This is a genomic window from Burkholderia latens (assembly GCF_001718795.1).
Classification (GTDB): Bacteria; Pseudomonadota; Gammaproteobacteria; order Burkholderiales; family Burkholderiaceae; genus Burkholderia; species Burkholderia latens_A.
The window spans coordinates 1,303,617-1,359,513 of sequence record NZ_CP013435.1 but is presented as its reverse complement, the minus strand read 5'-3'; the positions used below and the strand labels follow the sequence as shown (position 1 = coordinate 1,359,513).

Sequence of the window (55,897 nt, the reverse complement as noted above, 5' to 3'; positions counted from 1 at the left end):
AACTGCGAATAGGACACACCTTCCTGGACGCGGGGCTTGTCGAACTGCTTGAACACCGTAAACAGCACCAGTGCGATCACCAGCCACACTGCTGCCTTCGAAAACATATTGTTGTTCAAAGCACCACTCCTTCACTCGTAGACGAGCGCCTACATTTTCCTTGCGGCGCTCCTCGGTCATTCTAATCCAGTCCGACCACCCCTGCCATAAGCATTGACAACCGCCGCGATAGCGCTTCGCTTGTCTGGCAAGGGCCGGAGCCCGTTTGCGGCATCCGGCTCCGCGTCACCGCGGATGCTTGAGTTGCCGCCCCAAGATGAACGTTTCGGACGATTTGTCGCGGGACGCCTTGGGCTTGCGTGGTGCGACGACCTTAAACTGCTGTTTGAACTTTTCGACGATCTGGCTGTAGCCGCTGCCATGGAAGCACTTCACCAGCAGCGCGCCGTCCGGTTTCAGGTGATTCTGCGCGAACTCGAGCGCCAGATCGCAGATGTGCTCGATGCGCGCGGCGTCTGCCGACGCCACCCCGGACAGGTTGGGGGCCATGTCGGAAATAACAAGGTCCACCGGGCGCCCTTCCAGCACTTCCTCCAGCTGGTGCAGCACGTCGTCCTCGCGGAAGTCGCCCTGCAGGAAGTTGACGTCGGCGATCGGCTCCATCGGCAGGATGTCGAGCGCGATGATCGTGCCGTCGATGCCGCCTTCGCGCTGCGTGTCGCGCTTCTTGCCCTGCGCGAGCTTGTTGCGGGCATACTGGCTCCAGCTGCCGGGAGCCGCGCCGAGATCGACGATCACCTGGCCCGGACGGATCAGCTTGTCCTGCTCGTCGATTTCCTTCAGCTTGTACGCGGCACGCGCGCGATAGCCCTCCCGCTGCGCCATTTTGACGTACGGGTCGTTGATGTGATCGTGCAGCCAGTGCTGGTTAAAGCGGTTTTTTGCCATTCGAGAGAGAGATTGCTGCTATTTGCTTCGTGAAGCCGTGCTTTTGGCGGATAATACGCGTCTTCTTCGCGCGGCTGCGGCCCCTTTTGAGACCCAAGCCGCGATTTTACGTGGTTTCGGCGCGCGGCTGACGCGGTAACTTCCCGCGATTCGCTTCTGATGCAGCGCGCCCTTATTTAGATTTCGACATTTCCATGCCCGCCCTTTCGCTTTCCCCCGCCGAGCGCTCCGCGCTGCGTTCCCAGGCCCATGCGCTCAAGCCCGTCGTGCTGATCGGCGCCGAAGGGCTGACCGACGCCGTGCTCAAGGAAATCAAGGTGCACCTCGCCGCGCACCAGTTGATCAAGATCCGCGTGTTCGGCGACGAACGCGACGAGCGCGTCGCGATTTACGACGAGATCTGCGACCGCCTCAACGCGGCGCCGATCCAGCACATCGGCAAGCTGCTGGTGATCTGGAAGCCCGAGGCGCCTGCGGCGGCCCCGGCCCGCGGCCGTCGCGCCGGCGCGCTGCCGAGCGCGGCCGAAGCCGCCGACGACCGCAAAGGTCGTGCACCGCGCACGGTGAAGGTCATCAAGGTATCGCCGAACGCAAGCCCCGTGCGCCGCCCGAAGCCGACCAAGGTCGTCGTGCGCGGCAACGAGCGCGTAACCGCGGGCGGCACCGTCAAGCGGGCGAAAAAGCGTCAGGCCAGCACGAAGCGGCCGCATCAGGACAAGTAAGGCCGCCGGCGCGGCACGGGACGCCCCGGGCCGCGCGACGCTGCCGCCACGCAGGCCGCACCGCCCATTCAGGCGTCGCGTGCCGGCAGGCGCCAGATCAGCATCAGCCCCAGCACGCTCTCGACGAGGTAGAACACGCTCGAGACGCCGTGCAGCATCCCGAAGCGGCTCGCATACGGCGAGTTCGCGATATCGGTGCCCGCTTCCATCGCGGCCACCCGCAACGCGTTCATGAACGGCTGCAGCGCAAAATACCCGACCAGCACGCACGCGACCATCGCCGCGACGATCCAGCGCACGCGCCGGTAGTCGCCGCTGCCGCGCCGCACCTGCTGATTCGACAGCGCGAGCAGCAGCACGCCGCACACCACACCGAGGATCGCCTCGATGCGAAACAGCTGGGCGGCGACCGAACCGGCCGTCATCCGCTCCAGCGTCTTGAACAGCACGGGCGCGACCGCATACCCGATCGTCAGCAGGCTGCCGACCCATACGGCCGACAGCAGACGGAACACGCGATGCGGCATCACGTCGCCCCGCTTCAGATGTAGCTGACCGAGATGATTTCGTATTCGCGCACGCCGCTCGGCGCCTGCACGGCCGCGACGTCGCCTTCGGACTTGCCGATCAGCGCGCGCGCGATCGGCGAGCTGACCGAAATCAGGCCGTGATCGATGTCGGCTTCGTCGTCGCCGACGATCTGGTACTTGACGGTGTCGCCCGACTCGAGATCCTCGAGTTCGACCGTCGCGGCGAACACCACGCGGCCATCCGCGTCGAGCACGGTCGGATCGATGATTTGCGCGGCGGACAGCTTCGATTCGAGCTCCGCGATACGGCCCTCGATAAAGCCCTGCTTTTCTTTCGCTGCGTCGTATTCGGCGTTTTCGGACAGATCGCCCTGTGCGCGGGCCTCCGCGATCGCGTTGATCACGGCCGGCCGCTCGACGGACTTGAGGCGCTGCAATTCATCGCGCAGTTGTTCTGCGCCACGCTTTGTCAACGGAATGGTGCTCATAAACGGCTCAATCGCTAAAAACGGCTATAAAAAAAATCACCGCGATTAAGCGCATTTCCGGCGGACCGGAAACACCGCTTAACCGCGGCACGTGTTGCTTCGACAGGTAACTGACTGCTTAGTTTAGGCGAGCGTGAAGACCTTGTAAATCATAGACTTCCAGATCCTTCAGATAGCGCAGGCCTTCGACGGCCGCACGCGCGCCCGACATCGTCGTGTAGTACGTGACCTTGTGCGCCTGCGCGCTCATCCGGATCGAGCGCGAATCGGCGATCGCCTGGCGCGTCTCGTCAACCGTCGTGAACACGAGCGCGATCTCGCCGTTCTTGATCATGTCGACGATGTGCGGACGGCCGTCCTTCACCTTGTTCACGACCTTCACCGGCACGCCGGCCGCTTCGATCGCGGCAGCCGTGCCCTTGGTCGCGACGATCGGGTAGCCGAGGTCGTGCAGCATGCGCGCGACTTCGACCGCCTTCGGCTTGTCGGCGTCCATCACCGTCAGCAGCACCGTGCCCGATTCGGGCAGACGCGAACCGGCCGCGAGCTGCGACTTGAACAGCGCTTCGCCGAACGTGCGGCCGACGCCCATCACTTCGCCGGTCGAACGCATTTCAGGCCCGAGGACCGGATCGACGGTCGGGAACTTGACGAACGGGAACACCGCTTCCTTCACGCTGAAGTACGGCGGCTCCACTTCCTTCGTCACGCCCTGCTGCGCGAGCTTCTGGCCGACCATCGCGCGCGCCGCGATCTTCGCGAGCGGCAGGCTGGTCGCCTTCGATACGTACGGCACCGTACGCGATGCACGCGGGTTCACCTCGAGCACGTAGATGATGTCCTGCTTCGAGCCGTCCGGCTGCGGAACCTGCTGGATCGCGAACTGCACGTTCATCAGGCCGACCACGTTCAGCGCCTTCGCCATCGCACCCGTCTGACGCTTCAGCTCGGCCACGGTTTCCTTCGACAGCGAGTACGGCGGCAGCGAGCATGCCGAGTCGCCCGAGTGGACGCCCGCCTGCTCGATGTGCTCCATCACGCCGCCGATGAACACCGCGTCGCCGTCGCAGATGCAGTCGACGTCGCACTCGATCGCGTCGTTCAGGAAGCGGTCGAGCAGCACCGGCGAATCGTTCGACACCTTCACGGCCTCGCGCATGTAGCGTTCGAGGTCGCGCGGCTCGTGGACGATTTCCATCGCGCGGCCGCCCAGCACGTACGACGGGCGCACGACGAGCGGATAGCCGATTTCGGCCGCCAGCGCGAGCGCTTCGTCTTCGGTGCGCGCGGTGCGGTTCGGCGGCTGGCGCAGGCCGAGGTCCTGCAGCAGCTTCTGGAAGCGTTCGCGGTCTTCCGCCGCGTCGATCATGTCCGGCGACGTACCGATGATCGGCACGCCGTGCGCCTCGAGATCGAGCGCGAGCTTCAGCGGCGTCTGGCCGCCGTACTGGACGATGACGCCGACCGGCTTTTCCTTGTCGACGATTTCGAGCACGTCTTCGAGCGTCAGCGGCTCGAAGTACAGGCGATCGGACGTGTCGTAGTCGGTCGACACCGTTTCCGGGTTGCAGTTGACCATGATCGTCTCATAGCCGTCCTCGCGCATCGCAAGCGCGGCATGCACGCAGCAGTAGTCGAACTCGATACCCTGACCGATCCGGTTCGGGCCGCCGCCGAGCACCATGATCTTCTTGTTCGTGGTCGGCTGCGCCTCGCACTCTTCCTCGTAGGTCGAGTACATGTACGCCGTCTTCGTCGCGAACTCGGCCGCGCAGGTGTCGACGCGCTTGTAGACCGGGCGCACGTTAAGCTCCACGCGACGCTTGCGGACGTCTTCCGGCGTCGCGCCGAGCAGCTTCGCGAGGCGGCGGTCCGAGAAGCCGCTCTGCTTCAGGAAGCGCAGTTCGTCGAACGTCAGCGACGCGAGCGTGCGACCCGACAGCGCCTTTTCCTTCAGGATGATCTGCTCGATCTGCGCGAGGAACCACGGATCGATCGCGGTTTCCGCGAAGATCTCTTCGGCCGTCATGCCGATGCGGAATGCATCGCCGACGTACCAGATGCGGTCCGGGCCCGGCTCGTGGATCTCGATCGCGATCTCGTCGCGGTCGGTGGACTTCTCGTCGAGGCCGTCGACGCCGACTTCGAGGCCGCGCAGCGCCTTCTGGAACGACTCCTGGAACGTGCGGCCGATCGCCATCACTTCGCCGACCGACTTCATCTGCGTGGTCAGGCGCGAATCGGCTTCACGGAATTTCTCGAATGCGAAACGCGGAATCTTCGTGACGACGTAGTCGATCGTCGGCTCGAACGAGGCCGGCGTCTGGCCGCCGGTGATTTCGTTCTTCAGCTCGTCGAGCGTGTAGCCGACCGCCAGCTTCGCCGCGACCTTCGCGATCGGGAAGCCGGTCGCCTTCGACGCGAGCGCCGACGAACGCGACACGCGCGGGTTCATTTCGATGACGACCATGCGGCCGTCCTTCGGGTTGATCGAGAACTGCACGTTCGAGCCGCCGGTGTCGACGCCGATCTCGCGCAGCACCGCGAGCGATGCGTTGCGCAGGATCTGGTATTCCTTGTCGGTCAGCGTCTGCGCCGGAGCGACGGTGATCGAGTCGCCGGTGTGCACGCCCATCGGGTCCAGGTTTTCGATCGAGCACACGATGATGCAGTTGTCGGCGCGGTCGCGCACGACTTCCATCTCGTATTCCTTCCAGCCGAGCAGCGATTCCTCGATCAGCAGTTCGCGCGTCGGCGACAGGTCGAGGCCGCGCTTGCAGATCTCCTCGAACTCCTCGCGGTTGTACGCGATGCCGCCGCCCGAGCCGCCAAGCGTGAACGACGGACGGATCACGACCGGATAGCCGCTGCCGCCGGTGGCCGCCATGATCTCGGCGTGCACCTTCGTCGCTTCTTCCATCGAGTGCGCAATGCCCGACTTCGCGGAGCCGAGACCGATCTTGGTCATCGCGTCCTTGAACTTCTGGCGGTCTTCCGCCTTGTCGATCGCTTCCGGCGACGCGCCGATCAGTTCGACGCCGAACTTCTCGAGCACGCCGTGGTGGTGCAGGTCGAGCGCGCAGTTCAGCGCGGTCTGGCCGCCCATCGTCGGCAGGATCGCGTCGGGGCGCTCCTTCTCGATGATGCGCGCGACGACTTCCCACGTGATCGGCTCGATGTACGTGACGTCGGCCGTATTCGGGTCGGTCATGATCGTCGCCGGGTTGCTGTTCACGAGGATGACCTTGTAGCCCTCTTCACGCAGCGCCTTGCAAGCCTGCGCGCCCGAATAGTCGAACTCGCAAGCCTGGCCGATGATGATCGGGCCGGCGCCGATGATGAGGATGCTATTGATGTCTGTGCGTTTTGGCATGGCTTGTGAATTCAGTAAGTAATCTTTGTCGTGGCGTTGTCGTGGCGTTGTCGTGGGTCGGCCGGCCGCGCTCAGCTCATCGTTGCGAGCGCAAGCTTCACCGAGAACCCGATGAACAGGCCGCCCACGCTGCTCGCCGCGGCCGCCGCGAGCTTGCGGCGGCGCCGGAAATGCTCGGCGAGGCGCGCGCCCGCGAAGATCAGCGTGCTCAGGTACAGGAAGCTCGCGCATTGCGCGATCGCCCCGAGCACGGCGAACGACAGCGCGGGATGCGGGAATGCCGGGTCGACGAACTGGATGAAGAACGAGATGAAGAACAGGATTGCCTTCGGATTCAGGAGGCTCACGAGCAGCGCCTTGCGGAACGGCCTGTCGAAAGACCGTTCGCCGTCGACCGCTTGCGGCACCTCGGCCGGTGCGTCGCCGCGCGCGCGCAGCTTGCTCCACGCGCCGCGCAGCATCCCGGCGCCGACGTACAGCAGGTACGCGGCGCCGCCGTACTTGACGACGGAGAACAGCAGCGGATTCGCCTTCAGCAGCGACGCGACGCCCGCGGCGGACAGCACCATCAGCACCGTGTCGCCGACGAATACGCCGCAGGCCGCGCGATAGCCGGCCTTCACGCCGCGCTGCGCGGCAAGCGACAGCACGTACATCGAGTTCGGCCCCGGCAGCAGGATGATGAAGACCACGCCGAACACGTAGGTCCAGATATCCGTGATGCCGAGTGCGTGGCCGAACATGATGTGAATCTCCCGTTCTTCGATGACTTCGGTTGCGTCAGGCGGTGCGCTGCTTCGCCGCGTCCATCAGTGCAGTGAAACGGTCGAACAGATAGCCGATATCGTGCGGGCCGGGCGACGCTTCCGGGTGGCCCTGGAAGCAGAATGCCGGCTTGTCGGTCAGTTCGAAACCCTGCAGCGTGCCGTCGAACAGCGACACGTGCGTCACGCGCGCGTTGGCCGGCAGCGAGTCCGCGTCGACCGCGAAGCCGTGGTTCTGCGACGTGATCACCACGCGCCCATCGCCGAGATCCTTCACCGGATGGTTCGCGCCGTGGTGGCCCGTTTTCATCTTCAGCGTCTTCGCGCCAACCGCGAGGCCCATGATCTGGTGGCCGAGGCAGATGCCGAAGGTCGGCACGCCGCGCTCGATGAATTCCTTGGTCGCCGCGATCGCGTAGTCGCACGGCTCCGGGTCGCCGGGGCCGTTCGACAGGAAGATGCCGTCCGGATTCAACGCGAGCGCGTCGGCCGCGCTTGCCTCGGCCGGCAGCACCGTCACGTGGCAGCCGCGCTCCGCGAGCATGCGCAGGATGTTGTACTTGACGCCGAAGTCATACGCGACGACGCGGTACTTCGGGGCTTCCTGCATCCCGTAGCCGCCTTCGAGGCGCCATTCGGTCTGCTTCCATTCGAACGGCTTCGTGGTCGACACGACCTTTGCGAGGTCCATGCCGGCGAGGCCCGGGAACGAGCGCGCGAGTTCGATCGCTTTTTCCGCGTCGTCGGAGCCGGCCAGGATGCAGCCGTTTTGCGCGCCCTTGTCGCGCAGGATGCGGGTCAGCTTGCGGGTGTCGATGCCGGCGATCGCGACGACGCCTTCGTCGCGCAGGTAATCGCCGAGCGTGCGGTCCATGCGGAAGTTCGATGCGAGCGTGGGCAGATCACGAATGATCAGGCCGGCGGCATGGACTTTCGTGGCTTCGACATCTTCGGCGTTCACGCCGTAGTTGCCGATATGCGGATAGGTAAGCGTGACGATCTGGCGCGCGTAACTCGGATCAGTCAGGATTTCCTGATAGCCGGTAATCGCGGTGTTGAACACGACTTCACCGATCGTATGGCCTTCGGCCCCGATCGAATAACCACGAAAGACCGTGCCGTCGGCAAGTGCAAGCAAGGCGGGAGAAAAAGACGGCAACACGGGAGGCTCCTTGGGGAACACCCTGCTGCCGACCTGTTTACCCTGCCGCGCGAGCGCCGCGCTGCGTATGCGCGCGTCGGACGCTAGCTGGACGCGACCTGCGTTGTCGGCACGCGAACCCGGCGCGTGGCGCACGAGGCTGCGCGGCATCGCCCGACAGGCGGCGTGCGGCGGATGAACGGGATGAGTGAGGTAGGCGCTAGGGTGCGAGGTTGATCAGCACAAACTTTCAAATTATAGCCCGAAAATGGCCCTATCTTCAATTGATATGGCCACCCGATCGCGTACGACGCGCGCGCCGCCACCGCAACCTTGCGCGGCATGCACGGTGCGGCCCCGTTTGCGCGACCGCCCTGCCCGTCAGCGTACCGCCGGATCGGCCTGCTTGCCAGCACCGCGCGCGGGCCACACGTACCACACCGCACTCGCGCACTGCAGCGCGAGCAGCGCGGTCCACGCGGTGACGTGCGCTGCAACCGGATAATGGCCGTCGGTGGCCGGCCAGTGCGACAGCACCGCGCCGATACCGATCTGGAACGCAAAGATCAGCACGAAGATCACGAGCGTGAGCGTCGTATTCGCGCGGCCGATCAACTGGGCCGGAAAGTGCGCGGCCAGCACCGCGTAGGTCAGAATCCCGACGCCGCCGAACATCCCGTACGCTGCCCACAGCACCGCGGGCGGCAGCGGCACGCGCATGACGATCGCCGCTTGCGTGAGCACGAACAGCGCCATGCCGGCGCCGCAGAATGCCTGCACGGACACGCCGCGCCGCTCGAGCATGCGGGCGGCCGCGCCGAAGCCGACGCAGCCGGCCATCATCGCGAAGCCGAGCACCGATACGAGCCGCGCGGCGTGCGGCGCATCGAAGCCCGCGACGTCGCGCAGGTACGGCCCGACCCACAGCGACTGCATCGCGTAGAACACGCCTTGCGTGACGACCGAGAACGACGAGATCTTCCAGAATGCGCGGCTGCTCAGGATGTGCCACGTGCCCTTGAACTGGCTCGCGAGCCCGCCCTGATGGCGCGGCTGCGCGGCTTCCGGCGCGCCGAAGCCGATCGCGGCCGCGACGACGATCGTCAGCGCCGCGAGGCCGCCACAGATTGCGCGCCAGGTCGTCACGCCGAGCAGCCAGGTCAGCGGCGAGCCGACCGCGACGCCGCCGAGGCCGCCGACGGCCATCACCAGACCGTTGACGAGCGGCAGCCGGCCGACCGGGAAATGCTGCGCGAGTGCCTTGAACGCCGCGCCGAGGCACACCGACACACCTGCACCGATCAGCAGCCGCCCGACCATCATCGCGCCGAGGTCGTGCGCGACGCCGAACACCGCGGCGCCAGCCGCCGCGAACAGCAGCATCCCGGCCGCCACGCGGCGCGGGCCGAAATGGTCGAGCAGCACGCCGGCAGGAATCTGCGCGCCGGCGAAGCCAAGGAAATAAAGGCTGGTGAGCAGCCCGAGATCGGCGGCCGACAGCCCGAGCTCGTGCGTGACGAACGGTGCGAAGCCGAGATTGACACCTCGGAACACGTACGACACGAAATAGCCGGCCGCAAACAGCGCGAGCACCCTCAGCTGCACCGACGTCATCGCTCCTCCTCGTTATCGGGACCTGGGCGAGGCAGCGGCGCCCCGCTTCCCGCTGCCGCGCATAAACGAAAACGCCGTCACCTCGGTGACGGCGTTGCTTCGCGTTTCGTCGGATGATATCGCAGCCGAGCGGCCGACGCCGGCCATCAAGCTGCGCTCTCGACTGCGCCGGGTCGTTACTTTTTCTTGCCCTTGTGCGCGGCGGCCTTCGGCGCCGCCTTCGCCGGCGCGGCCTTCGCGGGAGCGGCCTTCGCCGCGCGCGCCGCCGGCTTCGCGGCCGCCTGCTTTGCGCCGCGGGACTTGCCGCCCACGGACAAGCTCGCACGCTCGATGTGCGCACCGCCGGCCGACGTCGCAATCCGCTCCGGACCCGGTTCGGCCGGCACCGCACGGCCCACCGGCACGTGCAGCACGAGCGCCTGGCCCGGCATCGCCATATCGCGGTGCGTGCGGTTCCATGCCTTCAACTGCGCGACCGAGACGCCGTACCGGCCCGCCAGTGCAGCCATCGACTGCTTGCGGCGCACGCGGATCAGCATCTTGCGCGTGTCGGGCACGTCGGGCTCCATCGCGAGCACGCCGTTTTCCGCGACGTCCGCGCTGATGTCCTCGTCGTCGTCATCGCCACGCGGCACGACGATCGTCGAGCCCGGCTTCAGGCGCATGCCGGCCGGAATCTTGTTGACCGACATCAGCGTATCGGCGTCGACGCCGATCTTCTCGGCGATCGCAGCCGGACGCGCACGCTCGCTGACCGTGTAGGTAGTCCACGACGACAGCTGGCCGTTGTACGCCTTCAGGTTCTTCTCGAACGCCGCCGCGTTGTCGAACGGCAGCAGGATCTGCGGCTCGGTCGCGCCGAGGATCACCGGCTTCGAAAACGACGGGTTCAGCGAGCGGAACTCGTCGAGCGACAGATTGGCGAGCTTGGCAGCCACCGCCACATCGATGTCGCGGGATGTCGTGACCGTCACGAAATACGGGTGGTTCGGGATGTCCGGCAACGCGAGGCCGAACTGCTGCGGATTCGCGATGATGTTCTTCACCGCCTGCAGCTTCGGCACGTAGTTGCGCGTCTCGTTCGGCATCCGCAGGTTCTGGTAGTCGGTCGGCAGGCCGGCCGCCTGATTGCGCGCGATCGCGCGCTGCACGTTGCCTTCGCCCCAGTTGTACGCGGCGAGCGCCAGATACCAGTCGCCGAACATGTCATGCAGGCGCGACAGGTAATCGAGCGCGGCGCTGGTCGACGCCAGCACGTCGCGGCGCTCGTCCTGCCACATGTTGCGTTTCAGGTTGTACGTGCGGCCCGTGCCCGGCATGAACTGCCACATGCCCGCCGCCTTCGCGACCGACAGCGCCTGCGGGTTGTATGCGGATTCGATGAACGGCAGCAGCGCAAGCTCGGTCGGCATGTGACGCGCCTCGAGCTCCTCGACGATGTGATACAGGTACTTCTGCGAGCGCTCGGTCATGCGTTGCACGTAATCGGGCCGCTGCGTGTACCAGGTCGTCTGCATGTCGACGAGGTCGCTTTGCAGGTCGGGCATCTGGAAGCCGCGACGGATGCGCGCCCACAGATCGGAGTCGGCACTGGTCAGTTCGCCGACCGATTGCTTGTCGACGTCGACGGTTTCTTTGGCGGTGGCTGATTTACGGAGGTAGGCGGACGTCGCCTGCGAATCGGCGGCGTTGTTGGCGACAGGGGCCTGGCTCGCACACGCGGCGAGCAGCAGCACCACCATCGCACTCAATATAAGTCGCATGAAAATCTCGGCTTCCGACGGCTGGAAATTGCAGGCGATACTACGGAAGTGCGTGCTTCACGTCAATAAAAACACCGAAAACTCAGCGAAATCCTACATTTGCAGCAATTTTTACAGACGCCACCTGAGGTTTGGACTCCTCCGGAAAGCGTCATCGGAATCGGTTTTTCCACTCGCGCATCAGCGTGAACGCCGCGAGGCGATCCGGCACCGGTTCATGCAGCTCGGCCTCGAGCGTTGCGCGAATGGCAGCGCTGTCCGAGCGCATGAACGGATTGACGGCGCGCTCGTGCGCGATCGTGGTGGGCAGCGTCGGCTCGCCGCGGGCGCGCAGCGCGTGCGCGTCGTCGCGCCAAGCGGCGAGCGCCGCGTTGCCGGGCTCGCACGCAAGCGCGAAGCGGATGTTCGACAGCGTGTATTCGTGTGCGCAATGCACGCGCGTGTCGCCGGGCAGCGCCGCCAATGCATCGAGCGACGCGAGCATCTGCGCGGGCGTGCCTTCGAACAAACGGCCGCAGCCGCACGAGAACAGCGTGTCGCCGCAGAACACGTGAGGCGTCGCGGCGCCGCGGCCGGCCGCCTGAAAGTAGGCAATATGGCCGCGCGTATGGCCCGGCACGTCGAGCACGTCGAATGCGAGCGCAGGGGCGTCGAGCGTCACGCGATCGCCGCCCGCAAGCGGCTGCGTGACCACGCCGATCGCCTCGGCCGACGGGCCGTATACGGCGAGCGGCACATTGTCCGGTTGGCTATCGCGCAGTGCCGCGACACCGCCGACGTGGTCGGCGTGATGGTGCGTGAGTAAAATAGCGGTCAACCGCCAGCCGCGCTCCGCAAGAACACGGCGTACCGGAGCGGCTTCACCCGGGTCGACGGCGATCGCATCGCGGCCGTCGGAGACAAGCCAGATGTAGTTGTCTTCGAATGCCGGCACCGGCACGTATTCCAGCTCGTTCATGGGCGCGCAATCATCGTTATGTCCGATCGTCAAATTATAGACTGGCCCGCCTGGACCGACTCGCCGCCCGGCCGCTACGTGCTCGGCTGGGAGCAAGCCCAGCTCGACCGGATCGTGTCCGACGTGTTCGGCTTTCACGCGCTGCAGCTCGGGCTGCCGCAGCTCGATGCGCTGCGCGAGAACCGCATGCCGTATCGCGGCCTCGTCCTCGACCCGGCGAGCGGCGCGAGCGCACCGTACCAGTATCCGTGGGCAGGCGACGCGCACGCGAGCACCCATGCGCCGGCCGATCGCAGCACGACGTGGTGCGACCTGCTCGACCTGCCGTTCGAGTCGCAGAGCGTCGACCTGATCGTGATGCCGCACACCCTTGAATTCACGTCGGACCCTCACCGGCTGCTGCGCGAGGCGGAGCGCGTGCTGATGCCGGAAGGCCAGCTCGTGATCACCGGCTTCAACTCGCTGAGCCTGTGGGGAATGCGGCAATCGTTCGGACGCATGGCGAACCGCCCGTTCGTACCGGCCGCGCGCGACCAGATCGCGTTCATCCGGCTGAAGGACTGGATCAAGCTGCTCGGCTTCGATCTCGAGCGCGGCCGCTTCGGCTGCTACCGGCCGCCGCTCGTCACCGACAAGTGGCTGGCCCGCTACGGCTTCATGGAAGCCGCCGGCGACCGCTGGTGGCCGATCTTCGGCGCGGTCTACATGGTGACGGCCGTCAAGCGCGTGCGCGGCATGCGCCTCGTCGGCCCGATCCGGATGAAAAAGCCCGTGCTCGCGCCGGGCCTGACGCCGGCCGCCACCCCGACCACCCATCAAGAAAGTTCATGACCACCGACACCATCGACATCTATACCGACGGCGCCTGCAAGGGCAATCCCGGCCCCGGCGGCTGGGGCGCATTGCTGCGCTACGGCGACCGCGAAAAAGAGCTGTTCGGCGGCGAGCCCAACACGACCAACAACCGCATGGAACTGATGGGCGTGATCGCCGCGCTCGAGGCGCTGAAGCGGCCGTGCCGCGTGATCGTCCATACCGACTCGCAATACGTGCAGAAAGGCATCAGCGAGTGGATTCACGGCTGGAAGAAAAAAGGCTGGGTCACCGCGGCGAAAACGCCGGTGAAGAATGCCGACCTGTGGAAGCGGCTCGATGCGCTCGTCGTCCAGCACGACGTCGAATGGCGTTGGGTGAAGGGTCACGCGGGCCACCCCGAAAACGAACGCGCCGACGCGCTCGCGAATCGCGGCGTCGAATCGCTCGCGGCCTGAATCCGGGCCGCCCTCCTTTTTTCCCGATTTATCCGACATGCGCCAGATCATTCTCGATACCGAAACCACCGGCCTGAACCCACGCACGGGCGACCGCCTGATCGAAATCGGCTGCGTCGAGCTGCTGAACCGGCGGCTCACCGGCAACAACCTGCACATTTACGTGAACCCGGAGCGCGACAGCGACCCGGGGGCGCTCGCCGTGCACGGCCTCACGACCGAGTTCCTGAGCGACAAGCCGAAGTTCGCAGAAGTCGTCGACCAGATCCGTGACTTCGTGAAGGACGCGGAGTTGATCATCCACAACGCGCCGTTCGACCTCGCGTTCCTCGATGCCGAATTCGCGCGGCTCGGCCTGCCGCCTTTCACCGAACATTGCGGCGGCGTGATCGACACGCTCGTGCAAGCCAAGCAGATGTTCCCGGGCAAGCGGAACTCGCTCGACGCGCTGTGCGACCGCTTCGGCATCAGTAACGCGCACCGTACGCTGCACGGCGCGCTGCTCGACTCGGAACTGCTCGCCGAGGTCTATCTCGCGATGACGCGCGGCCAGGACAGCCTCGTCATCGACATGCTCGACGACGTCGGCGGCGACGGCAACGCGGCGAACGGCCAGCGCGTATCGCTCGCGGCACTCGAGCTGCCCGTCATCGCGGCAAGCGACGACGAGCTCGCCGCGCACCAGACCCAACTCGACGAGCTCGACAAGTCGGTCAAGGGCACCTGCGTGTGGCGCCAGTCCGCCGACGCGGACACCGCGAAGGCTGCCTGACGCGCAATCCCGCCGCGCCGCGCGCGGGCCGGGCCTATGCGCGCGGTTGCAGCGCGATCAGCGCCATCCCGCCGAGCGCGAGCAACGCGCCCGCCGCATCCCAGCGTGTCAGCGCGACGCCGTCGACCGCCCGCAACCAGATCAGCGCCACCGCGATATACATGCCACCGTACGCCGCGTACGTGCGCCCGGCCGCGCTCGGGTGCAGCGTCAGCAGCCACGCGAACAGTGCGAGCGACAGCGCGGCCGGCGCCAGCAGCCAGACAGGGCGCCCGGCCTTCAGCACGAGCCACGGCAGGTAGCAGCCGACGATTTCCGCCAACGCGGTAACGGCGAACAGCGCCGCGATCCTGATCAGTTCGGTCATCCGGTTCCTCGCAGATTCGCCGCCGCATCCGGCGCACGGCGCGGCCTCTCCGCGCGCCGCCGATCATACCGGAGCATGCGCCGCCGAAACCGCCAGCCGACGGGGGGTTTCGACGCAATTTGCACGATCATCTGCCATCGTGCTACCATATCGCCTGTTTCAACATTCAATCTCTGTCTATTCGATTTCGCAAGAAATCCGTCCCCGCCCCGCGGGCTGGCGCTTCGACCGAAATCGCAAATCACAGAAAAGCCCGCCCGACAGGCCCGCTTTTCTCGTTTCGCTGCCCCTTCGGGGCGCTTGCCGGCGCGCAGGACTCCGTCCGCACCGGCATTCCGCCGCTCGCATCACGCGGCCCATTCTTCATGAGCGCACCGTCGCGACGGCCCATCGGGCCCGCGTCGAAGCAGTCCCTTGCGTCTTCTTGCCGCCAGTCGTGCAGTAAGCGCTTAAAGGCCTGCCCCGACGCGTAGCGCACGACCGAGCGCTTGCCGGCAAACCGTGTCGGACGGCCCGCCCGTTCCGGCGCAGTCAAAGGAGTGCATGACCTTGACCGCAACACACGTCAGCCCGACCGCTGCTTCTTCCACCCCGTCGTCCGGCGCAGCCTCGCTCGCCGCGGACGACATCACCGTCGTCGACCAGAGCCTGCTCAAGCGCGCCGTCAGCGCGATGGCCATCGGCAACGCGATGGAATGGTTCGATTTCGGCGTCTACAGCTATATCGCCGTCACGCTCGGCAAGGTGTTCTTCCCGTCGAGCAGCCCGTCCGCGCAGTTGCTCGCGACTTTCGGCACGTTCGCGGCCGCGTTCCTCGTGCGTCCGCTCGGCGGCATGGTGTTCGGCCCGCTCGGCGATCGCATCGGCCGCCAGCGCGTGCTCGCCGCAACGATGATCATGATGGCCGTCGGCACGTTCGCGATCGGCCTGATCCCAAGCTACGCGTCGATCGGCATCATGGCCCCGATCCTGCTGCTCGTCGCCCGCCTCGTGCAGGGCTTCTCGACCGGCGGCGAATACGGCGGCGCCGCCACCTTCATCGCCGAGTTCTCCACCGACAAGCGCCGCGGCTTCATGGGCAGCTTCCTCGAGTTCGGCACGCTGATCGGCTACGTGATGGGCGCCGGCGTCGTCGCGCTGCTGACCGCGTCGCTGTCGGAAGAAGCGCTGCTGTCGTGGGGCTGGCGCGTGCCGTTCCTGATTGCGGGCCCGCTCGGCCTGATCGGCCTGTACATCCGGATGAAGCTCGAAGAAACGCCGGCGTTCAAGCGGCAGGCTGAAGAGCGCGAAGCGCAGGACAAGGCCGTGCCGAAGGCGCGCTTTCGCGAAACGCTGATGCGCAACTGGCGCGCGCTGCTGCTCTGCGTGGGCCTCGTGCTGATCTTCAACGTGACCGACTACATGGTGCTGTCGTACCTGCCGAGCTTCATGTCGTCGACGCTGCACTTCGACGAATCGCACAGCCTCGTGCTGGTGCTGATCGTGATGGTGCTGATGATGCCGCTGACGCTCGCCGCGGGCCGCCTGTCCGACACGATCGGCCGCAAGCCCGTGATGCTGGCCGGCTGCGTCGGTCTGCTCGTGCTGTCGATCCCGTCGCTGCTGCTGATCCATGCGGGCACCACCGCGTCGGTGTTCGGCGGGCTGCTGATCCTCGGCGTGCTGCTGTCGTGCTTCACCGGCGTGATGCCGTCGGCGCTGCCGGCGCTGTTCCCGACCGAAATCCGCTACGGCGCGCTCGCGATCGGCTTCAACGTGTCGGTGTCGCTGTTCGGCGGCACGACGCCGCTCGTCACCGCGTGGCTCGTCGATGTCACCCATAACCTGATGATGCCCGCGTACTACATGATGGGCGCCGCCGTGATCGGCATCGTGTCGGTGGTCGCGCTCGCCGAAACCGCGCGTCAGCCGCTCAAGGGCTCGCCGCCGGCCGTCGCGACGCACCGCGAAGCGCACCAGCTGGTACGCGAGCTGCGCGACGAAGAAGATACGGAGATCTATGGCGTGGTGCGGACCGCGCGCGCGTAAGCGCCACCTCGGTCGTCCATGAAAAAGCCCCGGCCGAAGCCGGGGCCCGATCGAATCCGAACTGCCCGACCGGCTCGCGCCGGCCGGGCATTTCTTTATCCATGCGACGAATGCGCGTTCAAGCGTGCGCTTCGCAGTCGCGGCAGAAAATCAGTGCGCGCGAACGCGACACCGCTGCTTGCGCGCCCCGCGCAGCGACGATCAGCCCAACCTGGCCGAGATTGAAGTCGCGCTCGACCATCAGCTGCGTCAACGCGGCAAGCGGCAACACGACGGACGGGTGGTACAGACTCGATTCGATCAGCGCTCTCATCATCGGCTCCATCTGGCAATGCGTATTCGATGGAATGAATTCTAGGGAGGGGCCGCCTGCGGATAAACGGCGCGAATGCGAAGTCACTTGTCAGCGCGCGAGAACAATCGGCTCATGCTTGCCCGTCGGAGCTGAGCGGGCGCAGGCCAGCGGCGCGAGCGAGCGAACCGACGGACGCGATCGGGCTTACCGGCTATCGCGCCCGAGGCAAGCGCGCGGCCGGCAACACCCGCCAATAGCGGTCACCCCATACCGTGCCGGAGAGCCGAACGCGCCTGGGAACGCAGCCGGCCCGCCGGTCATACCCGGCCCTCCCCGTCACGCCGGCGCAAACATCCGCGCGTCAGGCGAGCGGCGTCTGCACGAATGCCGGCAGCGCCTCCGCCCGTGCGGAATGCGCGGCAAGCGCCGGATAACGGGCCGGATCGATTCGCGCGAGTGCCGGGTAATCGGCTGCCATGAACTGCGTGAAGCGCCACGCGACGGCCACGGTCACATCGGACTGTAGCGGCCGCGCGCCGCCGAGCCAGCCGTTCGCGGCCGCAACGAGCGGCTCGAGCTGGCCATATGCGGCATCGAGCTGGCTCAGCACGCGCTCGAGCCACGGCGCGTGCTGCTTGTCGGCCGGCCGCAACGCGTGCTCGTACACGACCTGCACCGTCTTCTCGGCCGCCGCCAGCGCGAAGCCGACCGGCACGAGCGCGCGCAGCCGTGCGTCGGCGGCGTCGGGCAGCAGCCGCCGCTCCGGCGCGACGCAGTGGTCGAGGTAGTCGACGATCAGCGACGAATCGATCAGCGTCGCGCCGTCGTCGGTCACGAGCGTCGGCGCCTTCACGACCGGGTTGAATGTCTGGAACTGCTCGAATTGCCTGAACACCGACACCGACTCGTGCTCGAACGGCAGGTCGAGCAGCTTCGCCGAAATGGCGACGCGGCGCACGAACGGGGAATCCAGCATGCCGATCAGCTTCATCGCAAACGCTCCGCTTGAGTAAGTATGGCGAAATGGTGGGACCAACGACTGTAGCAGCGCAGTGTGTCGCCGCCTAGCGCGTCGCATCGTTGACTTGCATCTGCCAGCGGCGTTTCCGATACCCCGCGCCGCAGCCGGAATGACCATAATGCAGATTCACGCTCCTTCCGCCCCAAGGTTCGCCATGTGGTACGCCGTCGTCGAGCAGCAGCGGGAATGGATGCGCGCCTGGCGCGCGGCGACGCGTCACACGTTCGACGTCTGGCCTGTCGCCACGCTGCCGCACGCCGCGTCATCGTGCTACGACGACCTGTTCGAGCCGCTGCTCGGCCCGGCTGTCGGGCCGCCGCGCTTCGAGATCCGGCGACCGGCCGTAGACGAGCAGGTCGTCGCACGTACGCCGTTCTGCCAGTTGCGGCGCTTCGCGCGCAACGACGCGCGGCGCACGGTACTGTTGTGCGCGCCGCTCGCTGGCCATGCAGCCGTGATGATGCGGGAGACCGTCGAGGCGCTGCTCGCCGATGGCGACGTCTGCGTGACCGACTGGATCAACGCACGCGACGTGCCGCTCGCGGCCGGCCGCTTCGGGCTCGACGAGTACGTGGCGACACTCGACGGCTTCGTCGACGCGCTCGTGCGCGCCGATCGGCCGCTGCACGTCGTCGCGGTGTGCCAGGCAACCGTTCCGGCGCTGGGTGCGCTCGCGCTGCGCGCGGCGCGCGGCCTGCCGCCGCCCGCGAGCGTCACGCTGATCGGCGGCCCGCTCGATGCGCGCGTCAATCCGACGACGCTCGGCACCACCGCCGCGTCGCGCTCGCTCACGTGGTGCCGCCGCCACCTGATCGACATCGTGCCGCCCGGCTTCCCCGGCCAGGGGCGGCACGTGTTCCCAACCTATCTTCAGCAAGGCGAGATCGCGTTGCTGTACCCGCAGCGGTTCGTCGCGCTGATCGAGGACTACGCGCGCGCCGCAACGCGCTTCGACCTGAGTGCGCTGGCCGACGCGCGGCGCGCGCTGCGCGAATACACGGCGTTGCTCGACATGCCGGCAGAGTATTTCCTGGATACCGTCGACATCGTGTTCCAGCGGATGTGTCTGGCGAACGGCACGTGGCGCGTGGGCGGCCAGCGCGTTGACCCCGCCGCGCTGCGCGGCGTCGCGCTGCTGACGATCGAAGGCGGCCGCGATGCGGTGACCGGCGCAGGCCAGACCCATGCGGCGCTCGATATGTGCGGCGGGCTCACGGCCCGCGAACGCCACCGCATCGATATCGACGATTGCGACCACTACGGGCTGTTTACCGGCGAGCGCTGGCTCGCCGACGTCCATCCGGCGCTGCAGCGCGCGTTCGCGCAAGCCGAGGCCAAGCGGCCGCGCGCGCGCCGGCGTCCGGTCAGGCGGACGTGAGGCCGTCGCCACGCGCGCGAGCCGCCTCGAGCAGCGCGCGGACTTCGTCGTCGCCGGTCTGATCGAAACGCGCGTAGAACTGGCTGATCCCGAAGAACGGCATCGGCTGCGACACGGTCACGAACGCGTCGGCCAGGTCGTCGAACGCGTGGCGGGCAGCAGCCGGTGCGACGGGCGCGGCGGCCACGATCTGCGCCGGATGGCGCTCGCGCAGCGCCTGCAGCGCCACGCGCATCGACGCGCCGGTGGCGACGCCGTCGTCGACGACGATCGCGATCCGGCCTTCGACCGGCAATGGCGGCCGCGTGCCGCGATATAGCGCATCGCGTCGCTGGAGTTCGGCGGTTTCACGCGCGACGATGTCGGCGAGCTGCGCATCGGTCACGCCCATCGAGCGGATCGCCGCATGCTGCAGGTGAATTGCCCCGCCGCTCGCGATCGCGCCGATCGCGAATTCGGGATCGGACGGCATCGCGAGCTTGCGCACGACCAGCACGTCGAGCGGCGCGGGTAGCCCGATCGCGACCGGATACGCAACCGGCACGCCGCCGCGCGGCAACGCGAGCACGACGACGTCGCGCCGCCCCGCATATTCCTGCAGCGCGCCGGCCAGCTTCCGGCCCGCGTCGGCGCGATCGGCAAAATACTCGGTCACGATCGGCTCCCTGCGTTACGCCGGATGCGCGACATGCGCGCCGGCGCCTGTTCAACGAGCATGGTTCATCGGCCGCGCCGATGCAAGCGGGGTCACACCGGCGCGAGCCGCAGGCGGATCGGGATCGCGAGGAAACGAGACAGGTAGCGCTCGTCCGCGCGAGCCGTCGGTCAGAGCCCGGCGGCCTGCCGGTACCGCCGCCAGAACGATTGCGTGTACGACTGCGCCAATTCCGGCGCGCGCTCGAATACGTTCATCGTCTCCGCGCGCGCGGCCGTGCCGTCGGACAGCGTGCTGAGCGCGACGCTGTCGTCGACGATCACGAAGCGCGGTGCCGGCTCGCCATGCCGCGAATCGATCGCGACGTCGATGCCGCCCGATTTCAGATAGCCGGCGCCGCTGTACCTGCCGGCGCGCACCGAACGCACCAGCAGAACCCGCACTTCGACCCCGCGCGAGCGCGCTTCACGCAGCGCCGCGGCGACCGCGGGCGGCACATAGTCGTAGCCGGCCAGCAGCACACGGCGCTGCGCGCCGCCGATCAGACCGACCGTCGCGTCCGACGCCGCATTGTCGTACGAAAAGTACGCGCCGACCGACGCGGCATCGGACGGAATATGGCTTGCGTGGGCAGTCGTCGCGTAGCTGAACGCGGCGAGAAAGAAGGCGGCTGGTCTCATGGCGGGCGCAATTGTAGCGATGCCAACTCGCGTGGCAAGCGCCTGCCGAAACGGTGCTGCGCCGGCGCAACACCCGGCGCGGAACGGCGGCCCGGCGACCGCGTTCGTGACACGATTTCGCGGCCGCTTGCGTGCGCTTTAGAGCCGGCTTTCCCGCCCTTTACAGCGCCGCGTTGCGGCCGTGTGCGGCCACGTGGGTCAGCCCTCGACGCGCTCGAGCCAGTTCGCGATACCGTCGAGCGAGCGGAAATCCGCGACGCTGCGCGCCGGCAACGCGGGATACGCGCCGCCGGCCATCTCGGCAAGCGCGCGGCCCGGGCCGAGTTCGAGAAACGCGGTCGCGCCGGCCTCCACACAGGCGGCGAGACACGCGGCCCATTCGACCGGCTCCGCGATCTGCCGCGCCAGCTTGTCGAGCCCCGCGTCGACATCGAGCACCGACGCGCCGTCGATCCCGGAAAACAGACGCGCACCAGGCAGCGGCCGGCGCACGGTCACGGCAGCCAGCGACGCACGAAACGCCGATACGGCCGACGCGAGCCGGCGCGTGTGCGACGCGATCCGCACGCACACGGGAGCGACGCGCGATGCGCCGTCGCGGGCCGCGTCGTCCGCCACGGCCGCAACGTCGGCCTGCCGCCCTGCAACCACGAACGCGTCGCCGGGATTCGCGATTGCGATCGCCGCGTCGCGGCCGGCGCATAGCTGCGAGAGCCGGGCGCGCGTCAATCCGCGCACGAACGCCATGCGTTCGTCACCGCCGCTTGCGGCATCCATCGCACGCGCCCGCGCGTCGGCGAGATCGAGCGCGTCGTGCGGATCGAGCATCCCTGCGACGCTCCACGACGCGACTTCGCCGACGCTGTATCCGGCAACACAGCGACGTCGCGGCAACACCGCATCGAGCAGCGCGGCCGCCGCGAGCGCCTGCAGCGTGCAGAGCATCTGCGCGGCGCGATTCTCATGCAGCGCGTCCGGCTCCGCCGTTTGCACCCAGTTGCGCGGATCGTCGCCGAGGAGCCGGCCCGCATGCGCGAACAGCGCGGCCGCCTGCGGTGCCGCACCGGTCAGCCCGAACATGTCCGCGCGCTGTGCGCCCTGCCCCGAACACAGGATCGCGAGCGTCATCGGCGCTCCTCGTCCGCTTCGAGCGCATCGACGAACACGCTCATCGCGAGCAGATCGGCCGCACCGCCCGGACTCAGCCGGCGCGCGACAAATGCACGATGCGCAGCCGCCGCACGCAGCCGCCAGTCGGGCGCGCGTATGCCGCCGCGGGCGACGAAGGCGCGGGCGGTCGCGCGTGCAAAGTCGAGCCCCGTCCGACCGCCGCGGTGCAGCAGATTCGTATCGTCGAGCGCGGCGATCAGCGCGAAGCACGCATCCACCCGCGCCGCGTGCGCATCGTTCGGCACGCAGCGCCGTGCGCGACGCAGCGCCGGCAAGCCGACGCGGTACACGGTCGTAAACCCGTCGGCCGCCTCGCGCCGCGCGCCGCCGACACCGTAGCGGCGGCTCGCCCGTTCGCCGTGGCTGTCCGGCAGCCGCGGGCCGCCGAGGATGTCGGCGCCCCAGCGCCGCGAGACGAGTTCGCCGAGCGTCATCGACCGGATCGCCGCGATCGCGCCCGGCGCCATGCGGCGGCCGGCCGCCGCACACAGCAAGCCAAGCCCGAATATCGCGCCGCGATGCGTGTTGACGCCGCCGGTCGCCGCAAGCATCGCGTGTTCCGCGCGCAGGCCGATCTTGCGCAGCACGGCCATGTCGGCATCGCGCGCGCCGGCGGCGGCGAGTTCTGCGAAGTACGGCCGCAACACGGCCGCGCTGCGCATGAACGTCGCGGCGTCCATGTCAGCATGGCTGCCGGTATCGACGTGACTCACGAGCCCCGGCTTCGGATACGTATCGATTTCGAGCACGAGACTGCGCTCGGCCAGTTCGGCGATGCGCTCGGCATCGGATGGCGCGGTTCGCGGCGCCGACGCGCGGCAGGCGGCCGATGCGCTCATCGTGCGCCTCCGGTAAAGGCGTCGGCAGACATCAGTTCGACGGCGCTAGCCGTCTTCACCGCGATCTCCGGCACCCGCACATGCAGCTCGCGCCAGTTCGCGCCCGCGCCGTCGACGCGCAGCAGTTCGCCGTCGATGCGCATCGGCGCGCGCGCGTCGAGCGCGGCCAGCCCGTCGAGCAGCGCGGCGACGGATGCGGCGTCCGGCAGCGGAAACACGATGTCGAGGTCGGAAGCGTCGCTCAGATAGCGCTCGCCCGTCAGCGCCTGCCACGCAAGGCTGCCGAACACGCGGCCCTGCACACCGCAGCGCGTGCCGAGCGCATCCAGATCGCGCAGCGTCGGATGCCATGCGTTGGGCGCGGCGGCAAGCACGTCGGCCGGTGCAGGCAGCGGACGAACCGACGCAAGCGCGTCGGCAGCCACGTTCAGCGCAACGCGCCGCTTGCCCGCCGATGGCGGCAGCGGCAAGCCGAGCGGCACGCGCTGCGCGTCGGCTTCGTCGGGCGATGCGCGGCGCACGATCAGCGGCCAGCCATGCGCGGCCCACGCCTGCACGAACGGATCGGCCGCCAGCGCGGGATCGCGCGCGCAAGCCGCGCCCCACCCCGCCGCCGTCAGCGTGACGAGCGTGTGGCGGCGCAGCGGTATGTCAGCGTGCGGCACGCGCAAGCGCCTCGACGCGCCGCGCGACGTCCGCCGCGACCGGCCGGCCGCGCGCGGCGCGGCCATCGTTGCGATCGGCCGGCTGGCCGAGCCATTCGGCCACCTGCGTATCGAGCGCGCGTGCCGGATCGAGCACGGCGTCGACGGCGCCCATCTTCACGAGATTGTCGAGCCCCGGCGCGAACACCGGCGTCGAGCGCGCCATTTCCTTCAGCACGTCGATCGGCAGCTTCGTCACGCGCGACATCGACGGCAGGTCCATCACCTCCGGCTCGGCGCCCGGCACCGCGAGCAACGTGCGCGTCGCGAGCGCGGTCGCGATGAACGCACCGGCTGCCGTATGGCCGTACAGCACGCCGATCGTACGGTGCCCGACAAGCTCCGCGTGCATCAGGCATTTCGCGAGATGCGACAAGCCTTCGTTCAGGCCGAGCAGTTCGTCGCGTTTGCTCATCCGCTGGCTGTCGCTGTCGACGAGCACGAGAACCGGCGTACCGCCGCCGCGCTCGATCGTGTCGAGCACGTGCGACGCGAGCGTCAGCGCTTCGTCGATGCCGAATGGGAGACGGTCGGCGACGCCGATCACGTCGACGCGCGTGCCGGCCAGTTCCGGGTGGCCGGCCAGCAGGCCGCCGGTTCGCGCGATCGAATGGCCGTGCGGGAACAGCGAGGTCAGTAGTTCATCGAGCGTCATGCTGCGGCTCCTGTAGCTGGTCGGCGAGCGTCGTGAATGCGTCGTCCGGCATGCCGGGGATCGCTTCGGGCCGGTCCGCGCCGAGTGCGCGCCACACGTCGAGTGCATCGTTGCATTCGCCGAACCGTTCGACGCGTGCTTCGAGACGCATCTGCTCCGCGCGCAGCATCGCCGCATCGAACTTCGGCGCGCGACCGAGCAGTTCGAGCGCGGCCGCGCGAAACGCGTCGGGCGTGTCGGCGACGTAACGGTCCGCCGCGCCGATCAGCCGGCGGTGCTTGCCGCCCATCGTGCGCCAGATCAGCGCGCGGTCCTTCGCATCGAACTCGTCGACGCCGCGATTGGTCTCGATCACCTCCGGCCCCGACACGCTGATGCGCCCCTGCTCCGACACCGCGAGCGCCGAACAGCACGCGGCGAGCAGCCCGCCGCCGCCGTAGCAGCCGGCACGCCCGCCGATCAGCCCGATCACCGGCACGCCGGCCGCACGCGCTTCGACGAGCGCCCGCATGATCTCGGCGATCGCGAGCTCGCCTGCATTCGCTTCCTGCAGCCGCACGCCGCCCGTATCGAACAGGATCAGCACCGGCGTGCCGAGATCGCGCGCGGCACGCAACAGCCCGGTGAGCTTCGCGCCGTGCACTTCGCCGAACGCGCCGCCCATGAAGCGGCCTTCCTGCGCGGCAACGAACACCGGCTTGCCGTCAAGCCGGCCGCGACCAACCACCATCCCGTCGTCGAACTGTTGCGGCAGGTCGAACAGCGGCAGGTGCGGGCTCGTCACGCGTTCGGCCGGCCCCAGAAATTCCGTGAAGCTGCCCGCGTCGAGCAGCCCGTCGACGCGCTGGCGCGCCGACGCTTCATACCAGCTCGCGCCGTTCGCGACGAACGCGGGCGCGTCGTGAATGACTTCGTTCGTCATGCGCCCCCCTCGATCGCGCGTACTGCCTGCGCGAGCCGCAACGACACCATGTCGGGCCGCGCGCCGCCGTCGTTGATCGACAGCTTCAGGCCGCCCGGTGTGCGACGTTCGACGAAGTCCGACACGACGGCCTGCCATACCGCGCCGAAACCGACCGCCGCGGTGCGGATGTCGATCTCGCATTCATTGCCCGGCAGCACGCGCTCGACGAGCACCTCGAGATTGCCGGATGCGACCACGCCGACGAGCGCGGCGGCCAGTTCGCCCTTCGCGCGTCCGCGCGCGGTGAAGCGATAGTTCAACTGTTCCATGCCCTCTTCCTCACCAGTTGCGGAACCGCGCCGGCGGCGCATAGAGGCCGCCCGACCAGTGCACGAGATCCTTGATCGAGCGCGCGGCGAGCCAGCGGCGATCGGCGTCGAGCGGATCGATGCCGAGATCCTCCGGGCGGCGGATCACGCCGCGCTCGCGCAGCCGCTCGACCATCTTGCGGTCGCGGCCGCGACCGATCTCCGTATAGCCGGCCACGCCGCGGATCGCGTGTTCGCGTTCATCCTTGTCGCGGCACATCAGCAGGTTCGCGATCCCCTCCTCGGTAACGATGTGCGTGACGTCGTCGCCGTACACCATGATCGGCGCGAGATCGAGCTGCAGCTTGTCGGCGAGCTTCAGCGCGTCGAGCTTCTCGACGAACATCGGCACGTTCTTGTCGCCGAACGTCTCGCCGATCTGCACGACCAGCTTGCGGCCGCGCCTGAGCGCCGCCGGCGTGTCGGGGTCGGCCTCGGCGCCCGCCTTCAGCCACGGTTCGCTCGGATGGCGGCGGCCGCGCGCGTCGCTGCCCATGTTCGGCGCGCCGCCGAAGCCGGCGATCCGCTCGGCGGTAACCGTTGACGAATGGCCGGCCAGGTCGATCTGCAGCGTCGAGCCGATGAACATGTCGCACGCATAGAGTCCGGCCGTCTGGCAGAACGCGCGGTTCGAGCGCAGCGACCCGTCGGGGCCGGTGAACCAGACGTCGGAACGCGCACGGATGTAGTCGTCCATCCCGACTTCGGAGCCGAAGCAATGGATCTGCTCGACCCACCCGGACTCGATTGCAGGAATCAGCGTCGGATGCGGGTTGAGCGCCCAGTGCGTGCATACCTTGCCCTTCAGCCCGAGCTTCGCGCCGTAGGTCGGCAACAGCAGCTCGATCGCGGCCGTGTTGAAGCCGATGCCGTGGTTCAGGCGCTTGATTCCGTACGGTTCGTAGATGCCCTTGATCGCAAGCATCGCGGTCAGGATCTGCGTCTCGGTGATGGCGGCCGGATCGCGCGTGAACAGCGGCTCGACGTAGAACGGCCGGCCGGCCTCGACGACGAAATGCACGCGGTCGCCCGGAATGTCGACGCGCGGCACCTTGTCGACGATGCGGTCGACCTGCGCGATCACGATGCCGTCCTTGAACGCGGTGGCCTCGACGACGGTCGGCGTGTCTTCGGTGTTCGGGCCGGTGTACAGGTTGCCGTCGGCGTCCGCGCTCACTGCTGCGATCAGCGCGACGTGCGGCGTGAGATCGATGAAGTAGCGTGCGAACAGTTCGAGATACGTGTGCACCGCGCCGAGCGCGATCTTGCCGCCGAACAGCAGCTTCGCGATCCGCTGCGACTGCGGGCCCGAATACGCGAAGTCGAGCCGCTTTGCGATCCCGCGCTCGAACACGTCGAGATGCTCGGGCAGCACGACGCCCGACTGCACCATGTGCAGGTCATGGACCTTCGCGCTGTCGACGTCGGCAAGCGCGGTCGCGAGCAAATCTGCCTGCTTCTGGTTGTCGCCTTCGAGGCACACGCGATCGCCGGGGCGCAGCACCGCTTCGAGCAACGCGACGGTGTCGCGCGCATCGACCCGCTTGCCGCGCGCGAAGGGAGCGGCGGCCGCGATGCGTGCATCGCGCGCGTGCCGCGCGTGATTCCATCCGGTCATGAACAGTTCTCCCGCTTCGGTGGTTCAGCGGCATTCTAAGCCTGGCGCCGCCGCCGATTGATGATGTTGACGAATGCGACTCAGAGGACGCCGCGATGGATGCGCGCCGCCGCGGCCGCGGGCCCGGCGGTTCGGGCGGCGCCCCCGGATCGTATGCGTTCGCTATGCGCCGACGAGCGCGCGCGTCGTGAAGAACAGCAGCGACGGCCCGAGCAGGCAGCCGACGCCGGTATGAAACGTCGCGACCAGCGCGCCGTACGGCACGAGCCGCCGGTCGGTCGCGGCGAGCCCGGCGCTCACGCCGCTCACGGTGCCGGCAAGGCCGCCGAAGATCATCGCGGAGCGCGGCGTCTTCAGGCCCATGAAGCTGGCCGCGACGGGCGTGCCGACCATCACGATGATCGCCTTCACGAGTCCGGTCGCGATGCTGAGCGCGATCACGTCGGAACTCGCACCGATCGCCGCGCCCGTGACGGGCCCGACGATGTAGGTGACGGCGCCCGCGCCGATGGTCGTCATGCTGACCGCATCGGTATAGCCGAACGCGCGCGCGACGGATGCGCCGACGATGAACGGCAGCACGGTGCCGAGCAGCAGCGACACGACGCCGACGAGGCCGGCCTTGCGCGCCTCGGCCGGCTGCACTTCGAACGCGGTCGCGACGATCGCGAAATCGCGCAGCATCGCGCCGCCCATCAGGCCGATGCCGGCGAACAGCTTGACGTCGGCCAAACCCTTCTCGCCACCGGTGAACGCGCCGCCGACGTATGCGAGCACGAGGCCGATCACGATCGCGATCGCGGAGCCGTGCACGCGGCCGAACGTGAGCTTGCGCGACGCGATCGACGACAGCCACATGATGAGGCCGACCAGCGCGAACGACGCGACGAGCCCGTTGTGGGCGACGGTTTTTTCGAGCATCTGCAGCATGGCGGCCTCCGTCACTGTTCTTCGAATGTCGGCACGCCCGCGAAGGCCGTGTCGTCGCGCCCCGTGCGCGCGAGTACCGCGATGCAGCACGCGCAGATCGCGACGGCGCCGAGCGCGGCGAGCAGCGCGACCGGACCGCCCTTCAGCGCGGCGACGACGTTCTGGTTCGCTGCCATCGCGACGACCACGGGGATGTACATCGCGCCCCAGAAACCGACGCCCGCCTCGGTTTCCTTCGGCAGCCAGCCGCGGCGATGCAACCACAGGCGCAGACAGATGAGCAGCAGCATCGCGATGCCGACGCCGCCGACGTTGGTCTTCACGCCGATTGCGACGCCGAGCAGATCGCCGAGAAACAGTCCGGCCAGATGGCAGAACGCCAGCAGCGCGGTTCCGTAGATGATCATGAGTCGTCTCCAGTCTCTTCTGACGGGCGCCTGACGCGTGCGGGAGCCGGGTCCGCGCGCCGATCCCGGGCGGACTGTCTGTCTCCTGCGGCGGTGCGCCGCGACCCGGCGGCTCGTCGTGCGAGCGCGTTCTCGGGGTCGATGGGATGATGCGGTTTCGGGCCGGACGCCGGATGGCTTAGACTGATCGATGCAGCCGGCGGCGCGACACGGGCGGCGCGTCCGGTGCAGCCCGTTCGCAGGGGCCGCACCGGCGCGTGATCCGATACTAGCGCCGCAAAATCCGGCCATTTATGAAGTTGTCGAAACCGATTCAGTGGATTTAGCAATGCGTCCGTTACCGCCCGAGTTGCTGCGCAGCTTCGTCGCCGTCGCCCAGTCCGGCAGTTTCACCGCCGCGTCGGAGCGTGTGAGCCTGTCGCAGTCGACCGTCAGTCAGCACATCCGCCGTCTCGAGGAACTGCTGGACCGGCCGCTGTTCGAGCGTGACACGCGCAACGTGCACCTGTCGCAGCACGGCGATGCACTGTTCCGCTACGCGGTGCGGATCCTCGAACTGATGGACGAAGCGGTCACGTCGGTGTGCGGGCCGCCGCTGTCGGGCAAGGTGCGGCTCGCGATGTCGGAGGATTTCGCGTCCGCCCATCTGACAGCGGCGCTCGCGAGCTTCGTGCAGCGCAATCCGGACGTCGAACTCGCGATCTCGACCGGGTTGTCGGGCGACCTGTTCGATGCGCTCGACGACGGCCGGCACGACCTCGTGTTCGCGAAGCGTGTGGCCGGCAGCCGCCGCGGGCGCGTGATCCGCAGCGAGCCGTTGTACTGGTGCACCGGCCCCGATTCGCGGATCACCGGCCACGAGGCCGTGCTGCCGCTCGCGTTGCATCCGGAGCCGAGCGTGTCGCGGCGCCGCGTGCTCGAATCGCTCGAGGCGATCGGCCGGCCGTATCGGATCGCGGTCGTGAGCAGCAGCATCGCCGTGCTGCGCGCGGCCGCGAGCGCGGGCCTGGGCGTTAGCGCGTTCGCCGGCTACGTGATTCCGGCCGGGCTCGCGCGGCTCGACGCGGGGCTGCCCGAACTCGGCGAGCTGGAATACGTGATCGACCGGCCGGCGGCCGCGTCGCGCTCGACGCTCGCGCTCGAAGCGACGCTTATCGCGGCGGCGGCCGAGCTGTAACGTCTTCGTCCGCCGTCCGCCGCTCGTTTCGGCCGTCCATCGCGCCGGCGCCGCCCTGCCGCGGCGTACGCATGCGGCTGACGGCGTTGCCCGGAACATGTCAGCGTCCGCGCAGCACCCGCCCGCGACAATGCGGCACATCGGCATCCACGGCAGCACGCCGTGAATCCGCCGACCCGTCCCCTCGACCGGAGCCCAACATGAACGTCTTGCGATTCGCCGTCGCGGCCGCGACAGCCGCGCTGGTGTCACCCGCGTTCGCGCAAACCGATGCCGCCGCACCCGCACCGGGCCTCACCCGCGCGGAAGTCATCGCGCAATTGAAGCAGGCCTATCTCGATGGCGAACTGCCGACCAACGACGGCAACTATCCGCCGAACGCCGCGACGCGCGCGCGCAATCGCGAACTCGTGCAGGCCGTGCAGCCGTCGTGGCTCGCGCACGCACCGCTGCAGGCACCGCACGCGAGCGTGCAGCAATAGCCTTTCCCGCCGCGGCAAACGGGCATCGCGTGCAAGCGCTCAGGGCAGGAAGCTGCGGCGCCGCGCGTCGATCAGTTCGACGAGCAACCGGTCGCGCTCGGCCGCCAGCTCCTGCATCGAGCGCGCGCCCTGGATCGCGCGCAGTTCGTCCTGGAGCTTGCGATCGACGGCCGGATCGAACGACGGCGTACCGAGATCGTCCCACCAAGTCGAAATCGGCCCCGACAGGTGCTCGAGAAAGTGCGCGATTCCGCCCGCACCGCCGCCGAGGTGATAGGTCAGGCACTGCCCCATCAGCCCCCAGCGCAAGCCCGGGCCCCACGCGACCGCCTTGTCCGCATCGGCGACGCTCACCACGCCTTCGCCGACGAGGTGATACACCTCGCGAAACAGCGCGGCCGCTAGCCGGTTCGCGACGTGACCCGTCATCTCCTTGTTGAGTACGATGGTCTGCTTGCCGAGCGCATCGTAGAAGTCCTTCACGCGCGCGATCACGGCCGCGTCGGTTGCGTCGCCGCCGACCAGTTCGACGAGCGGAATCAGATGCGGCGGATTGAACGGATGTGCGATCAGGCAGCGCTCAGGATGCTTGTCGCATGCGGTCTGGATCGCTGACATCTTCAGGCCCGACGAACTCGATGCGATCGGCACGCGCGCGGAGAGCGCGTCGTCCATCTGCCGGTACAGCGCGCGCTTCAGATCGAGCCGCTCGGGGCCGTTCTCCTGCACGAAATCGACGCCATCGAGCGCGCGCACGAGATCCGCGTCGAACGACAACCGCGTGGACAGTTCGCTCGCCCGTTCGCCAAGGAACGCGGCGAGCGCGTCGCGCAGCCGCGTGTCGGCCTCCGGTGCGGGATCAGTCGCGACGACGTCGAAGCCCTTCGACAGATAGAAAGCTGCCCAGCTCGCGCCGATCACGCCGGCGCCGACGATCGCGATGCGTTGAATGTCCATGTCCGTTCCGTCTCCGTGGTGTGTAGGTGCGCGACGATTGTCGCATCGAATCGCCGCATCACACGCGCACGCGCGTCGCACGGCCGCTCTTGAAAACCGCCGCGGCAGCCTCTAATTACCGGTTGCCAGGCGGTGTCCGTCATACGCACCGCCTCCGTTTTCGACTCAGCGGAGCATTGCGCGCCGCGACCGCCATTGGGCATCGCGTCGTCGCATCTGCCGCGCTTCATGTTCCGGAGGAACTTCATGAGCGGTATCCATTTCGGCCAGGACCTGTTCGACGAATTCGCCCGCGTGCAGCGGCAGATGGCCAGCCTGTTCGGCGAGCATCCGGCCGGCATTCGCGCGGTGCGGCCAGGCGCGTTCCCCGCGCTGAACGTCGGCGCGACCGACGACGCGATCGAGATCGTCGCGTTCGCGCCGGGCATGGCCGCGGCCGACTTCGACGTGTCGATCGACAAGGACCTGCTGACCATCAGCGGCGAGCGCAAGCCGGCGCCGCACGACGCGGGCGACACCGCGCGCACCTATGCGCAGGAGCGTTTTCATGGCGCGTTCCGCCGCGTGGTCGAGCTGCCGCAGGACGCAGATGCGGACAACGTCTCCGCACGCTACGAAAACGGCTGCCTGCTGATTCGCATCGGACGGCGCGAGGCATCGAAGCCGCGTTCGATCACCGTTCAATAACCTTCAGGAGAACGCCATGAACACGTACCAGACCCTGACCGAACGCCAGAACGGTGCCGCGTTCCAGGCCGCGGCCGCGGACGCGCCGCGCCGGCCCGCGATCGCCCCGGCCGTCGACATCGTCGAGGACGCGCAGCAGGTGATTCTGCGCGCCGACCTGCCCGGCGTACCGCGCGAAAACCTCGACGTGAAAGTGCACGACAACACGCTGACGCTTGAAGCCGACACACGCATCGACACGCCGGCCGATCTGCGCGTGCGCCATGCGGAAGTGCGCGCACCGCGCTATGCGCGCACGTTCGTGCTGAGCCCCGATCTCGATACGTCGCGGATCGATGCGAGCCTGCGCGACGGCGTGCTCACGCTGACGATTCCGCGCCGCGAGCAAACGCGCCCGCGCCGCATCGACGTGACGGCGGGCAGCGCGTAACCGCCCGCGCGACGTTGCCGAGCGCCGCGCATGAGCAAAGCCCCGCCACGCATTGCGCGTGGCGGGGCTTTTTTGCGACGCGCGACGCAATGCGTGCGCGCCCTTGCGTTCGGCAGCCGGCATCCGGCCTTCAATCGAAGTCGAACAGGTCGAACACCGACTTCTTGCGGCGCTGACCGTCGCGCCGGTAACGGTCGTCGTGCGATCGGCCGTCGCGCCCCCAGCCGTCGCCACGCGAGCGCGGCGCCTGTGCGTCGTGGCGCAATGACGGTTCGTCGCGGCGCACCGGCGCATCGCCGGTTTCGCGCGCGATCAGCTTGTCGAGTTCGCCACGATCGAGCCATACGCCGCGGCACGTCGGACAGTAGTCGATCTCGATCGACTGGCGCTCGGCCATCAGCAGGTCGGGCGTCTTGCACACAGGACATTTCATCGCGTTTCTCCTTCGTTGAGCGTCCGGAGCGACGGCGGCACCTTCGCCGCCCGCGTCGTCATCGACCTTCGGCCCGCGCCGCGCGCTTCGCCTTCGCGCGCCGCGCGAGCATGTTCATGCCCTCGACGAATGCCGAGAACGCCATTGCCGCATAGATATAGCCCTTCGGCACGTGCGAGCCGAAACCTTCGGCGATCAGCGTCATGCCGATCACGACGAGGAACGACAGCGCGAGCATCACGACAGTCGGATTGCGGTCGATGAAGCGTGCGAGCGGCTGCGCGGCGAACAGCATCACGCTGACCGCGACGATCACCGCGACGAACATGATCGGAATGTGCTCGGTCATCCCGATCGCGGTCACGATGCTGTCGATCGAGAACACGATGTCGAGCATCACGATCTGGCCGATCGCGGCCCACACGGTCAGGCCGGCCGCGCCGCCGGCAGCGCTTGCGCCATCGCCGTCGTGCGACACGTGGTGGTGGATCTCGGTCGTCGCCTTCCATACGAGGAACAGGCCGCCCGACAGCAGGATCACGTCGCGCCACGAGAACGCGTGACCGAACAGCGTGAACACCGGCTCGGTCAGGCTTGCAATCCAGGCGACGCTGCCGAGCAGCGCGAGACGCATCACGAGCGCGAGCCCGATGCCGAGGCGCTGCGTGCGCGCACGCTGCGCTTCGGGCAGCTTGTTGCTGAGGATCGAGATGAAGATCAGGTTGTCGATGCCGAGCACGACTTCCATCACGACGAGCGTGAGCAGCGCGGCCCACACGGCGGGGTCGGCGGCAAGGGTCAGCAGGTAGTCCATGAAAAGGGCCGATTCGAAGATGGAAAGCCCGATGATAGACGGCCCTCGACTTCGTAAAAATCAGCGACAATCTGACACTTGGTTCGGTTTTTACGAAGTTGCAATCCGATGCTCAATTTCCGCCATCTGTACTATTTCTGGGTCGTCGTGAAGGAAGGCGGCTTTGCGCGCGCGGCCGAGCGGCTCGACATGGCCGTGCAGACGATCAGCGCGCAGGTGCGCGAGCTCGAGAAGTCGCTCGGTCACCAGTTGCTGCGCCCGGCCGGGCGTGGCGTCGCGATGACCGATGCCGGGCAGGCCGCGTATGCGCGCGCGGAAGTCATCTTCGAGATGGGCCGGCTGATTCCGGACGAAGTGCGTGCGGCGGCGAGCCAGCCGACCGTGCGCATCGCGGTCGGCCTCGCGGACGGGATTTCGAAGCTCGCCGCCCATGCGATCCTCGCGCCGGTGCTCGACACGCCCACGCTGCGGCTGCTGTGCCACGAAGGCGAGCACGATGCGCTGCTTGCCGAACTGGCGCTGCATCACCTCGACCTCGTGCTGGCCGGCCAGGGCGCGCCGTCGGGGTCGAACCTGCGCGTGACGAGCGAGCGCCTCGTCGCGTCGCCGGTGGACTGGTATGGCCCCGCGTCGCTCGTCACGGCCGCTGCGAGGCAGCGCTTCCCGCAATGCCTGGCCGAATTGCCGGTGCTGCTGCCGACCGCTCATTCGGCACTGCGCGCGCGGCTGGACCTGTGGCTCGAGCGCGAGCGGATCGTGCCCCGCGTGGCCGGCGAATTCGAGGACAGCGCGCTGATGGCCGTGTTCGCGGCACGCGGGCTCGGCGTGTTTCCGCTCAGCGAGCTCGGCGCGAACGACGCGTCGCTGCTGCGCGGGCTGCGACGGCTCGGCCGGGCCGGCGACGTGACCGAGGAGATCCATGCGATCCGGTCGCGGCGCGGCGAACACCATCCGCTCGTGTCGAGATTGCTCGCCTCCGCGCAGGCGGCCCCGCGCGGCTGAAGCAAGCGCGACATCAAACGAAACTATAATGACGCCCCGGCCATACGAGATTGCCGCACGGACCGCACAGGCACCGCCGTTGCGCGCAGGCCATGCGGTGCGCCCCGCCGCGCCGCGCGGCATCTCGCCGAGCCTTCTGAAAGACGCCATGCACAACCGATTTCGCCTGTTCTCCGTTTCGTGCGCGTTCGCGGCCGCGACCGTGCTGACGGCGTGCTCGTCGCCGCCCAAGCCGATTTACCAGCAGGAACAGTTCGACGCGACGAGCAGCCCGTATGCGCACACGTTTCACTCGAAATCCGACGCGGCCTGCGAGGCCGCGCGCCGCGCGCTGCTGAGCCAGGGCTACGTGGTGTCGTCGTCGCGCAACGATGCGGTCGACGGCAGCAAGAATTTCCAGCCGAGCAACGACATGCACGTCGTGATCGAGTTTCACGTCGTGTGCGCGGATGCGACCGCCGACGGCTCGTCGAGCATCGCGTACGTGAACGCGGTGCAGGACCGCTACACGCTGAAGAAGTCGAATACGTCGGCGAGCGTCGGGCTCAGCGTGTTCGGCTCGCTGTCGCTGCCGATCGGGTCGAGCGACGACGCGCTGGTGAAGACCGCGAGCGAGACGATTCCCGCCGGCGTGTTCTATGAGCGCTTCTTCAACCTCGTCGAGCATTTCCTGAAGATCGATCCTGCCCGCCGCGATCGCGCGACCGTGAAGGCCGCCGAGAAGGAGCACGTCGCGCCGCTGCCCGAGCCCGCGCCGACGCCGCAGGGCGAACCGATGAAGATGACGACGCCGGTCGTGCCGACGCCGCCCGCCGCGCCAGTGCCGCTCGCGGTGCCGAGCGTCGCACCGGCTTCAGGTACGCCGCTCGTGCCGGCCGCGCCTGCCGCGGCATCCGCCGTGGTCGCGCCGCGGACGATGCGCGGCGCGGCGCCGGCGGCCGGGCCGGACGCGGGTGCTGCGCCTGCTGCAGTGCCGGCCCCCGCTTCCGCTTCGATGCCTGCGTCCGCTGCGGCGCACGCTTCCGCCCCGGCGGCGGCTTCTGCTTCGGCGCCTGCTGCATCGACGCCCGTGGCTCCGGCATCCGCCATCGCCCCGTCGGGCTCCACCGCTCCGTCGCCCGCGCCGGCTGAATCCGCTCACCCGGCTCCGTCGGATACGACTCCCGCACCGGCGGACAAGGCTTCGGCGCCTGCCGCCGCCGATCCCGTCGCGTCGTCCGCACCGTCTGGCGCCAGCGCGCCGGGCGCAAACTGACCGAGAACGCCGTCCCGCGCCGCACGTTCGTCGCGTGCGGCGCGGTATGTCCCTTCCCTTGCATTGTCGCTACAGAAGCCGTACCGCCGACCTCAACCGCGTGCGGTGAACCGGCGAGCGCTCAGTGCGGCCGTTTGCACAAGCAAATAGCACCGATGTCCGATTTGGCTGACGGACGCGCGCGGCCGCCCTCTGGCCGCCGGCTGCCGTCACGGCCCCGTTCGCCCTTCCGAAGCGCCGCCGGCCAGCAGCGCAGCCCCGCACTCGATCGCGGCTGCCGCTGCGCGTCGCAGCGCCCGTTACCGCGCTACCGCAACGTCGCGTTCAGCGTTTGCAGCTGTTCGACCGTCGCCGTCACTCCGCCGCACACGATCACCGCGATATCGGACGCCGACGCCAGCACCGGCACCGCCTGTTCGAGCGCGGCCAGCGCTGCACCGCAAGCGGGCTCGACGACGATCCGGTGCTCGTCCAGAAACCGCAGCGATGCGGCCACCGCCTGCGCATCCGACACGACGACCGGATGGATCGCATGCCGCGTCGCCCAATCGAGCGCCGCATCGCACGGCCGCTTCGCGCCGAGCGACGTCGCGACGCTGGTGATCGCCGGCAATTCGACCGGATGACCATGCGCGATCGAGCGCGCGTAGCTGTCGGCACCTGCGGTCTCGACCGCGACGACCGGCACGTCGTCCCAGCCATTGCGCGCGAGCCCGTCGAGCACGCCGCACAGCAACCCGCCGCCGCCGACTGCGAGCACGATCGCGTCGGGCTTCGGGCCGCTCGCCGCCATCTCGTCGATCATCGTCGCATGTCCCTGCCACAGAACCGGGTCGTCGAAAGGATGCACGAATGCATCGTGCGCGCCGGCCGCCGCCACCGCGAACGCATTTGCCTCGGCCCAGCTCGCGCCGTGCACGACGACCTCCGCGCCTTCGACGCGAATCAGCTCGCGCGCGCGGGCCGACGTGCTCTCCGGCACGACGACGAGCACAGGCACGCCGAGCATGCGGCCGCAATACGCGACGGCGATGCCCGCGTTGCCGCCCGACGATGACACGAACCGGCGCGCGCCCGCCGTATGGTGGGCCTCGCACGCCGCGCCGATGCCGCGCAGCTTGAACGAACCGGACGGCTGCAGCGCGTCGAGCTTCAGCCAGACGTTCGTGCCGAAACGGCGCGACGCGATCTGCGAACGGAGATAGGGAGTCTGGATATGAAGCGGCATGGCACGGGATACGAATGAAGGCGGACGGGAACGGACGTGGCCTGCGCACAGGCCGCGGCAACGGCAATCATCGTACGGCACGCCGGACATGCTTTCCAATACCATCCATTGGTGGTTGCTATGCTTATCAGGCATATCCATCGAATCGAAACCGGGACCGACATCACATGCGCCAGATAGAACTGCGTCACCTCCGCTACTTCGTCGCGGTCGCACAAGCCGGCAGCGTGATGGCCGGCGCCCGCGCGGCCGGAATCGTGCAGCCCGCGTTGTCGCGCCAGATCCGCGAGCTCGAGGACGCGATCGGCACGCCGCTGCTGATTCGCCGCGCGACCGGCGTCACGCTCACGGCGGCCGGTGCGAGCTTCGTCAACGACGCGACCGCACTGCTCGCGGCGCTGCATGACAGCCGCGAACGCGCGCTGCGCTGCGCGGCCGGCCAGCTCGGCGAGTTGCGGCTCGGCGCGCTGCCGAACTGCCTGCCGCTGCCGGTCGTCGCGAATGTGCTGAAGGCCTTTCGCGATGCGTGTCCGGACGTGAAACTGTCGATCGCGCCGATGCTGTCGGCGGAACAGGCCGCGGCGCTCACGCGCGGTCAGCTCGATGGCGGGATCATGGCGTGGCGGCGCGACGAGGCGCCGCATCTCGCGGGCGTGCGGCTGTTGAGCGACCGCTTCGTGCTCGCGATGCCCGCGCCGCCGGGCGGACGCTTTCACGCGCCGCGCACGCTCGCCGACGTCGCGCATGAGCCGTTTGTGTGGTTCGACGCGCTGCGCTCCGCCGCACACCACCGCTTCCTGATGACGCAGTGCGAGCGCGCCGGCTTCACGCCGCGCATCGCGCAGGTCGGCAGCGACATCCCGACGCTGATCGGACTCGTCGCGGCCGGCATGGGCTGCGCATTCATCCCGGAAAGCGCGTCGCCGACGTGCCCGCGCACGGTCCGGCTGGTCGCGCTCGACGAACTCGCGAGCCGCTTCGACATCGAGTTCGTGTTCGACGCCGCGGCGGCACCGGCGTCGCCTGTCGTCGCGCGGTTTCTGGAGGCCGTGCGAGGCGCGGCCGGCCATGAGGATTGATCGACCGGCACGCGCGCGTTTGCGACCCGGCGCGGTCCGGCAGCGTCGAACTCGGGCGTCTTACCGCATCACCCGATGCGACGTGCGGCGCCGCTGCCAGTGCGAACTAAACATCCGCATCAAACGAACGAAAATTCTTTCAAATTCATAACGCGCCTCGCTGCGCCCCGGGTATTTTTAAATTGGCACCAAAAACGGTCGTTTAACGTGAATTCGAAACGTTACCCCGCGGAATATACTGCGCCCGCATCCACCCTCGTGCCAAAGAGAGGATGCCTTTGCGCCCCGGTCACGGCCCCCCTGTGACCGGGGCATTTTTTCGCGTGTCGCGCAGTCGCGGCCCCGCCGCGGGCCGGCAGCATGACGAGAACCGCACCGATCGGGCGCGACGTGCAACCGCCTCGCGTATCGGCGGGCGCAGGCCGCACTCACCTGGCCCGGACCGGCCGGCACGCCGCAGCCACACGCCCGAAACGCGGGCCTCGCACGCTCTGGCGCATTGTTGACATGAAATCAAGATAATTTCGCCCGGAACCGGCTTTTTCCGCAAAAGTAAACCCGGCACACTTCAGCCTGTCCGCAACGGCTCGATGCCGTTGCCCATGCTTTCAGGAGCGCATCGCGTGAACACCACGACTTCTTCTTCTCCTCGTCCGGGCGGCAGCGCGACGCTACCGTTGCTGGCGCTCGCGGCCGGCGCATTCGGCATCGGCACGACCGAGTTCTCGCCGATGGGCCTGCTGCCGGTGATCGCCGACGGCGTGCACGTGTCGATTCCGCAGGCCGGCATGCTGATCAGCGCGTACGCGATCGGCGTGATGGCCGGCGCACCGCTGATGACGCTGCTGCTCGCACGCTGGTCGCGCCGCTCGGCGCTGATCGCGCTGATGTCGATCTTCACGATCGGCAACCTGCTGTCGGCCGTCGCGCCGGATTACACGACGCTGCTGCTCGCCCGGCTCGTCACGAGCCTCAACCACGGCGCGTTCTTCGGACTCGGGTCGGTGGTCGCGGCCAGCCTCGTGCCGCGCGACAAGCAGGCGAGCGCGGTCGCAACGATGTTCATGGGTCTCACCATCGCGAACGTCGGCGGCGTGCCGGCCGCGACGTGGCTCGGGCAGATGATCGGCTGGCGCATGTCGTTCGCGGCGACCGCGGCGCTCGGCTTGATCGCGATCGCCGGCCTGTTCTCCGCGCTGCCGAAGGGCGAGGCCGGCAAGATGCCGAACCTGCGAGCCGAACTCGCGGTGCTGACGCGCCCGGTCGTGCTCGGCGCGCTCGCGACCACCGTGCTCGGCGCCGGCGCGATGTTCACGCTTTACACGTATGTCGCGCCGACGCTCGAACACCTGACCGGCGCGACGCCCGGCTTCGTGACCGCGATGCTCGTGCTGATCGGCGTCGGCTTCTCGATCGGCAACATCGCCGGCGGCCGCCTCGCCGATCGCTCGCTCGACGGCACGCTGATCGGGTTCCTCGTGCTGCTGATCGTGACGATGGCCGCGTTTCCGCTGCTCGCCCGCACACATGCCGGTGCCGCGGTCACGCTGCTGGTCTGGGGCGTCGCGACGTTCGCCGTCGTACCGCCGTTGCAGATGCGCGTGATGCGTGCCGCGCACGAAGCACCCGGCCTCGCATCGGCGGTCAACATCGGCGCGTTCAACCTCGGGAACGCGCTGGGCGCGGCAGCCGGCGGCGCCGCGATTTCGGCGGGGTTCGGCTACGCAGCCGTGCCGCTTGTCGGCGGTCTGATCGCCGCGGCCGGGCTGGCGCTGGTCGCATTGCAGATCATGCAGCGCCGACGCGCGCCGGTCGCCGCGAATTCGTAACCGCGCGACCATCCGGAGGGTGCCGATACACGGCACCGCAATCGAAACAGCCCCGTGTCGGAATGCCGACGCGGGGCCATTTCGTTGACGAATCCTGCGGTGCGTCCGGTGTGCCGACGACCGGCGTATCAGCGCGCGGCCGCAAATCCGCCGAAGAACGCGCGTGCGTTCGCATCAAGGCTGTCGAGGTGGTACCCGCCCTCCTGTACGATCACCGTCGGCAAACCAAGCGCGCCGATCGCGCCGCCGAGCCGTCCGAATCCGTCGGTGGTGACGGCCACCTGCGATTGCGGATCGTCCTTGTAGATGTCGAAGCCGAGCGCAAGCACGAGCGCTTCGGGCTGGAACCGCGCGAGCGCACGCAGCGCGTCGTCGAGCCGGTCGAAGAACGCCGATTCGGGCGCACCGTGCGGCATCGGCAGATTGAGGTTGTAGCCGTCGCCGGCGCCGGCGCCGGTCTCCTCTTCGTACCCGGCGACGACCGGATAGAAATTGGTCGGATCGCCATGGATCGATACGTAGAGTACGTCGTCGCGGCCGTAGAAGATTTCCTGCACGCCCTGCCCGTGATGCATGTCGGTGTCGAGGATCGCAACGCGGCGATGGCGGCCGCGCAGCGCGTGCGCGGCGATCGCCGCATTGTTCAGATAGCAGAAGCCGCCGGCCGCATCGCGCCGCGCATGATGGCCGGGCGGCCGGCACAACGCATAGGCGTCGCGCGCGCCGTCGTTGACGTCCGCCGCGGCCGCGAGTGCGCTCTGCGCGGACCAATACGCAGCGCGCCACGTATTCGCACCGACCGGGCAACTGCCGTCAGCGAGATAACGCGCGGCTTTCGCGAGCACACCGCGCAACGGATTCGGATCGCGCACGAACACGTTCGACATCACTTCGTCGCCCCAGTCGTCGGGCATCCGCTTCCAGTCCCGGTGCGCCTCCTCCAGAAACCGCAGGTAATTCATGTCGTGCACGGCCGCGATCGGTGCGATGCCGCGATCGGCCGGCTCGCGCACGTCGAAGTCGAGCGCGCGCACGGCCGCGACCAGCCGCGCGGCGCGCTCGGGCACTTCCTGCGGCTCGCGCATCTTGCCGCGTGACAGGTAGGTGCGCGGATGGTGCAGCAACTGTTCGGGGTGGAAATAGGTCTTCATCGTTCGTTTCTCGTCGGTTTATCGCGTCATGCGTCAGCGTCGTGCGCCGCTGCAGCCGCAGCCGTCGCGTGGCGGGTGCGCGCGGTGACGCCGGCACGCGCAAGCACCGCATGGAGCAGCACGTTCGTGCCGCGCGTCACGTCGTCGGGCAGCGCATCCTCTGCCTCGTTGTGCGACAGCCCGCCGACGCACGGGATGAACACCATCGCGGTCGGCACGCGGCGCGCCAGCAGGATCGCGTCATGGCCGGCGCCGCTGACGATCCGCTCGTTCGTATAGCCGAATGCATCGGCAGCCTGCGCGACGAGTTCGACGCAAGCGGCGTCGAACGGCGTCGCGGGGCTGCGCCAGCAGGTATCGACCGACACCTGCACGCCGCGCGCGGCGGCGATGCGCGCAGCCGCGTCGCGCAGCTCGCGCTCCATTGCATCGACTTGCGCATCGTCGTGATGACGCAGGTCGACGGTCAACGTCACGTCGCCGGCGATCGTGTTGCGCGACGCGTTGCGGATCCCGACCTGCCCGATCGTCGCGAGCCCGCGCGGCGTATGGCCGGCGACGATCCGCTCGAGCTCGAGTGCGATCTGCGCGCTCGCGAAATACGCGTCCTTCCGATATGGCATCGGCGTCGTGCCCGCATGCGCGGCCACGCCCGTCACGCGCACGTCGAGCCAGCGGATCGCCTGCCCGCCCGTGACGATGCCGATCGTCGTGCCGTTCGCCTCCAGCACGGGACCCTGTTCGATATGGGCTTCGAAATACGCGTCGACGTCGCCGCCCGGCGCGCGCGCGCCGCGATAACCGCATGCGTCGAGCGCGGCGCCGAGCGCGATGCCGTCGGCGTCCCGCTTCGCGAGCGCTTCGTCGAGCGGCAACGCACCGGTGAACACTGCCGAGCCGAGCATCGCCGGCGCGAAACGCGCGCCCTCCTCGTTGGTCCACGAGACGATCTCGATCGGTTTGCCGGTCGCGATGCCCGCATCGTTCAGCGTGCGCACGACCTCCAGCGCGGCGAGCACGCCATAGACGCCATCGAAACGGCCGCCTTCCGGCTGCGTGTCGAGATGGCTACCGATCAGCACCGGAGCGGCGTGTGCATCGGCGCCCCCGCGCCGTGCGAACAGGTTGCCGACTGCGTCGACGCTCACCGTCATGCCCGCGTCGCGGCACCACCGCGCGAACAGGTCGCGCCCGCGCCGGTCGTCGTCGGTCAGCGCGAGCCGGCGCACGCCGCCGCGCGCCGTCGCGCCGATGCGCGCCATGTCCGCCAGGCTCTGCCACAAACGGGCGCCGTCGATTTCCAACAGGTCTTTCATTCGAACTCCGATCGATTCATGCGTAGCAGCGGCTCAATGCGAGCCGAGCGCTTCGGCGGCGGCCGGCCGGGCCGCGCGGCGCGCGTCGAGCGCGACGATGCAGAGCAGCGACAAGCCGGCGAGGCCGGTGTAGAACACGGCAAGCGGCCACCACTGTCCGGCGAAGCGATGCGCGAGCCACGTGCCGACGAGCGGTGTCAGGCCGCCGGCGAGCGCGCCGCAGATCTGGTACGCGAGCGAGATCGCCGAATAGCGCACGTGAGCGGGGAACACGCCGCTGACGAAGCCCGCGATCACCGAATAGAAGCCGGCCATGCATACGACCGCGAGCGCGATGCCCGCGACCAGCGACGCGGATGTGCCACCCTGCACGAGCATGAACATCGGGTACGGCGACAGCATCGCGAGCAGCGCGGCGATCTTCAGGAAGCGCGCACCGCCGATGCGCTCGGCAATCCATGCGGCGATCGGCTGTGCGACGAACTGGATGATCGCGACCGCGAACAGGCTGTCGAGAATCAGCGAGCGCGACACGCCGACGTACTGGGTCGTGTACGCGATCATGAACGTATTCGTGAAATAGACGCCCGCGATCCCGATCGTGTTCGCGCCGATGCAGAGCAACACCAGGCCCGACGCCGAGCGGAACACTTCGGCGACCGGCAGCTTCACGGTACGGTTTGCTTCCTTCACGCGCGCGAATTCCGGAGACTCGTTCACGCCGAGCCGGATCAGGATGCCGACGACGAGCAGCACCGAGCTCGCGAGAAACGGCAGCCGCCAGCCCCACGCGAGGAAGTCCGCCTTGTCCATCGACGTGACCGCGCGGAACGCGACCAGCGACAGGATCAGCCCGGCCGGACTGCCGAGTTGGGCGAAGGACGCGAAGAACGTGCGACGGCCCTGCGGCGCGTGTTCGCCTGCCATCAGCACCGCGCCGCCCCATTCGCCGCCGACTGCGATCCCCTGCACGATGCGCAGCAGGATCAACAGCACCGGCGCCAGCATGCCGACTTTCGAGTAGTCCGGCAGCAACCCGACGCACACGGTCGCGACACCCATCATCATCAGCGTCGTCATCAGCGCCTTCTTGCGGCCGATGCGGTCTCCCAGGTGGCCGAACACGATGCCGCCGAGCGGCCGCGCGAAGAAGCCGACCGCGAACGTCGCGAACGACGCCATCGTGCTGACGAAGCGGTCGTGCGACGGAAAATACAGCTCGCCGAACACGAGCGCGGCGGCGGTCGCGTAGATGTAGAAGTCGTACCACTCGATCATCGTGCCGATGAACGCGGCCGTCGCGGCACGCGCGGGCTGGCGGGCGGAAGGAAGGGATTCGGTCATGCTCGCTCCTGGCGCGTGCGGGCGGCACGCGCAATATCGTGGTGGCCGGCCGTCTGTCGCGGCCTCGCGCCGCCCGGTGCGGCGCCCCTCCTTTATCGGCGACCGCTAATCATTAGTCAAATTTCAAGTTATTATTCGGCGTATAAATTTCACTAATGTCGCGCCCGACGCTTTGTCCGGAGACCCGATGCGTGCCGACCTCGCCCCTTTCCTGAACGACCGCCTCGACTGGAACCTGCTGCGCACGTATCTCGTGATCGTGCAGGAGCGCAGCGTGAGCCGCGCGGCCGCGCGGCTGCACGTGACGCAGCCGGCCGTCAGCCAGGCGCTGCGCCGGCTGGAAGACACGCTCGAGCGCAAGCTGATCGAGCGGCGCGGTGCGCACTTCGCGCCCACGCCGGCGGGCGAAGCGGTGTACCGGATCGCCAGCGACATCTACGGCGGCGTGTCGCGGCTCGAAACCGAACTGGACGACAGCACGGCCGACCTCACCGGCTCGATACGGCTGCTGACGGTCAGCCGCATCGAGTCGCCCGTCTACGACGAATTTCTCGCGGACTTCCATCGCGCGTACCCGCGCATCGATCTGCAGATCGAAGTGATGCGCTCGTCCGACATCCTGTCGTCGCTGCTGCAAAAGACGGCCACCGCCGGGCTCGGCCTGTGCCGCACGCCGCACGACAAGCTGCAGATGCGCTGTTTTTTACGCCAGCGCTACGCGATCTACTGCGGCCGCCATCACCGGTTGTTCGGACAGACGCAATTGCGGATGGACGACCTGCTCGCGGAGAACTTCGTGTCGTTCACGAGCGACCAGATCGGCGACAGCCTGTCGCCGCTCACCGTGTTCCGCGACCAGAAGGGTTTCACCGGCCGGATCGTCGCGTCGTCTCCGAGCCTCGACGAGGTGCGTCGGCTGATCTTCGCCGGTTATGGCATCGGCTGCCTGCCCGAACACATCGTGCGCGACGACATCGCGCAGCAGCGGCTGTGGCGGCTGCCGCCCGACGAAGGCCTCGTCGACGTCGACGTGTTCCTGCTGTGGCATCGCGACCGCAAGATGAACGCAGCCGAGCAGGCGTTCCTCGACGCGATGGAGCGCTGCATGCAGCGGCACTCGCTCGCCGAGCGGCTCGGGATGTGAGCGCGCGCATCGCGACTGCGCGCCGCCACGCAGCCGCGGCGCGCAGAAAGCCTGGGCCGCCTGAACGGCCGGGCGCCGTCAGACATTTGCGTCAGTGCTGAACCTCGCCGCGTTCGAGCGGCAGGATCAGGCGTTCCGGGATGCTGCGCCGCGACGCGCGCGCGCCGATGTAATACAGCACGGCCGGCACTGCGAGGCCGAGGATCCACGAGATGTCGGTGCCGCCGAGCGCGTCGACGAGCGGCCCGGTGTAGATGTGCGTCGACATGAACGGCAACTGCACCAGGATGCCGACCACGTAGATCGTGATCGCCATCACGTTCCAGCGGCCATAGCGGCCGTCCGGATCCGACAGTGCCGGCACGTCGTAGCGCGAACGCGTGAAGCAGTAGTAGTCGACCAGGTTGATCGCGCTCCACGGCGTGAAGAACGCAAGCAGGAACAGGATGAACGCGGTGAATTCCTTCAGGAACGAATGGCGGCCGGCGAGCGCGATCAGCGTCGACACGCAGATCATCCCCAAGATGTAGACGAGCCGGCTCGTCGACGACACCGCATGCTTGCCGCGAAAGCCGCTGACGATCGTCGCCATCGACATGAAGCTGCCGTATGCGTTGAGCGTGGTGACCGTCACCTTGCCGAACGCGATGCTGAAGTACAGCAGCGCGGCCACGGCGCCCGTCGAGCCGAGGCCCACGATGTACGACACTTCATGGTGCGCAAACTGGCCGCCGGCCAGCGCGGCAGCGAACACGCCGAACACCATCGCCGCCTGCGCGCCGATCACCGAGCCGAGGCCGACCGCGACAAACGTGGCCACCGACGACGTGGAGCGCGGCAGGTAGCGCGAATAATCGGCGACGTACGGACCGAACGCGATTTGCCACGACGCGGACAGCGACATCGACAGCAGGAAGCTCGCGAGCGAGAAGTGCTTGTTCGCGAGCAGCGCGCCGACGTCGTGGTTCGCGAACAGCTGCGCGAACATGTAGACGAAGGCGACGATGCCGACCACGCTCGCGATCCGGCCAACGAAGTGGATCGCGCGATAGCCGAACACCGTCAGCACGACGATCACGGCGGCGAACAGCAGGATGCCGGCCGCGTCGTCGACATGCAGCAGCTGCGCGACCGCCTGCCCGGCGAGCACCGACCCGCTCGCGGAGAAGCCGATGTACATCAGGCACACGAGCACGATCGGGATCATCGCGCCATAAACGCCGAACTGCACGCGGCTCGAGATCATCTGCGGCAATCCGAGCTGCGGCCCTTGCGCGCCGTGCAGCGCCATCACCGCGCCGCCGACGAGCTGGCCGAGCAGCAGCGCAACCAGCGACCAGAACACGTCGCCGCCCAGCACGACCGCCAGCGCGCCGGTGACGATGGCCGTGATCTGCATGTTCGCCGACAGCCACAGCGTGAACTGGCTCAGCAGGCCGCCGTGGCGTTCGGCGTCGGGGATGAAATCGATCGAGCGTACTTCGATCAGACCGCCGGCTTTTCCACTGGGATTCGTTGACACGGATAACTCTCCAAGATACTGAGGATCACAAATGGTCTGGACGAGACGGAAAACGTGCCAGGTCGCCCTTCTCGATTCATCGGGCGGCGCGCCGCGTACCGCCGGCATGCGTCACGCATGGCGCGCACGCGGGCGGGCCGCCGGCAGGTGGGCGCCGGCACTGTCCGCGGATAATCTTGTATATACAACTCGCCGGATATCGGTGATTACCCGATATCCGGCGATTGCCGCAATCGCCGCGCCAACGGGATGCGTGCAACGAAGCAATTGCCGCCCGCTTGCCGAAAGCAACGCGAAAGCTCAGGCGCCGGTGCGTGGCGCAGATGCAGATGCAGGCTCGGGCTCGGCGACCATAGCCGCTGCCGGAAGGAGGTTCAGCATGCGGCGCGCGGCTTCGCTGTCGCGCGCGTGCAGCCATTCGTCGTGGTCGGCGCGGCGCAGCATCACGACGCCGCGCTTCTCGTCGCCAGGCCGATGCATGCGCGCGAACACCGGATGATCGTCGGCATTGACGGTCAGCATCGCCATGCCGATGTGTTCGCGGCCGTCGGCCGCCTCGTAACGCCGCCAGATGCCAGCGACGCAGCATGGCTGCCAGCCGGCGGCGCCGATCCGGTGCCACACGTTGCGGCCCGTCTCGTAGCACGGCTCGACGATCCAGCGCACCGGAATCAGGCAGCGCTGGCCGTTGCGCCACGCGTTGCCGTAAAGCCGCGACGAACCGACCGTTTCCGCACGCGCATTCATCGTATCGAGCTTCCTGCGTTTGCGTCCGTTCTCGTCGATACGCTCGGGCTGCATGAATCTCGGCCAGAAGCCGAACACCGCACTGACGACCGCGAGGCCGTCGCCGTCGGCGCGCGCAATGGGCGCCGCGTAGTCCGGATACACGTCGGGCGCCCACGGCTCGCGGCGAAACAGGTCGCCGATGCCGATCCTGAGTTCGCTGATCCCGGGGTCTTCATCGGGCGCGCGGTAATGGGTGCACACGGTTGGGCTCCGCAGACGACGGACACGATGCTTTTATCGTAGGTCGGCATGCGCCGCGCGTCCGGTTATCGGTCGGTATGACGAAACGGTCTTGCGACCGTGCGGCCCGTCGTCGTGCGTGGCGCCGGTGCGCGCACGTCGGTTGCCTGCCCGGCCATGTCGCGGCGCCGCCAGCTTCGGCTGACAAGATCCGGCGCTTGCGCGCAAGCAAGCCGGGCCACACGACCGGATTCCGGCTCCACGGCCCCGCGCAACCGCGACGCGAGCGAAGCCCTGCACGCATTTCGCGATGCGTTCGCCGAACAGTGTCCGGAGCTTGACGGTGTCGTGCGCAAAAATCCGGCGCGTCGGGTTCGTTCATCGCGCCCGGTCGGCCATGTCGCGAGCGCGATGCAGATTCGGGTTCGGCGTTAGGCGAGACGTTCGGAGCCGATCACGTGCACACCCGGGCGCGCATCGAGCGCGGCGTCGACGAGCGCGCGCGCAATGTGCGGCGCCGGATTCACCCGCCACTTGCGCGGCAACACCGGCCCGGCGGCACCGAGCATCAGCACCAGCATGCGCTCGGCGAAGCGGAATTCATCGCGGCTGCCGGCGATCAGCCCGGGCCGCACGAACGTGAGCGACGCGAATCCGATGCTTGCGAGCGCACGCTCGACCTCGCCCTTCACGCGGTTGTAGAAGATCCGTGAATCGGGATCCGCACCGAGCGCCGAATTCAGCACGCAGGTCGGCGTGCCCGACCGGTGCGCGCGCCGCGCGACTGCGAGCGGATAGTCGTGATCGACGCGGCGAAATGCGGGCTGCGAGCCCGCGACGCGCATCGTGGTGCCGAGTGTGCAGATCACCGCGTCGGCCTGCCACCAGTCGGCGGATTCGGGCAGGTTGTCAAAATCGACTTCGAGCGCGCGCATCTTCGGATGCGGCGACAATGGCCGGCGCGCGAGCACGACGACTTCGTCGACCCGCGCATCCGCCAGCGCGATGTCGAGGACGTGGCGGCCGACGAGCCCGGTCGCGCCGACGAGCAACAGTTTCATGGCAGTTCGTTCCGTGTAAATCCCGTGCACGCGGGCCGCGCGCTTCAGCCTACACATTCGGGCCTCGCGATGCCGCGCCTCGGCGAAGCGGCCGGTGCGCGTTGAATCGCGCGGAATGTCGACACGATGAACGGTTCGCACGCGACGGTCAACGGCCGCATCGATCGGGTGGCGCCGCCGCTGCTATTCCCGCGAGCAAGAAGCCCCGCCGTAGCGGGGCTCCGTTCCACCGTTCACGCCGGCACGCTGCTCACACGTGCAACGCATGCCCCAGCGCGCGCAGCGCCGCCTCCTGCATCGCTTCGCCTAGCGTCGGGTGTGCGTGGATCGTGCCGCCGATGTCCTCGAGCCGCGCACCCATCTCGAGCGACTGCGAAAACGCCGCGGCCAGTTCCGACACGCCGCGCCCGACCGCTTGCCAGCCGACGATCAGGTGCGTGTCGCGCCGCGCGACCACGCGCACGAAACCGTCGGTCGCCTGCAGCGTCATCGCGCGCCCGTTCGCCGCGAACGGGAACGATGCACTGATGCAGTCGACACCGGCCGCCTTCGCATCGTCCGGCGACCACCCGGACGTGACGACCTCCGGATCGGTGAAGCACACGGCCGGAATCGACGCGGGCATGAACTTGCGGCGGCGTCCGGCGATCAGCTCGGCCACCATCTCGCCCTGCGCCATCGCGCGATGCGCGAGCATCGGTTCGCCGGCAACGTCGCCGATCGCCCAGACGTTGCGCATCGACGTCCGGCATTCGTCGTCGATGCGCAGCGCTCGCCCGTTGCGATCGAGCGGCAGCGATTCGAGGCCGAAGCCGTCGACGCGCGGCCGGCGGCCCACCGCAACCAGCACGCGATCGGCCGCCAGCGTCTTCTCCGCACCGTCGGGCGCTTGCACGCGCACCGCGCCATCGCGGGCAAGGCCCAGCACCTGGTGACCGAGCAGCAAGCCGACGCCGAGCCGCGCGAGCGAATCGGCAACCGGCTTCGCAAGTTCCGCGTCGTATGCGGGCAGCACGCGCTCCGCGGCTTCGACGATGCTGACGTCAACGCCGAGCTTGCGATAGACGGTGCCGAGTTCCAGCCCGATGTACCCGGCGCCGACGACGACCAGCCGCTTCGGCAGCGACGTCGGCGACAGCGCTTCTGTCGACGACACGACATGGCCGCCGAACGGCATCGACGGCAGCGCGACCGGTTCCGATCCCGTCGCGAGCAGCAGGTGCTCGCAGGCGATGCGCGTCGTGTGGTCGCCGGCGACGACGTCGACGGTCTTGCCGTCGACGACGCGCGCGTCGCCATGCAGCACGCGCACGCCGTGCTTCTTCAGCAGCGCGCCGACGCCGCGCGTGAGCCGCTCGACGATGCCGTCCTTCCACGCGACGCTTGTCGCGATGTCGATTTCCGGCGTGCGCACGCGAATGCCGAGCATGCCCTCGCCGGCCTGCCCGCACGCCTGCTCGAACGCGTCGGCGACATGGATCAGCGCCTTCGACGGAATGCAGCCGATGTTCAGGCAGGTGCCGCCGAGCCGTTCGCGTTCGACGAGCACGGTCGGGATGCCGAGCTGCCCCGCGCGAATCGCGGCGACGTACCCGCCCGGGCCGCCGCCGATCACGAGCAATGTGGTGTGTTCGTTCGGCATCGCGCTCACTCCACGAACAACAGCGCCGGGCGCTCGAGCAGCCCGCGCACCGCCTGGATGAATTCGGCCGCGTCCGCGCCATCGACGACGCGATGGTCGAACGACGACGACAGGTTCATCATCTTGCGCGCGACGATCGCGCCATCGCGGATCATCGGCCGCTCGACGATCCGGTTCACGCCGACGATGCCGACCTCCGGATGGTTGATGACCGGCGTCGACACGATGCCGCCGAGCGCACCGAGGCTCGAGATCGTGATCGTCGACCCGGACAACTCGTCGCGCTGCGCGCGGTTCGCACGCACCGCGTCGGCGAGCCGCGCGATTTCCGCCGAGATCGACCACACGTCGCGCGCTTCCGCGTGCCGCAGCACCGGCACCGTGAGGCCGCCGTCCGTCTGCGTCGCGACGCCCATGTGCACCGCACCGTATTGCGTGACGACACCGGCCTCGTCGTCGTAGCGCGCATTGATCTGCGGGAAGTCGCGCAGCGCGATTACCATCGCGCGAACCAGCAGCGGCAGCGGCGTAATGCGGCCGCGCGCATCGCCGTAGCGGCGGTTCAGTTCCGCGCGCAGCGACTCGAGCTCCGTGACGTCGATCTCCTCGACGTAGCTGAAGTGCGGAATGCGCCGCTTCGCTTCCTGCATCTTGCGCGCGATCGCACGCCGCAGGCCGATCACCGGCACTTCGGTTTCGTCGTTTCGCTCCGCGTAGCCGTGCGCGTGGGTCGCACCGCCGCTGCGCGCATACGCATCGAGGTCCGCGTGCAGGATTCGTCCGGCTTCGCCGGTGCCGCGCACGTAGCGCAATTCGATACCCATGTCCCACGCGCGCTGGCGCACCGCCGGCGACGCGAGCGGGCGCTCGCCGGGCGCGCGTGCCGCGTGCGGTTCGGACGCACGTTCCGCACGACGCGGCTCGGCCGGTGTGCGGTTCGCGGCAGGCGGCGATGCGTGCGTCTTTGCGTGCGACGGCGCATGCGTTCGGGATTCCTCTTCGACAGCCGACGATCCGGCAGGCGCGTCGATGTGTGCCGGGCGCGGCGCGGCCTGCGCTGCAGCATCACGCCCCTTCGCGCCCGGCTTCAGATTACCGTCGCCTTCGACTTCGAGACGAATCAGCTCGCTGCCAACCGCCATCATTTCACCGATCCGGCCGCCGAGCTCCAGCACCTTCCCCGCGACCGGCGACGGAATCTCGACCGCCGCCTTGTCGGTCATCACGTCGGCGAGCGGCTGATCTTCGGCGATCACCTGCCCGGGCTGCACGTGCCACGCCACCAGCTCGACCTCGGCAATCCCTTCGCCGATGTCCGGCATCTTGATCACATGAATCCCCATCTCACGCCTCCATCACGCGTCGCAGTGCTTCGCCAACCCGGGCCGGGCCGGGGAAATACGCCCATTCCTGCGCGTGCGGATAAGGCGTGTCCCAACCCGTCGTCCGCTCGACCGGCGCCTCCAGGTGGTAGAAGCAGTGCTCCTGCACGAGCGACACCAGTTCAGCGCCGTAGCCGCACGTGCGCGTCGCTTCGTGCACGACCACGCAGCGGCCGGTCTTGCGCACCGACGCGACGATCGTGTCGAGATCGACCGGCCACAGCGTGCGAAGGTCGATCACTTCCGCATCGATGCCGGTTTCCTCCGCCGCGGCGAGCGACACGTGCACGGTCGTGCCGTACGTCAGCACCGTCACGTCGTTGCCGGGCCGCGCGATCGCAGCCGTATCGAGCGGCACCGTGTAATAGCCTTCCGGCACCGCACTGCCCGGATGCTTGAGCCACGACGTGACCGGGCGCTCGTGATGGCCGTCGAACGGCCCGTTGTACAGGCGTTTCGGCTCGAGGAAGATCACCGGATCGTCGTTCTCGATCGATGCGATCAGCAGCCCTTTCGCGTCGTACGGATTCGACGGCATCACCGTGCGCAAACCGCAGACCTGCGTGAACATCGCCTCCGGGCTCTGGCTGTGCGTCTGGCCGCCGTAGATGCCGCCGCCGCACGGCATGCGGATCGTCATCGGCGCTGTGAACTGCCCCGCGGACCGATAGCGCAGCCGCGCGCCTTCCGACACGATCTGGTCGGACGCCGGGTAGAAGTAGTCGGCGAACTGGATCTCGCAGACGGGCCGCAAGCCGTACGCGCCCATCCCCACCGCCGCGCCGACGATCCCGCCTTCCGAGATTGGCGCGTCGAACACGCGCGACTTGCCGTACTTCGCCTGCAGCCCTTCGGTGCAACGGAACACGCCGCCGAAGTAGCCGACGTCCTGCCCGAACACCACCACGTCGTCGTCGCGGCCGAGCATCACGTCCATCGCGGAGCGCAGCGCCTGGATCATCGTCATCGGCTGCGCCGATGCCGTCGTCGTTTCATGTTGCGCCATGATCACGCTCCCAGTTCCTGGCGCTGACGCCGCAGATGCGCGGGCAGCTCCTTGTACACGTCGTCGAACATCGATGCAGGCGACGGAATGCGATCGTCGGCCAGCGTCCCGAACTTTTCCGCTTCCTTCTGCGCGGCGATCACCTCGGCTTCGAGCTCGGCCGTCAGCGCGTCGTGCGCGCTGTCCGACCAGATGCCCTTCGCGATCAGGTGCTGCTTGAAGCGCGCGATCGGATCGCCGAGCGGAAAATGCGCCCAGTCGTCGCTCGGCCGGTATTTGGTCGGATCGTCCGACGTCGAATGCGCGCCCGCGCGGTACGTCACCCACTCGATCAGCGTCGGGCCGAGATTGCGGCGTGCGCGTTCGGCGGCCCACGTCGATGCCGCGTAGATCGCAAGGAAGTCGTTGCCGTCGACGCGCAACGAAGCGATGCCGCAGCCGAGGCCGCGCCCGGCGAACGTCGTGCCCTCCCCGCCGGCGATCGCCTGGAACGTCGAGATCGCCCACTGGTTGTTGACGACGTTCAGCACGACCGGCGCGCGGTACACGTGCGCGAACGTCAGCGCGGTGTGGAAGTCGGCTTCCGCGGTCGCGCCGTCGCCGATCCAGGCGGACGCGATCTTCGTGTCGCCCTTGATCGCCGACGCCATCGCCCAGCCGACCGCCTGGATGAACTGCGTCGCGAGATTGCCGGAGATCGAGAAGAAGCCGGCTTCGCGGTCCGAGTACATCACCGGGAGCTGACGGCCTTTCAGCGGATCGCCTTCGTTCGACATCAGCTGGCAGATCATCCGCTCGAGCGGCACGTCGCGCGTGATCAGGATGCTCTGCTGGCGGTAGGTCGGAAAGCACATGTCGCCGTGGCGCAGCGCCATCGCATGCGCGGTGCCGATCGCCTCTTCGCCGAGGCTGAGCATGTAGAACGAGATTTTCTTCTGACGCTGCGCGATCATCATTCGCGCGTCGAAGATGCGGGTCTTCAGCATCGCACGCATCCCGGCGATCAGGCGCGCGTCGTCGAGGTCCGGTGCCCACGGGCCGACGGCTTCGCCGTGGTCGTCGAGCACGCGCACGAGGCTGCGGGCGAGATGGGCGGTGTCCGCCGGCGCAACGTCGATCGGCGGGCGGCGAACCGCGCCTGCCGGCGATAGATGCAGATAGGAAAAATCCGTCTTGCAGCCCGGACGCCCGGTGGGCTCCGGCACATGCAGACGCAATGGCTCTGACAGGCTCATCGTGTCGTCTCCACGCTCGATTGTGTCTCACGCTGATATGGACGCGCGGCCGGTTGCCGGCTCGCGCGCGGGCTGGCGCACGGATAAGCGCGCCAACCTTGGAAATCTATGCGTTGCCGCGCCGGACGTCGATGACCAAGCCGCTCGTTTGCCGTGAGCAGATTTGCCATGACGGGCGCCGATGCGGGACCGGTGCTGACGACGCGGCGTGCGGACGCCGCATTGGCTGCGCCGCGTGAGCGGTTGGAGCGTGTGGACAGCGAGATCGCAGGCCGGCAAGGCACACCGGGCGGGATCATGTCGGGGTCCGGAAACAGAAAACCCCGCGAAATCCGTGATTTCAGCGGGGTCTTTTTGCGGAAGCGGCGGCGTCAGGGTCAGCGTGCCAGTGGTTTCAGGCACGGCGACGCATCACGCGTCGGGGCGCGCGATGTCGAAGCGGCTGTCGGGTTGGATATGCGCGTACGCGCTCGGCCCGCCCGCACGGAGAATGATCCCCGCGCCGAAGGTATCGAAGATGCCGTCCTTCAGCAGATCATGGCGGATATGCACCGCGACGACTTCGCCGAGCACCAGCGTGGCCGGCGTGTCGAAGCCGCGATGATCCCGCAGCCGGACCACTTCGGTCACCTTGCATTCGAAATTGACGCCGCTTTCCGCGACGCGCGGCACGTCGACGAGACGCGACGGAATTGCGGTGAGGCCGCCGAGCTCGAACTCGTTCACGCCGTACGGCACCGCGGCGCAAGTCTGGTTCATCCGGTCGGCGAGATCGCGCGTCGCGAGGTTCCACACGAATTCGCCGGTCTCCTGCACGTTGCGCAGGCTGTCCTTCGCGGCGACGCTCGAAAAGCCGATGATCGGCGGACGATAGTTGAACGCGTTGAAGAAGCTGTACGGCGCGAGGTTGACCGTGCCGTCGCTGCCGCGCGAGGAGATCCACCCGATCGGCCGCGGGCCGATGATCGCGTTCAACGGGTCGTGCGGCAGGCCGTGGCCTTGCGCGGGTTCGTAATAGTGGTGGGTTGAGTCGGGCATGGGCGGGTGGTCGTGCGAGAGGCGGACTGCGTTTGATTGCGTCGGTGACAGGCGAACCGATCGCGGCAAAGGCGATCGGTGTGGCATGTGCATCAAGTATCACATGGCGCAGCTTTCGTCGCAGCGAAGTGCCTCGCGCAGACCCGTACGCGCCGGCGTACCGAAGCATGAACCCGAGCCAATAAAAAACCCGCGAGCGCATGGCTTCTCGCGGGTTTTCAGACCCTGGTCGAATCGCAGCGAAGCGATCGATGGTGCCGGGGACCGGAAACGGTAACCCTAGAAATGACAAGGGTTCCAGCGCAGCATGCGTAACGAATGGGGAGAATTCCGCCGATTGCCCTCCGGAATCGAACCGGCGCTATTCGGACTCCTTCGACGCCGGCTCGGCCGCCATGTCATCCGCCGGGTATAGCTGCAGCATCGCGCGCGCGGCCTCGACGTTCGGCGTCGTGAGCCACTCCTCCCAGTCGTCCGGCCGCAGGATCACGACGGACCGCTTCTCGTTGCCCGGCCGATGCATGTGCTTCATGACCGGGTGCTCGTCGGCGTTGACGGTGATCATCGCCATCGTGTGCTGTTCGCCGCCGTCCGGGTGCTGTAGCGTGCGCCAGATGCCAGCGACGCAGAGCGGCCGCCAGCCGGCCAGGCCAATGCGATAGCGCACGTGCGTGCCCGTCTCCCAGTTCGGTTCGTAGATCCACGCGGCTGGGATCAGGCAGCGGCGGCTACCGCGCCACGCCGGGCCGTACAGCGGCGACTTCCCGAGATTGTCGTCGCGCACGTTCAGCGTGCTGCGCATGACCGGCAGCTTCCTGCCCTGCTCTTTCGCCTTCTCGACGTTCGCCTTTTGCAGGGCGCGCGGCCAGAACCCGAAGCCGGCGATCAGCGGCTTGAACTCGCCGTCGACGCTCGCGACGATCGGCGCGGCATAGTCCTGGTAGATCTCGGGCTTCCACGGCGTCCACCGGTACAGGTCGCGGAAGCTGTCGATCTTCAGTTCGCTCAGTCCCGGATCCTCGCCCGGAGCACGGTAATTCGTGCACATTCCGACACCTTTTTAAGGGGTTGACGGTCGCATCATACTCCCGATTACACTGTATAGCCGTACAGTGCATTTTTCGTATCATGGAACCGCTTTGGGAGTATCAGTGGGAGTACATCGACATGCCTTACGACGGTCCGCCGCAGCGCACGCGCTACTGGATGACCGACGAGGAGGCCGAGCACTGGCACGGATCGAAGAAGCCCGGCGCGCGCCGGCTCGATGACACGCGCCGCGATCGGCGTGCTCAGCCGGCCATCCCGGTGGGCGGCGGCACGATCGGCGCTGCCTACGCTGATCGGACGG

56 protein-coding genes (2 of these 56 only partly in view) are annotated in these 55,897 nt (G+C 68.0%); 16 read left to right on the top strand and 40 right to left on the bottom strand.

Translation table 11 applies throughout. The features are described from left to right. Together ftsH and WK25_RS06480 are read right to left on the bottom strand one after the other, a co-directional pair. On the bottom strand, positions 1-119 hold the start of the coding sequence (ftsH, locus tag WK25_RS06485; protein ID WP_040143906.1) for an ATP-dependent zinc metalloprotease FtsH. Its footprint begins 1,777 nt before the window's first position; 119 of the gene's 1,896 nt are visible here — the first part of the coding sequence; it begins with the start codon at positions 117-119; the stop codon falls past the left edge of the window. Between the two features lie 166 nt (positions 120-285). Beyond that, positions 286-948 (bottom strand): RlmE family RNA methyltransferase, encoded by a 663-nt coding sequence (locus WK25_RS06480; RefSeq protein ID WP_069241254.1) that lies wholly within the window; start codon positions 946-948, stop codon positions 286-288. 194 nt (positions 949-1,142) lie between these two features. Between WK25_RS06480 and WK25_RS06475 the strand changes: the two genes are divergently transcribed. Beyond that, positions 1,143-1,670 (top strand): YhbY family RNA-binding protein, encoded by a 528-nt coding sequence (locus WK25_RS06475; RefSeq protein WP_059543650.1) that lies wholly within the window; start codon positions 1,143-1,145, stop codon positions 1,668-1,670. Positions 1,671-1,738: 68 nt separating this feature from the next. On the opposite strand, the gene WK25_RS06470 is transcribed toward WK25_RS06475, so the two are convergent. From WK25_RS06470 to gloB, 8 genes are all read right to left on the bottom strand, one after another. Beyond that, complete coding sequence (locus WK25_RS06470) at positions 1,739-2,197, bottom strand: DUF4149 domain-containing protein (RefSeq protein WP_040143903.1); 459 nt, start codon at positions 2,195-2,197, stop codon at positions 1,739-1,741. A gap of 14 nt (positions 2,198-2,211) precedes the next feature. Further along, on the bottom strand, positions 2,212-2,688 hold the full coding sequence (greA, locus tag WK25_RS06465) for a transcription elongation factor GreA (RefSeq protein WP_006476345.1): 477 nt from the start codon (positions 2,686-2,688) through the stop codon (positions 2,212-2,214). Between the two features lie 118 nt (positions 2,689-2,806). Further along, positions 2,807-6,061, bottom strand: coding sequence for a carbamoyl-phosphate synthase large subunit (gene carB, locus WK25_RS06460; protein ID WP_059543653.1), 3,255 nt, complete (start codon positions 6,059-6,061; stop codon positions 2,807-2,809). Positions 6,062-6,132: 71 nt separating this feature from the next. Next, positions 6,133-6,804: a leucine efflux protein LeuE gene (gene leuE / locus WK25_RS06455; RefSeq protein ID WP_069241253.1), complete on the bottom strand. Its 672-nt coding sequence runs from the start codon at positions 6,802-6,804 to the stop codon at positions 6,133-6,135. A gap of 37 nt (positions 6,805-6,841) precedes the next feature. Next, positions 6,842-7,987, bottom strand: a complete 1,146-nt coding sequence (gene carA / locus WK25_RS06450; RefSeq protein ID WP_059544023.1) for a glutamine-hydrolyzing carbamoyl-phosphate synthase small subunit — start codon at positions 7,985-7,987, stop codon at positions 6,842-6,844. Positions 7,988-8,347: 360 nt separating this feature from the next. Continuing rightward, positions 8,348-9,580, bottom strand: coding sequence for an MFS transporter (locus WK25_RS06445; RefSeq protein WP_069241252.1), 1,233 nt, complete (start codon positions 9,578-9,580; stop codon positions 8,348-8,350). 176 nt (positions 9,581-9,756) lie between these two features. Next, a complete protein-coding gene (locus tag WK25_RS06440; RefSeq protein WP_040143896.1) occupies positions 9,757-11,343 on the bottom strand; it encodes a transglycosylase SLT domain-containing protein in 1,587 nt (528 codons plus the stop codon). Between the two features lie 151 nt (positions 11,344-11,494). Beyond that, positions 11,495-12,301 (bottom strand): hydroxyacylglutathione hydrolase, encoded by an 807-nt coding sequence (gene gloB / locus WK25_RS06435; RefSeq protein WP_059543659.1) that lies wholly within the window; start codon positions 12,299-12,301, stop codon positions 11,495-11,497. Positions 12,302-12,319: 18 nt separating this feature from the next. Between gloB and WK25_RS06430 the strand changes: the two genes are divergently transcribed. The 3 genes from WK25_RS06430 to dnaQ are packed head-to-tail and all read left to right on the top strand — an operon-like array spanning position 12,320 to position 14,344. Then, positions 12,320-13,132, top strand: coding sequence for a class I SAM-dependent methyltransferase (locus WK25_RS06430; RefSeq protein ID WP_040143894.1), 813 nt, complete (start codon positions 12,320-12,322; stop codon positions 13,130-13,132). After that, positions 13,129-13,572: a ribonuclease HI gene (rnhA, locus tag WK25_RS06425; RefSeq protein WP_040143893.1), complete on the top strand. Its 444-nt coding sequence runs from the start codon at positions 13,129-13,131 to the stop codon at positions 13,570-13,572. The genes WK25_RS06430 and rnhA overlap by 4 nt, the downstream gene beginning before the upstream one ends. Positions 13,573-13,609: 37 nt before the next feature. Continuing rightward, on the top strand, positions 13,610-14,344 hold the full coding sequence (dnaQ, locus tag WK25_RS06420; RefSeq protein WP_040143892.1) for a DNA polymerase III subunit epsilon: 735 nt from the start codon (positions 13,610-13,612) through the stop codon (positions 14,342-14,344). Positions 14,345-14,378: 34 nt separating this feature from the next. On the opposite strand, the gene WK25_RS06415 is transcribed toward dnaQ, so the two are convergent. Further along, the gene (locus WK25_RS06415) at positions 14,379-14,711 is read right to left on the bottom strand and encodes a YnfA family protein (RefSeq protein WP_040143891.1); all 333 of its coding nucleotides are present in this window, start codon (positions 14,709-14,711) and stop codon (positions 14,379-14,381) included. Between the two features lie 543 nt (positions 14,712-15,254). Here WK25_RS06415 and proP point away from each other — a divergent pair. Next, positions 15,255-16,739 carry a glycine betaine/L-proline transporter ProP gene (proP, locus tag WK25_RS06410; protein WP_040143890.1) on the top strand — a complete coding sequence of 495 codons (1,485 nt, stop codon included), beginning with the start codon at positions 15,255-15,257 and terminating at the stop codon, positions 16,737-16,739. A 118-nt stretch (positions 16,740-16,857) separates the two neighbouring features. On the opposite strand, the gene WK25_RS06405 is transcribed toward proP, so the two are convergent. Then, on the bottom strand, positions 16,858-17,055 hold the full coding sequence (locus WK25_RS06405) for a hypothetical protein (RefSeq protein ID WP_040144915.1): 198 nt from the start codon (positions 17,053-17,055) through the stop codon (positions 16,858-16,860). Between the two features lie 340 nt (positions 17,056-17,395). Then, the gene (locus tag WK25_RS06400) at positions 17,396-18,025 is read right to left on the bottom strand and encodes a glutathione S-transferase family protein (protein ID WP_069241251.1); all 630 of its coding nucleotides are present in this window, start codon (positions 18,023-18,025) and stop codon (positions 17,396-17,398) included. A gap of 184 nt (positions 18,026-18,209) precedes the next feature. On the opposite strand from WK25_RS06400, the gene phaZ reads away from it, so the two are divergent. Next, positions 18,210-19,433, top strand: a complete 1,224-nt coding sequence (gene phaZ, locus WK25_RS06395) for a polyhydroxyalkanoate depolymerase (RefSeq protein ID WP_069241250.1) — start codon at positions 18,210-18,212, stop codon at positions 19,431-19,433. Here the strand turns inward: phaZ and WK25_RS06390 are convergent. The 11 genes from WK25_RS06390 to madL form a co-directional block, all read right to left on the bottom strand. Continuing rightward, complete coding sequence (locus WK25_RS06390; RefSeq protein WP_069241249.1) at positions 19,420-20,088, bottom strand: phosphoribosyltransferase; 669 nt, start codon at positions 20,086-20,088, stop codon at positions 19,420-19,422. The genes phaZ and WK25_RS06390 overlap by 14 nt on opposite strands. Positions 20,089-20,258: 170 nt before the next feature. After that, positions 20,259-20,780 (bottom strand): hypothetical protein, encoded by a 522-nt coding sequence (locus WK25_RS06385; RefSeq protein ID WP_069241248.1) that lies wholly within the window; start codon positions 20,778-20,780, stop codon positions 20,259-20,261. Between the two features lie 186 nt (positions 20,781-20,966). Next, on the bottom strand, positions 20,967-21,896 hold the full coding sequence (gene mdcH, locus WK25_RS06380; RefSeq protein ID WP_069241247.1) for a malonate decarboxylase subunit epsilon: 930 nt from the start codon (positions 21,894-21,896) through the stop codon (positions 20,967-20,969). After that, positions 21,893-22,777, bottom strand: a complete 885-nt coding sequence (mdcB, locus tag WK25_RS06375; protein ID WP_069241246.1) for a triphosphoribosyl-dephospho-CoA synthase MdcB — start codon at positions 22,775-22,777, stop codon at positions 21,893-21,895. Before mdcB ends, mdcH begins: the two co-directional genes overlap by 4 nt. Then, positions 22,774-23,442 carry a malonate decarboxylase holo-[acyl-carrier-protein] synthase gene (mdcG, locus tag WK25_RS06370; protein WP_069241941.1) on the bottom strand — a complete coding sequence of 223 codons (669 nt, stop codon included), beginning with the start codon at positions 23,440-23,442 and terminating at the stop codon, positions 22,774-22,776. The genes mdcB and mdcG overlap by 4 nt, the downstream gene beginning before the upstream one ends. Continuing rightward, positions 23,429-24,136: a biotin-independent malonate decarboxylase subunit gamma gene (gene mdcE, locus WK25_RS06365; protein WP_069241245.1), complete on the bottom strand. Its 708-nt coding sequence runs from the start codon at positions 24,134-24,136 to the stop codon at positions 23,429-23,431. The genes mdcG and mdcE overlap by 14 nt, the downstream gene beginning before the upstream one ends. Then, positions 24,123-25,058, bottom strand: a complete 936-nt coding sequence (locus tag WK25_RS06360; RefSeq protein ID WP_040143882.1) for a biotin-independent malonate decarboxylase subunit beta — start codon at positions 25,056-25,058, stop codon at positions 24,123-24,125. The genes mdcE and WK25_RS06360 overlap by 14 nt, the downstream gene beginning before the upstream one ends. Further along, positions 25,055-25,369, bottom strand: coding sequence for a malonate decarboxylase acyl carrier protein (gene mdcC, locus WK25_RS06355; RefSeq protein ID WP_040143881.1), 315 nt, complete (start codon positions 25,367-25,369; stop codon positions 25,055-25,057). The genes WK25_RS06360 and mdcC overlap by 4 nt, the downstream gene beginning before the upstream one ends. A gap of 10 nt (positions 25,370-25,379) precedes the next feature. Continuing rightward, on the bottom strand, positions 25,380-27,026 hold the full coding sequence (gene mdcA / locus WK25_RS06350) for a malonate decarboxylase subunit alpha (RefSeq protein WP_040143880.1): 1,647 nt from the start codon (positions 27,024-27,026) through the stop codon (positions 25,380-25,382). A 162-nt stretch (positions 27,027-27,188) separates the two neighbouring features. Next, positions 27,189-27,956 (bottom strand): malonate transporter subunit MadM, encoded by a 768-nt coding sequence (gene madM / locus WK25_RS06345; protein ID WP_040143879.1) that lies wholly within the window; start codon positions 27,954-27,956, stop codon positions 27,189-27,191. 11 nt (positions 27,957-27,967) lie between these two features. Further along, entirely contained in the window at positions 27,968-28,363 is a 396-nt protein-coding gene (madL, locus tag WK25_RS06340) for a malonate transporter subunit MadL (RefSeq protein WP_069241244.1), read from the bottom strand. A 328-nt stretch (positions 28,364-28,691) separates the two neighbouring features. Between madL and WK25_RS06335 the strand changes: the two genes are divergently transcribed. Together WK25_RS06335 and WK25_RS06330 are read left to right on the top strand one after the other, a co-directional pair. Continuing rightward, on the top strand, positions 28,692-29,540 hold the full coding sequence (locus WK25_RS06335; RefSeq protein WP_040143877.1) for a LysR substrate-binding domain-containing protein: 849 nt from the start codon (positions 28,692-28,694) through the stop codon (positions 29,538-29,540). A gap of 200 nt (positions 29,541-29,740) precedes the next feature. Continuing rightward, on the top strand, positions 29,741-30,022 hold the full coding sequence (locus WK25_RS06330; protein WP_069241243.1) for a DUF4148 domain-containing protein: 282 nt from the start codon (positions 29,741-29,743) through the stop codon (positions 30,020-30,022). A gap of 39 nt (positions 30,023-30,061) precedes the next feature. Here WK25_RS06330 and WK25_RS06325 read toward each other — a convergent pair whose 3' ends face one another. Then, positions 30,062-30,979, bottom strand: a complete 918-nt coding sequence (locus tag WK25_RS06325; protein WP_069241242.1) for a 3-hydroxyacyl-CoA dehydrogenase NAD-binding domain-containing protein — start codon at positions 30,977-30,979, stop codon at positions 30,062-30,064. A 246-nt stretch (positions 30,980-31,225) separates the two neighbouring features. Here WK25_RS06325 and WK25_RS06320 point away from each other — a divergent pair, with 246 nt between their 5' ends. Next, positions 31,226-31,666, top strand: a complete 441-nt coding sequence (locus WK25_RS06320; protein ID WP_069241940.1) for an Hsp20/alpha crystallin family protein — start codon at positions 31,226-31,228, stop codon at positions 31,664-31,666. Between the two features lie 16 nt (positions 31,667-31,682). Then, the gene (locus WK25_RS06315; protein WP_069241241.1) at positions 31,683-32,096 is read left to right on the top strand and encodes an Hsp20/alpha crystallin family protein; all 414 of its coding nucleotides are present in this window, start codon (positions 31,683-31,685) and stop codon (positions 32,094-32,096) included. 130 nt (positions 32,097-32,226) lie between these two features. Here WK25_RS06315 and WK25_RS06310 read toward each other — a convergent pair whose 3' ends face one another. Further along, on the bottom strand, positions 32,227-32,529 hold the full coding sequence (locus WK25_RS06310) for a zf-TFIIB domain-containing protein (RefSeq protein WP_040143873.1): 303 nt from the start codon (positions 32,527-32,529) through the stop codon (positions 32,227-32,229). A 58-nt stretch (positions 32,530-32,587) separates the two neighbouring features. Then, complete coding sequence (locus tag WK25_RS06305; protein WP_069241240.1) at positions 32,588-33,343, bottom strand: TerC family protein; 756 nt, start codon at positions 33,341-33,343, stop codon at positions 32,588-32,590. Between the two features lie 108 nt (positions 33,344-33,451). On the opposite strand from WK25_RS06305, the gene WK25_RS06300 reads away from it, so the two are divergent. Next, complete coding sequence (locus tag WK25_RS06300; protein ID WP_069241239.1) at positions 33,452-34,345, top strand: LysR family transcriptional regulator; 894 nt, start codon at positions 33,452-33,454, stop codon at positions 34,343-34,345. 148 nt (positions 34,346-34,493) lie between these two features. Then, entirely contained in the window at positions 34,494-35,600 is a 1,107-nt protein-coding gene (locus tag WK25_RS06295; protein WP_069241939.1) for a DUF2242 domain-containing protein, read from the top strand. Between the two features lie 307 nt (positions 35,601-35,907). Here the strand turns inward: WK25_RS06295 and WK25_RS06290 are convergent, their stop codons facing one another. Continuing rightward, positions 35,908-36,828 (bottom strand): pyridoxal-phosphate dependent enzyme, encoded by a 921-nt coding sequence (locus WK25_RS06290; RefSeq protein ID WP_069241238.1) that lies wholly within the window; start codon positions 36,826-36,828, stop codon positions 35,908-35,910. A gap of 167 nt (positions 36,829-36,995) precedes the next feature. Between WK25_RS06290 and WK25_RS06285 the strand changes: the two genes are divergently transcribed. Together WK25_RS06285 and WK25_RS06280 are read left to right on the top strand one after the other, a co-directional pair. Continuing rightward, a complete protein-coding gene (locus WK25_RS06285) occupies positions 36,996-37,907 on the top strand; it encodes a LysR family transcriptional regulator (protein ID WP_040143869.1) in 912 nt (303 codons plus the stop codon). 623 nt (positions 37,908-38,530) lie between these two features. Further along, positions 38,531-39,736, top strand: coding sequence for an MFS transporter (locus tag WK25_RS06280; RefSeq protein ID WP_059543683.1), 1,206 nt, complete (start codon positions 38,531-38,533; stop codon positions 39,734-39,736). Between the two features lie 128 nt (positions 39,737-39,864). Here WK25_RS06280 and WK25_RS06275 read toward each other — a convergent pair whose 3' ends face one another. Genes WK25_RS06275 through WK25_RS06265 form a run of 3 tightly spaced genes read right to left on the bottom strand, consistent with a single transcriptional unit; the run spans position 39,865 to position 43,547 of the window. Next, on the bottom strand, positions 39,865-40,887 hold the full coding sequence (locus WK25_RS06275; protein ID WP_069241237.1) for a histone deacetylase family protein: 1,023 nt from the start codon (positions 40,885-40,887) through the stop codon (positions 39,865-39,867). A 26-nt stretch (positions 40,888-40,913) separates the two neighbouring features. Further along, positions 40,914-42,203, bottom strand: coding sequence for a Zn-dependent hydrolase (locus WK25_RS06270; RefSeq protein WP_059543686.1), 1,290 nt, complete (start codon positions 42,201-42,203; stop codon positions 40,914-40,916). Between the two features lie 33 nt (positions 42,204-42,236). Continuing rightward, positions 42,237-43,547: an MFS transporter gene (locus WK25_RS06265; protein ID WP_040143865.1), complete on the bottom strand. Its 1,311-nt coding sequence runs from the start codon at positions 43,545-43,547 to the stop codon at positions 42,237-42,239. A 187-nt stretch (positions 43,548-43,734) separates the two neighbouring features. Here WK25_RS06265 and WK25_RS06260 point away from each other — a divergent pair, with 187 nt between their 5' ends. After that, a complete protein-coding gene (locus WK25_RS06260) occupies positions 43,735-44,691 on the top strand; it encodes a LysR family transcriptional regulator (RefSeq protein ID WP_040143864.1) in 957 nt (318 codons plus the stop codon). A 91-nt stretch (positions 44,692-44,782) separates the two neighbouring features. Here WK25_RS06260 and WK25_RS06255 read toward each other — a convergent pair whose 3' ends face one another. From WK25_RS06255 to WK25_RS06215, 9 genes are all read right to left on the bottom strand, one after another. Beyond that, a complete protein-coding gene (locus tag WK25_RS06255) occupies positions 44,783-46,213 on the bottom strand; it encodes a purine-cytosine permease family protein (protein ID WP_069241236.1) in 1,431 nt (476 codons plus the stop codon). Between the two features lie 300 nt (positions 46,214-46,513). Then, positions 46,514-47,203 carry an SOS response-associated peptidase family protein gene (locus WK25_RS06250; protein ID WP_069241235.1) on the bottom strand — a complete coding sequence of 230 codons (690 nt, stop codon included), beginning with the start codon at positions 47,201-47,203 and terminating at the stop codon, positions 46,514-46,516. Between the two features lie 410 nt (positions 47,204-47,613). Continuing rightward, the gene (locus tag WK25_RS06245; protein WP_069241234.1) at positions 47,614-48,243 is read right to left on the bottom strand and encodes an NAD(P)H-binding protein; all 630 of its coding nucleotides are present in this window, start codon (positions 48,241-48,243) and stop codon (positions 47,614-47,616) included. 250 nt (positions 48,244-48,493) lie between these two features. Next, positions 48,494-49,885, bottom strand: coding sequence for a dihydrolipoyl dehydrogenase (gene lpdA, locus WK25_RS06240; protein ID WP_069241233.1), 1,392 nt, complete (start codon positions 49,883-49,885; stop codon positions 48,494-48,496). A gap of 5 nt (positions 49,886-49,890) precedes the next feature. Further along, complete coding sequence (locus tag WK25_RS06235; RefSeq protein WP_069241232.1) at positions 49,891-51,228, bottom strand: dihydrolipoamide acetyltransferase family protein; 1,338 nt, start codon at positions 51,226-51,228, stop codon at positions 49,891-49,893. 1 nt (position 51,229) lies between these two features. Next, positions 51,230-52,273 carry an alpha-ketoacid dehydrogenase subunit beta gene (locus tag WK25_RS06230; protein WP_040143858.1) on the bottom strand — a complete coding sequence of 348 codons (1,044 nt, stop codon included), beginning with the start codon at positions 52,271-52,273 and terminating at the stop codon, positions 51,230-51,232. Positions 52,274-52,275: 2 nt separating this feature from the next. After that, positions 52,276-53,508 carry a 3-methyl-2-oxobutanoate dehydrogenase (2-methylpropanoyl-transferring) subunit alpha gene (locus WK25_RS06225; protein ID WP_069241231.1) on the bottom strand — a complete coding sequence of 411 codons (1,233 nt, stop codon included), beginning with the start codon at positions 53,506-53,508 and terminating at the stop codon, positions 52,276-52,278. Positions 53,509-53,919: 411 nt separating this feature from the next. Next, positions 53,920-54,546, bottom strand: coding sequence for a flavin reductase family protein (locus tag WK25_RS06220; RefSeq protein ID WP_069241230.1), 627 nt, complete (start codon positions 54,544-54,546; stop codon positions 53,920-53,922). A 361-nt stretch (positions 54,547-54,907) separates the two neighbouring features. Then, positions 54,908-55,594: an SOS response-associated peptidase gene (locus WK25_RS06215; RefSeq protein WP_069241229.1), complete on the bottom strand. Its 687-nt coding sequence runs from the start codon at positions 55,592-55,594 to the stop codon at positions 54,908-54,910. A gap of 80 nt (positions 55,595-55,674) precedes the next feature. Between WK25_RS06215 and WK25_RS06210 the strand changes: the two genes are divergently transcribed. After that, positions 55,675-55,897: the 5' portion of a hypothetical protein gene (locus WK25_RS06210; RefSeq protein WP_069241228.1), read on the top strand. It continues 146 nt past the right edge of the window; 223 of the gene's 369 nt are visible here — the first part of the coding sequence; the start codon lies at positions 55,675-55,677; its stop codon lies beyond the right edge, outside the window.

Bases quoted from the DNA above. Each gene is read 5' to 3' on its own strand.
- WK25_RS06480 (WP_069241254.1), bottom strand. From the start codon at position 948: ATGGCAAAAAACCGCTTTAACCAGCACTGGCTGCACGATCACATCAAC.
- WK25_RS06475 (WP_059543650.1), top strand. From the start codon at position 1,143: ATGCCCGCCCTTTCGCTTTCCCCCGCCGAGCGCTCCGCGCTGCGTTCC.
- WK25_RS06470 (WP_040143903.1), bottom strand. From the start codon at position 2,197: ATGCCGCATCGCGTGTTCCGTCTGCTGTCGGCCGTATGGGTCGGCAGC.
- greA (WP_006476345.1), bottom strand. From the start codon at position 2,688: ATGAGCACCATTCCGTTGACAAAGCGTGGCGCAGAACAACTGCGCGAT.
- carB (WP_059543653.1), bottom strand. From the start codon at position 6,061: ATGCCAAAACGCACAGACATCAATAGCATCCTCATCATCGGCGCCGGC.
- leuE (WP_069241253.1), bottom strand. From the start codon at position 6,804: ATGTTCGGCCACGCACTCGGCATCACGGATATCTGGACCTACGTGTTC.
- WK25_RS06445 (WP_069241252.1), bottom strand. From the start codon at position 9,580: ATGACGTCGGTGCAGCTGAGGGTGCTCGCGCTGTTTGCGGCCGGCTAT.
- WK25_RS06440 (WP_040143896.1), bottom strand. From the start codon at position 11,343: ATGCGACTTATATTGAGTGCGATGGTGGTGCTGCTGCTCGCCGCGTGT.
- gloB (WP_059543659.1), bottom strand. From the start codon at position 12,301: ATGAACGAGCTGGAATACGTGCCGGTGCCGGCATTCGAAGACAACTAC.
- WK25_RS06430 (WP_040143894.1), top strand. From the start codon at position 12,320: ATGTCCGATCGTCAAATTATAGACTGGCCCGCCTGGACCGACTCGCCG.
- rnhA (WP_040143893.1), top strand. From the start codon at position 13,129: ATGACCACCGACACCATCGACATCTATACCGACGGCGCCTGCAAGGGC.
- dnaQ (WP_040143892.1), top strand. From the start codon at position 13,610: ATGCGCCAGATCATTCTCGATACCGAAACCACCGGCCTGAACCCACGC.
- WK25_RS06415 (WP_040143891.1), bottom strand. From the start codon at position 14,711: ATGACCGAACTGATCAGGATCGCGGCGCTGTTCGCCGTTACCGCGTTG.
- proP (WP_040143890.1), top strand. From the start codon at position 15,255: ATGACCTTGACCGCAACACACGTCAGCCCGACCGCTGCTTCTTCCACC.
- WK25_RS06405 (WP_040144915.1), bottom strand. From the start codon at position 17,055: ATGATGAGAGCGCTGATCGAATCGAGTCTGTACCACCCGTCCGTCGTG.
- WK25_RS06400 (WP_069241251.1), bottom strand. From the start codon at position 18,025: ATGAAGCTGATCGGCATGCTGGATTCCCCGTTCGTGCGCCGCGTCGCC.
- phaZ (WP_069241250.1), top strand. From the start codon at position 18,210: ATGTGGTACGCCGTCGTCGAGCAGCAGCGGGAATGGATGCGCGCCTGG.
- mdcH (WP_069241247.1), bottom strand. From the start codon at position 21,896: ATGACGCTCGCGATCCTGTGTTCGGGGCAGGGCGCACAGCGCGCGGAC.
- mdcB (WP_069241246.1), bottom strand. From the start codon at position 22,777: ATGAGCGCATCGGCCGCCTGCCGCGCGTCGGCGCCGCGAACCGCGCCA.
- mdcE (WP_069241245.1), bottom strand. From the start codon at position 24,136: ATGACGCTCGATGAACTACTGACCTCGCTGTTCCCGCACGGCCATTCG.
- WK25_RS06360 (WP_040143882.1), bottom strand. From the start codon at position 25,058: ATGACGAACGAAGTCATTCACGACGCGCCCGCGTTCGTCGCGAACGGC.
- mdcC (WP_040143881.1), bottom strand. From the start codon at position 25,369: ATGGAACAGTTGAACTATCGCTTCACCGCGCGCGGACGCGCGAAGGGC.
- mdcA (WP_040143880.1), bottom strand. From the start codon at position 27,026: ATGACCGGATGGAATCACGCGCGGCACGCGCGCGATGCACGCATCGCG.
- madM (WP_040143879.1), bottom strand. From the start codon at position 27,956: ATGCTGCAGATGCTCGAAAAAACCGTCGCCCACAACGGGCTCGTCGCG.
- madL (WP_069241244.1), bottom strand. From the start codon at position 28,363: ATGATCATCTACGGAACCGCGCTGCTGGCGTTCTGCCATCTGGCCGGA.
- WK25_RS06335 (WP_040143877.1), top strand. From the start codon at position 28,692: ATGCGTCCGTTACCGCCCGAGTTGCTGCGCAGCTTCGTCGCCGTCGCC.
- WK25_RS06330 (WP_069241243.1), top strand. From the start codon at position 29,741: ATGAACGTCTTGCGATTCGCCGTCGCGGCCGCGACAGCCGCGCTGGTG.
- WK25_RS06325 (WP_069241242.1), bottom strand. From the start codon at position 30,979: ATGGACATTCAACGCATCGCGATCGTCGGCGCCGGCGTGATCGGCGCG.
- WK25_RS06320 (WP_069241940.1), top strand. From the start codon at position 31,226: ATGAGCGGTATCCATTTCGGCCAGGACCTGTTCGACGAATTCGCCCGC.
- WK25_RS06315 (WP_069241241.1), top strand. From the start codon at position 31,683: ATGAACACGTACCAGACCCTGACCGAACGCCAGAACGGTGCCGCGTTC.
- WK25_RS06310 (WP_040143873.1), bottom strand. From the start codon at position 32,529: ATGAAATGTCCTGTGTGCAAGACGCCCGACCTGCTGATGGCCGAGCGC.
- WK25_RS06305 (WP_069241240.1), bottom strand. From the start codon at position 33,343: ATGGACTACCTGCTGACCCTTGCCGCCGACCCCGCCGTGTGGGCCGCG.
- WK25_RS06300 (WP_069241239.1), top strand. From the start codon at position 33,452: ATGCTCAATTTCCGCCATCTGTACTATTTCTGGGTCGTCGTGAAGGAA.
- WK25_RS06295 (WP_069241939.1), top strand. From the start codon at position 34,494: ATGCACAACCGATTTCGCCTGTTCTCCGTTTCGTGCGCGTTCGCGGCC.
- WK25_RS06290 (WP_069241238.1), bottom strand. From the start codon at position 36,828: ATGCCGCTTCATATCCAGACTCCCTATCTCCGTTCGCAGATCGCGTCG.
- WK25_RS06285 (WP_040143869.1), top strand. From the start codon at position 36,996: ATGCGCCAGATAGAACTGCGTCACCTCCGCTACTTCGTCGCGGTCGCA.
- WK25_RS06275 (WP_069241237.1), bottom strand. From the start codon at position 40,887: ATGAAGACCTATTTCCACCCCGAACAGTTGCTGCACCATCCGCGCACC.
- WK25_RS06270 (WP_059543686.1), bottom strand. From the start codon at position 42,203: ATGAAAGACCTGTTGGAAATCGACGGCGCCCGTTTGTGGCAGAGCCTG.
- WK25_RS06265 (WP_040143865.1), bottom strand. From the start codon at position 43,547: ATGACCGAATCCCTTCCTTCCGCCCGCCAGCCCGCGCGTGCCGCGACG.
- WK25_RS06260 (WP_040143864.1), top strand. From the start codon at position 43,735: ATGCGTGCCGACCTCGCCCCTTTCCTGAACGACCGCCTCGACTGGAAC.
- WK25_RS06245 (WP_069241234.1), bottom strand. From the start codon at position 48,243: ATGAAACTGTTGCTCGTCGGCGCGACCGGGCTCGTCGGCCGCCACGTC.
- lpdA (WP_069241233.1), bottom strand. From the start codon at position 49,885: ATGCCGAACGAACACACCACATTGCTCGTGATCGGCGGCGGCCCGGGC.
- WK25_RS06235 (WP_069241232.1), bottom strand. From the start codon at position 51,228: ATGGGGATTCATGTGATCAAGATGCCGGACATCGGCGAAGGGATTGCC.
- WK25_RS06230 (WP_040143858.1), bottom strand. From the start codon at position 52,273: ATGGCGCAACATGAAACGACGACGGCATCGGCGCAGCCGATGACGATG.
- WK25_RS06225 (WP_069241231.1), bottom strand. From the start codon at position 53,508: ATGAGCCTGTCAGAGCCATTGCGTCTGCATGTGCCGGAGCCCACCGGG.
- WK25_RS06220 (WP_069241230.1), bottom strand. From the start codon at position 54,546: ATGCCCGACTCAACCCACCACTATTACGAACCCGCGCAAGGCCACGGC.
- WK25_RS06215 (WP_069241229.1), bottom strand. From the start codon at position 55,594: ATGTGCACGAATTACCGTGCTCCGGGCGAGGATCCGGGACTGAGCGAA.